The sequence below is a fragment of the Weissella muntiaci genome (assembly GCF_008107635.1).
GTDB classification, from domain to species: Bacteria; Bacillota; Bacilli; order Lactobacillales; family Lactobacillaceae; genus Weissella; species Weissella muntiaci.
The window spans coordinates 1-41,955 of the sequence record NZ_SDGZ01000017.1 but is presented as its reverse complement, the minus strand read 5'-3'; the positions used below and the strand labels follow the sequence as shown (position 1 = coordinate 41,955).

The following is a 41,955-nucleotide window of genomic DNA, read 5'->3' as shown; positions in this document are numbered from 1 at the left end:
TACTGGAAATAGTAATGTAGGATCAGATAACTCGGGAGACAGCAATACTGGAAACAGCAATACCGGCTCAGACAACTCGGGAGACAACAATACTGGAAACAGTAATACGGGTTCAGACAATTCTGGCGACAACAATACTGGAAACAGTAATACTGGAACCGATAATTCTGGTGATAATAATACTGGAAATAGTAATGTAGGATCAGATAACTCGGGAGACAGCAATACTGGAAATAGCAATACGGGCTCGGACAACTCTGGAGATAACAACACTGGAAACAGTAACACTGGAACCGATAATTCTGGAGATAATAATACTGGAAACAGTAACACTGGAACCGATAATTCTGGTGATAATAATACTGGAAATAGTAATGTAGGGTCAGATAACTCGGGAGACAGCAATACTGGAAACAGCAATACGGGCTCGGACAACTCTGGAGATAACAATACTGGAAACAGTAACACTGGAACCGATAATTCTGGTGATAATAATACTGGAAACAGTAACACGGGTTCAGATAATTCCGGGGATAACAATACTGGAAACAGTAATGTAGGCTCAGACAACTCTGGGGATAGCAATACTGGAAACAGCAATACGGGCTCAGACAATTCTGGGGATAATAATACTGGAAACAGTAATACCGGCTCAGACAACTCCGGCGACAGCAATACTGGAAACAGCAATACAGGCTCAAATAACTCTGGGAATAACAATACAGGCTCAGACAACTCGGGAGACAACAATACTGGAAACAGCAATACAGGCTCAGACAACTCGGGAGACAACAATACTGGAAACAGTAATACGGGTTCAGATAATTCTGGGGACAACAATACAGGGAACAGTAACACTGGAACCGATAATTCTGGTGATAATAATACGGGCTCAAACAACTCTGGGGATAACAATACCGGGAACAGCAATGTAGGCTCAGACAATTCTGGAGATAACAATACCGGGAACAGTAATACAGGCTCAGACAATTCTGGAGATAACAATACAGGGAACAGTAATGTAGGCTCAGACAACTCTGGCGACAATAATACTGGGAACAGTAATACAGGCTCAGACAACTCTGGAGATAATAATACAGGGAACAGTAATACTGGTTCAGACAACTCCGGCGACAATAATACAGGGAACAGTAATGTAGGCTCAGACAACTCGGGAGACAACAATACTGGAAACAGTAACGTGGGTTCAGACAACTTCGGGGATAATAACACTGGAAACAGTAATGTGGGATCGGACAATTCTGGAGACAATAACATCGGAAACAGTAATGTAGGAACCGATAACTCAGGTGACAACAATACCGGAAACAGTAACGTTGGAAATAACAACACTGGTGATAATAATATTGGTGACAATAACACCGGTAGTGGTAATGTTGGAAACAACTTGAAGGGTGATAACCTATCAAGCCCAGAGTTGGAAGTCCATGATTCAACAGTTACTGCTGGTACTTGGAATCCAAGCGATAATTTTGTGAGTTTGAAGGATGACCACGGTAATTATTTGACAGCAAATAAGATCACTTTTGTTGATCGGACTTCATTTGGTTACTTCAGTGATGATATTCCAGCAAATGTAATTCAATATATTCTTTCAGGCGATTTGAATGTTCCCGGAAAGTATACAATTACTTATATGTGGGGAAGTTTGAGCTTAACGAATGCACAAAAAGAAGACCTATTAAAGATGATGAATTTGAATTCTTCAGGTATACTAGGTGATGAGGTTTGGGCTACGGCTAATATAACCGTTCTAGCAAAACCAGTGGTTTCAGAAAGCGGGAATGGTTCTGGAACTAACTTGGGATTAGATGGTAATGGTGGAAATTCGGGATCTATTCATAGAAACATGGATGATTCGGCAAATACACTCCCTGAAACTGGTTATGCATCAGAGAGTTTGGTTTCAATTGCCGGGTTAATGTTACTCGGTCTAGGAACCTTGGCAGCAGCTGGCAAGAAAAAAGAAAATTAAGATGAAATACTAATCTTAAACGGCGCTGGGAAATCCAGCGTCATACATAATACAATAAAATATTGGAAGCAGGATAACTTAAATGGCAAACTACTTTGTAACTTACGATTATGCGGATCAATTATCTGGTATTGAACATGCACAGCTTAAGAGAATGAGTGCCTTACGCGAAAAGACAGTGACGCCGAATAAGATTGTTTCATTGGCGTATAATCGGTTTTTAACGCGTTCATTAAAGAAGAATGGTATTGATCCGGCAGAATTCATCAATATGTACGATTTTCTACAAGGCGTTTCGGTAACGACATTAGAGGATTATGCGTATCAGATTCCAGCAACTCAGCTTATTGCTGAGAATGAGGCGATTCTTGATCAAAATGAAGTAATGTGGACCATTGGCATTGGTAACGTTACAACAAAAAAGATTTATTTAATGAATAACCCAGTTTTTGATTTACAAATAAATTATGTCGAATTTTTTGATGGTAATGGCTATAAAATTAAAACCGATTACTATGATATTCGCGGATTCAAGAGTATGTCGGATATTTACGGACAGCGTGGTGGCGTTGCCAGAGAAATCAATTTTAATTTAGCCGGTCAACCAGTAGTAGAATCTGTCTATAAACGTGAACCGAATGGGGCAATTAACGCCACACAGTGGTTTGTTAGTGATGGGCACGGAACGATTAAGCATAGTTTTAGCCAAAAAGCAGAACTAGAAGGTTATTTCTTTGACCTATTGAACAAATCAAATCAGGAAGAAAATATATTCATTTCAGATCGAGCTTTTAAAACGGATCAAGGGCTGCTGAACATGCGGACGGCAAGGAAAATGTATGCTTATTGGCATAGTACCTTTGTGCCAAATGGTAAGGATCCGTTGACGACCAAGCCTTTTGACACATTACTTGATGAAATCAAAGCAGCCGATAAAATTGACGGACTGATTGCGGCTACCAGTGCGGAAGTGGAAGATTTGCAACGTGTGGTTGAAGGTAAGATACCAGTTTTTAAAATTAACTCAGCTTTGATCGATGAGCGTACGATGGAATTCAATAAGTTTAGTCGCCGGCATAAGTACGAAATTATAACGGTTGCAAGGCTTTCTGAAGAAAAGCGACTTGATTTAGGTGTTGAAATCTTTGCAAAGGTCGTTAAAAGAGTGCCACAGGCTAAGTGGCATATTTATGGCTATAACCAAAATGGCAATCGTCAAAAACTTGAACAACAGATTGCAGACTTAAATCTGCAAGCAAATATTATGATTCATCCATATCAAAATGATTTGAACGAGATCTACGAGAATGCTCAGTTGTTTTGGATGCTGAGTTTGTATGAAGGCTTCAATATGGCGCAACTAGAGGCGATGAGTCATGGTGTGCCGGTAGTTGCATTTGATATCAAATATGGTCCAGCAGAATTGATTGATCAAGCGAAAAATGGTTATTTAATTGAGAATAATAATCTTGATGATTTCGCAAAACGAACAGTTGAGTTATTAAAGAGTCAATTCACATTAGAAAAACTTGGTAAGGAAAGTCAACTGAAAGCAAGTTTCTATAATAAGAACCAAATGGCACAACAATGGCTTGAATTATTGAATTAGAGAAGGAAATACGATGTACTATTTTTTAACACACACGATTAATGATAAATTGGCGGGACTTGAGATAGCAATGATTAACCGGCTCAAGATCTTTAGGGAAATGGATGTTCCAGCCAAAATTGTAACTTTTCATTTTAATCGTCAACTACATGAAAATATGAAACATTGGTCAATTCCAGAGTCGGACATGCTAAGTATGTTTGATTTCTTTCAGAATGCGGTAAGTTTGCCTACAGATTTTGAAATGCAAAACGATGTTGAGCAAATCACAGCACGTTTGATTGAAGAACACGATGGCGAATTAGATGTACAAGCAAATGATCGAGCGGTAAGTTTCTTAGACAGACAACGGCAACTAAAGGCCAGAATCAATCGAAATGGCAATCTTGCAACCAGTATTGAGTGGTTTGACCGAAATGGCAACCTTGTTCGCCGTGATGGATTTGATACACGAGGATTCCTTTCAATTGCGACCTTTTTTGGACAAGATGGCGGGGTCGCTCACGAAGTTATGTATGATATTGCCGGTAATGAAGTTATTAATTCCTACTATCATGAGCAAGCCAATGGTGAGATTGGTAATACATTATTGATTTTGAAGCAGAATGACGTGGAGATGATGTTTTCTGATCTAGACCATTTGGCAGCTTACTTCTATGATCAGATTAGTATTGTAAATGGTGAGCAGTCGACTTTCATCGCTGACCGATCATATCTTGTTGATAAGCCGTTGTTCCTAATGAAAAATACGGTGAAGAAGTACGAGTTTTGGCATAACACATTCACAACTGATTATTCGCCAGAAGGACCATTAGTGCCAGTAATGGAAAATGAAATTAATTCTGGACAACTGAATGGTTACTTGGTTCCAACTCGGGCTGCTGCAGTCGACTTGGAAAAACGCTTACCAGCAAGCATCCCAGTTCACAATATTTCGGTGGCTTTAAATGATGAAATGCCAACCGTATTACCATTTGAACAGCGCGACCCTGACAAGATAATTTTAGTTGCTCGAATTGAAGAACAAAAGAATATCTCTGATGCATTAAAGGCATTCAAAATCATGCGCGATCAGCGTTCAACGTTGAAGTTGTATGTCTATGGCTATATCTTGGATATTAAGCTGAATGAGCGTTTGCAAGACCAGGTTAGAGATTTAGGGTTAGAAGGCAGTGTTATCTTTAAAGCTTATACTCTCTCAAAAGATGAAATTTATCAGAATGCACAATTATTATTGTTAACAAGTCGGAACGAAGGTTGGGGCATGGTAATTAATGAGGCATTCACATATGGTGTTCCAGTTGTATCATATGATACTAAGTATGGTCCAAGTGAAGTCGTCACGGATAACCAAGATGGTTATATTGTTGAACAGGGTGATTACCAAGCAATGGCAAGTAAGAGTTTAGAATTATTGGCAGATGATGAAAAACGTGTTGATTTTGCACGCTTTGGTGTTGATGCGATGAGAGCGTTTGATTTGAAAGCCAGCGCTGAGCGTTGGAAAGCTCTGCTAGAGAAAATCTAAGAGTTGAGTGGAAGTTAATATGCATTATTTTTTAACCAATAAGTTTGAATATAATCTATCTGGAATTGAGCATGCACAGTTCTATCGTTGGCAGATGTTCACGGAGTTGAAGGTTGAGTCGAAAATTGTGACCTTTGATTACACGCCTGAGTTAAATCGTTTTTTGTTTCGCCATGGAATTAATCGTGACGTATCATTAAACATGTTTGATTACTGGCAGAGTGCTTTGGCTGGGGCAGTTAGGGATTACCCGTTCGTAAATGAATTTAATGGTTTAAAGACTAAGTTTGAATATTATGGTCAGCGGACAACCCCTGATTATGTTTTAAGCCAAAATAAGCTTAGTCTAGTTCGATATTTTAATTCAGAAGATCAATTAGTCGTCGAGGACCATTGGGATATTCGTGGTTTTCTTTCGTTGCGACTAGAGTTCAATGGCTCAAATATCGAAAAAAGAAGCTGGTATAATCCGGCTGGAAAAGTCGTGTTGTACGAAATTGGTGGCTTATTGATTGTTACGCCTGACAACCCACAGTATGCAGTTGGAAAAAAGAACGTCTACTATAACTGGCATGAGATCAAAGTAGCGTGGTTGGATCATTTAACTAGCCGGGATCAGGCGGCGGTTTTGTATGTTGATCGCGCTGAATATGCAACAGCAATTGTGCTGGATATGCAAAATAAATCCGTACCAGCTTATGTGGTTCTACATAGTGCGCATACCAGAGATCGAAACGACCCATTAAATTCACCACTAAATGACGTGCGCAAATTGGAATTTGACCATAGGGAGCGTTGGCGAGGGTATATTGCATCAACCCCACAACAGGCAAAAGATTATCAGGATCGAACTGGAATTAAGACCTTTGCAATTCCGGTTGCTCAGGTAAAGCAAGAGAAACTACCTTTATCAGCAAACCCGGGCGGAGCACATAACTTAATTTACGCATCAAGAATCTCACGTGAGAAGCGCCTGCAAGATGCAATTTATGCGGTTGCTAAATTGGTTACTAAATATCCGGATGTTAAACTACGGATATATGGCTATGTTACTGATGGTCAATATAACGATGAATTATTGGCATTGATCAAGCAATTACAAGTCGAGGAAAATGTCTTTTTGCTACCATATCAAGAAGATAAAGACCGGCTTTTTGCTGATGCGGATGTCTTTGTACTCACTAGTGAATATGAGGGCTTTAATATGTCGATGTTGGAAGCAGCCGCGCATGGTATTCCAACAGTGGCCTATGACGTGAAGTATGGGCCATCTTACATACATGAACAGTTGGATAGTGGCGTGCTGGTTGAGTCTGGAAACGTTGATGCCTTAGCGGACGGAATCGCATTCCTGTTGGACAATTCAGCGGAATTTGACCGTCAACGGCGATTGGGCCAAGAACGATCAATTGAATTTTTCGGTGTGCAGGCGACCGCAAGGAAATGGCGGGGTTTTCTTGAAAGTGAAAGCCTGATTGAAAGATGAAAGTAAAGAGAGGTACTAAACAATATTATTGTTTAGTACCTTTTTTAGCGAATCAAAATGAAAATCCGCTTGCTCGTAACTATTGCAAAGTATCTTTATGTTGAGAATTTCTAATGTTGAGCGGACTAGTGCCATAGATTTTTTTGAAATATTGGTAGGTGGTTTGATTGTTAGAAAGGCCAACACTTTTAAAGATTGATTGGATGGAATCGTTGCTATCAACCAAAAGTTGATAGGCTTGTTTGAGACGCAGGCTGTACAAATAGCTGATTAATGTATGACCTGTTTCAAGTTTAAATTTTCGACTTAGATAATTAGGATTATAGCCAAAGCGTTCAGCTAAAGTGTTGACAGTGATTTTTTCCATAAAGTGAACGTTAATAAATTTAATTAACTCAATTAATTGAGCATTATTAACAGTTATCGTTTCCTTGTCGGTAATAATATTTTGCACATAAAGTTGTTGAATTAGTATCAGAAGAATTGCATAAAAGGCCAGAACATAGCCGGTTGCCTTTGCCTGATAAATTTGATACAGATGATCGAAGTGAGTGAAAAAGCTAAGATCGTTGGTATGCTTTAATTTTTGAAAATCAATCTCCCAGTTTTCAGCGTTGATGCCTAGGTTGTGGAAAAACTTAAGTGGGATTTGAATAACATAAGCTTGATTCTGAGTATGGGTGTCTGAATGAATCACATTCGAGGGAATGATGAAAATCTCATGCGGATTAACGGTGAAAGTTCGTGAATCAACTGTAAAGGTAACTGTGCCAGTTAATACATAGATAATTTCAATGCTTTGATGCCAATGAAGTGGTAATAAGCCTGAATGGTCTGTTTCAGACTTAAAAAAACGTATTAAAACATCATAATTCGAGCGTATAAATTCGTGATTATTTTTATCCATTGTTAGAGGTTCCTGTTTCTAAAAAACTTCAATTTCTTACCTATTCATTTTCGATTTGTTACAGTATCAATGAAAAACCTTTGAATGTAAGCGCATACAAATTATCATGATTTATGTTGATAAGCAAGTTGTTATGTGTAAATTTTTAAAGGAGAAGACGCATGGACGTTGAAAATAATCATCAGGTTCCCTGGGGTCAGCGGATTTCGTATGCCATGAGTGATTTTGGTTGTAATACGATTTTCCAGATTGTGGGAACTTATTTCTTAGTATTTGCTACAGATACGATGGGAATTGCGGCGGCGGCCGTTACTGGTTTGTTCGCAATTTCTGCAATTATTGATTCCTTTGATGGATTAATCTGGGGTCAGTTTATTGATCGGACGCAAACACGTTGGGGAAAGTCGCGACCATATTGGCTGTGGTTCTCGATTCCTTTTGGACTATTTTGTGTAATGGCATTTACAGATGTGCCACTGTCGCAAACTGGTAAAATCATTTGGATTTATATCGCATATATTGGGGCGAAAGTTCTATATTCAGGAATTAATATTCCTGTAACCTCGATTTTACCAACATTGACATCGAGCCCTTCTGAACGGATAACTTTATCGACGGTGCGGCAATTGTTTGGTAATTTTGGAGCTGCAATCTTTTTACCATTGACATTACCGGCTGTAATCTTGTTTGCCGGAATGTTTGATCAGCATACTAAGGATCCTTCAACATCACCAATTGGTTGGTTTATTTGGGCGGTTATCCTGGCAGTTATTACAGTGGCGGCATTATTGACGGCCTTTTCTGGAACCCGTGAAAGGGTTGTAACGCGTGATTCACAGCGTGCAATTCCAATGCGTGAGTCAATCAAGGCGCTCAAGGGAAATTACCCATGGGCGATTATCATTTTCATAAACTTCATTTATTGGGGTGGATTTGCTGTTCGAGCATCAGCATTACCTTATTATTTTAAATATAATCTGCACAATGAAGCCTTAGGTTCATTAGTTTTGGCAGGGACAATTATTACCGTCTTATCGACCGCGCTAATTCCAATGTGCTCAAAGTGGATTGGAAAGCGGAATACCATGCTCTTAGGAATGACTGGGACAGCAATCTCACAGTTAATTTTGTATCTGGCAGATCGTATGGGCGACTCGGTTCCAATTATTTTGGCGGGAATCGTTTTGTACTATATTTCTTACGGATTAACTGGTGCGCTAATTGCCGTAATGTTATCTGATTCCGTTGATTTTGGTGAGTGGAAGAATGGTGTACGTGCGGAAGGATTTGTAACTTCGTTCTCATCATTCTCGGCCAAGCTAGGCATGGGACTTGGATCAATGATTTTAGCCGCTGTTTTGGCAGCCGGACATTATGTTGCTGGTACAGCTGCACAGGGATCCGGTGCATTAAACGCAATTAGTATGGGATTCATTTGGATTCCATTTATTGGGTACGCTGCATCAGCAGTGGCGCTATTGTTTAATGATGTAGATAAGCTTGAGTCGAAGATGCTAAAGGACTTAAAGGCCAAGCATGCTGCAGAATTACAAGCTTAATTTGGAGGGATTATGAAATTTTCTAATGGATATTGGCTAGGTCGTGAGCAATATATTATTAACTCACCACTAGAAGCTTATGAAGCTGTTGTTGATCCAACTGATCAAACAAAAATGACGGTGTATGCAAGTTATCAGAGATTACAATCACGTAGCAATATGTTGGATATCGGGAATTCAACGATTACTCTGAGTTCACCAATGGAGGGCGTCATTGGTGTTAAGTTAATGCATTTTGACCAAGATGATCGAGTACCATTATATAAACTGACAACCGCACCAACACAAGTACAAACTCAGATCGACCAGCAACAGGCCAGTTATATTTCTGGGGATTTAACTCTTAATTTTACGTTGCATGATGCGTTCAACATGGACGTTCTATATCGTGACAAACGGATTACTGGTTCACAAATTAAAGCACAAGCGTCAATTGCTGACCTAAGTGGTCAAAAGTTAGGCGAAGTGATGCACGCAAATTCGGTCACAGGTGCACAATCAATGATGCCACAAGGTATGGTGCGACGTGCTGATCACTATATGCGTGAGCAGTTGAGCCTGTTGCCTGGAACTAATGTCTATGGCTTCGGTGAGCAATTTGGAACGTTTGTTAAGAATGGTCAGACGATCGATATTATTAATCGAGATGGTGGGACTGGTTCTGAGCAAACCTATAAGTCAATTCCATTCTATTTGGCAGGCAAAGCGGGTGTGGGAGACCAACCTGGTACGTATTATGGAGTCTTTGTGAACGAAAGCAAGCCGGTTAGTTTTGAAGTTGCAAGTGAAGTTGTTGATCGGGTTTCGTTCTCTAAAAGAGGTGAGGACTTGTCCTATTTCATTATCTCTGGTGATACGCCAAAATCAGTGATTGGCAAGTTTAATAAGCTAACAGGTGGGTCAACATTGCCACCGGAGTGGACTTTCGGTTTATGGTTATCAACGTCATTCACAACGGATTATTCAGAGAAGACCGTAATGTCATTCATTGATGGAATGGCTGAGCGTGACATTCCACTATCGGTTTTCCATTTTGATTGTTTTTGGATGAAAGGTTTTGAGTGGACTAATTTTGAATGGGACCAAGCTCAATTCCCCGATCCGGCAGGCATGTTAAAACGATTACACGACCGTGGCTTAAAAGTATGTGTTTGGATTAATCCCTATATCTCACAAAAATCACCACTCTTCAAGATTGGTAAAGAGCATGGGTACTTCATAAAGCAGGGCGACGGTAACGTTTGGCAGTGGGATTTATGGCAACCAGGAAATGCCTTTGTAGATTTTACAAATCCAGCGGCTGTTAAGTGGTATCAAGACTACTTGAAGCATCTGCTTGATATGGGTGTTGATTGTTTCAAGACTGATTTTGGTGAACGAATTCCAATGCATGATGCTGTTTTCTTTAATGGTAATAATCCTGAAGGAGAACACAATTATTATACGCACCGTTACAATGAGGCCGTTTATGATGTTTTAATTGCTGAAAAAGGTGCTGATGACGCAGTGGTCTTTTCAAGGTCAGCAACAGTTGGCGGACAAAAATTTCCAATCCATTGGGGTGGTGATAATTTGTCCCAGTTCCATTCAATGGCCGACAGTTTACGAGGCGGACTTAGCTTTTTGTCTTCAGGATTCACCTTCTGGAGTCATGATATCGGCGGATTTGAAGAAAATGCATCAGCGTCGATTTATAAGCGTTGGACGCAGTTTGGTCTATTATCATCTCATTCACGTTATCACGGAAACATTGAATATCGGGTTCCGTGGTTGTTTGATGAGGAAGCAGTGGCGGTTACACGTGAATTCGCTAAACTGAAGCAAAAACTGATGCCCTATATTTATGCAGAAGCAAAGCAAGCAGTTGCTGAAGGAATCTCATTGATGCGACCAATGTATCTTGAATTCCCAGATGATCCTAATTGTGCGCCACTTGATCGACAATATATGCTTGGTAGCGAGATTATGGTTGCTCCGGTTATGACTGAGAATGGTGATGTTGATTATTACTTGCCTGCCGGAACATGGGAGCATGTAATTGATCATCGAGTTGTTACAGTTGCGCAGGGTGGAAAGTGGTTTGCCGAGAATTATGACTTCCATAGCTTACCTTTGTTTAGGCGGATTTAGATTTTGAATTGATCCGGAATCAACTTGCATTATGGACTGCTACCTTATAGGTCATCAGGTGGAAAGAGTTATTAATGGTTTCGAACAAAGTATGGGAAAGACACTCTATGAATGTTTTGTTGGGATTGCTTTTAACGGGATTATGATTGCTTAGATAGAATAAGGAATTAGAAAATATTGATTGCAAAGAACGATTACCCCTAGTAGGTAGTCGTTTTTTTGCGTAGCCAGCTTAAAGCAATTGTGGACGTTAAAAAAGAAAGTTGTAAAAATCAGAGAGAGAAAAAGTTGACATGTAGAAGGTAAAGACATAAAATTACTTTATCGAGTGAGTAATCACTCACTAAATTGAAATTAACCGTTAAACTGGTAGAAAGAACCGCACGAAACACCGAACTTCAATTTAAAAAAATGAAATGGGGATATTGTAATGAGCAACGACATAATTAAGTTGACCGATATTGATAAAAGATTTGGAACCCAAACGGTTTTGGATAATGTTTCTTTCTCAGTTTCGCAAGGTGAAATTGTTGGGTTGATTGGACCATCGGGAGCCGGTAAGTCAACAATTATCAAGATCGCTTTAGGAATGGAAGTCTCAGATGAAGGAGTGGCCACCGTTTTTGGCGTTAAGATGCCTGATCGAGAGGTTCTTGGTCGAATGGGGTACATGGCGCAGTCAGATGCGTTGTACGAACAATTAACAGCTAAGGAGAACTTACAATTTTTTGCCGAAATGAAAGGTATTAAGAAGGATGTTCTATCTGAGGAAATCGAACGGGTAGCCAAGATTGTTGATTTAACAGCCGATTTAGATAAATACGTTGTTGGATATTCAGGCGGTATGAAACGGCGACTTTCATTGGCGATTGCATTTTTAGGAAATCCTAAATTGCTGATCCTAGATGAACCAACCGTTGGAATTGATCCGGCGCTTCGACGTCAGATTTGGACTGAACTACAGGCAATGCGTGATCAAGGGCATACTATTCTTGTCACAACGCATGTGATGGATGAAGCTGAGCTTGTCGATCGTGTGGCACTATTATTAGGTGGCCGGTTGATTGCAAATGATAGTCCAAAAGCACTTGAGAGCGCTTATCAGGTAACGAGTATTGAAGATGTCTTTTTGAAAGCTGAGGGGGAATTATAATGCGTGTATGGTCGATAGCAATTCGAGTTTTAAAAGAACTATTCCGTGACAAGCGGACATTAGCACTAATGTTTTTGGCACCATTATTGGTACTTTCTTTGATGAAAGTTATTTTCAATTCAAGTACTGACGTGTCAGTGAATGTTGGAACAGTGAATGTTGTGCAGTCTCTAAAAAACGCAATGAATAAGACAGGCAACTTGGAAATAGATAACTATTCTACCAACAAACAGGCTCAAAAGGCGTTGGATGACCAGAAACTGGATGCAGTTGTTTATTATGATGGTAGTGATTTCACAATTACATATGCGAATGTTGATGCTTCAAAGACAGCTTTGGTTAAAGCAGCTTTCTCAGCCGCACAGGTTAAGGTTAACGTAAATAATATGTCAAATGCTTTGGCAACATTGCAAGCACGCGCGGGTATTCAACCACAAGCACAAACACAGCCAAAGGTGCATAGTGTTTACAATTATGGCGATCAAGATACAACGTACTTTGACAAAATCTTGCCAATTTTGATGGGCTTCTTTGTATTCTTGTTTGTGTTCTTGATTTCTGGAATGGCCTTGTTACGTGAGCGAACAACTGGAACGCTGGATCGGCTACTGGCAACTCCAGTTAAGCGTTCTGATATCGTTTTCGGTTACATGTTGAGCTATGGCTTACTAGCAATCCTACAAACGCTTGTAATTGTCGGCTTTACAATCTGGGTATTGGGGGTAACGGTAACAGGTTCACTACTTTGGGTAGTGTTAATCAACATCCTCTTGGCGACTTTGGCGTTGTCATTTGGAATCTTTATGTCAACATTTGCAAAATCGGAATTCCAAATGATGCAATTTATTCCAATCATCGTTGTGCCACAAATTTTTTTCTCTGGCTTAATTTCAATGGATGGAATGGCAAATTGGCTCAAGGTTATTGCCGATATTATGCCAATGAAGTATGCTGGAGAGAGTTTAACGAATGTTATTATGACTGGCGCAGGTTGGTCAACGATCTGGGGCGATCTTCTAGCCCTGGTAATTTTTATTGTAATTCTTACAGTTGGTAACATAGTTGGTTTGAAACGCTATCGTAAAGTATAAGAGGGTTGTAATATGGCGGAAAGAATATTTGAAGATTTAAACGATTGGTTTGAACATGAGGACATGACGCCTGGCAAGCGAAAAGTTTTAAAAGCGGCCGTTGAATTATTTGCTACACAGGGGTTTGACGGTACAAGTACAGCGCAAATTTCAGAATTGTCTGAAATGAGCCAGGGGACGATCTTCAAATATTTTAAAACAAAAAGAGACTTATTAAAGGCGATTATTGAACCGTTGGTTAATAATCTAATTCCCAACTATGGACAAGATTTCATAACAAAGCAGGTACCTAAGGACGCACAGTTTGAGGATTTAATCCGCTTTGTTGTGAGAAATCGGCTGGAGTTTATGTATACTAATCACGATGTGATCTCAATCTTTGTGAACGAAATCATGATTAACGACGAATTGCTAGCAGAGGCTAAAGAAAAGCTGATTCCGGTCTTCTTACATTCAATTGATACATTGCAGGGTATGTTTAATGGAATCAAACTAGAACCGGAGAATTTTATTAGGTTACTTGCTGGACAATTGTTATTTGAATTTATGCGGGTTACTCGTTTTTCACCAGCTGAGAACTATGACCTTGATGAAGTTTCAGCTCATATTGCGAATCTGATGATTGCAGCGCTAAAATAATTTATTGATGATGGCAACTAAGAGGCATATGCCTTTTGGTTGCTTTTTCGTCAATTCGGATATGGTAAAATATCAATAACTTAGGAGAGTAATAATGAACGAAATATTAAAAGCACAATTTTTTGTAGATAACCTATCAGATGATCAAAAGGGTGTAATCACTAATATCAATCAATATATTGGTGAAGGCCTACGGGATAATGCACATTCTGTTGCGATTATTCAGGGGGCCGCGGGAACTGGTAAATCAGTTGTTTTGATGGAATTAGTTCGACAGTACATGACTGATAAGCGCTATAAAACAGCGCTGGTCGTTAATCACCCCGAGTTATATAAAGCATATCAAGACTTGGGTGAATCAATTCCTAATCTGAATGTAAATTCAATCCGGCGGCCAACGGCACTAATTAATGATGCTCAAAAGAATCATAAGAAATACGATGTGATTTTTGTCGATGAGGCTCATTTATTGTATTCAAAGTCTGAACCATATGCACATTATCGTGGTGAAAACCAATTGACTGATTTAATGGATCTGGCAAAGGTAGTTGTAGTGGTTTACGACTTTGCCCAAGTATTTCAGTCAAAGATGTATTGGGATGAGAAATTATTGTACAAGACAATTGGTCAGCATCCCCACAAACTTTTTGATATGAACTTCCAATATCGAATGGTTGCCAGTGACGAACAAGTAGCCTGGATGGATGATTTGACTGAGCAAAAGGAGCTGAAGTCCTTCCCGAATAACAGCGATTTTGAATTTAAGATGTTCGATACTGCGGGTGAATTGTTTGAAAACATTAAGTTACGGAACAAAGAGGTTGGAATGAGTCGTGTGGTTGCCACATCAGGTTTTCCACGCATTGATGGCCGTCATAATGTTGAGATGGATACATTCAGCTTACCTTGGGATGAGTGGGATCCACAACGAACCCATTGGGCAAAACGTGAGGGATCGATCACACAAGTTGGGACAATTTACACTTTGCAAGGGTTTGATTTGAACTATGTTGGAATGATTATCGGACCTTCGTTCGGATATGATGAAAAGACTGACAGTATGACGATTATCCCAGAAAAATATTCGCATAAAGAGATTTTTAAGAAGCGTAAGGATATTCAATTTTCACAGGCTGAATATCAGGAATTTATCGCAAACGTGCTAAATGTATTGATGAAGCGTGGTAAATACGGATTGTATCTAACCGCTTATGATGACGCATTGCGACAACGATTAATGGAACTGAACAAACAAGATTAAAGCAAAAAACAGCTTGCCGATGAGGTGAGCTGTTTTTATTTAGATAATAAATAAATTCTTTATGCGGCATGAGTAAGAATTAAGTATGTTGCAGTTGCTTTAGATGGAGCTCAAATGGTGTTAGGGTTCAGTACGAACTCTTCAATATCGATTAGCCATGGTCAACAAGGGATATAAAACAAAAGACTAGAAGTTCTGTTGACAGAATTTCTAGTCTTTTTAAATAAAAAGCTTGCCTTGGTGTGAACTCCAAGGCATATACTCACGATATTGATAAAAACAGACACAATAATTTTCAAAGGATATTGAAAATTCATCTTTGTAGAATTAGTGAGGAGAATAATGAAAACTAGAACAAAATTTGGCAGTGTGTTATTTATTATTTTATTTTCGTATTTCTTGATTTTAATGGATAATTCAATTATTTTTACAAGCACCGTTAAAATAGCAAATGATTTGGGTATGAATCAGAGCACACTGGCTTGGATCTCGAATGCTTATACAATCACCTTTGGTGGTTTTCTGTTATTAGCTGGTCGTTTAGGCGACTTTCTTGGAAGAAGACGTATTTTTGTAATCGGATTGCTCATTTTCGGTGGCGCCAGTTTAGCTGTTGGAATGGCGAATTCAGCAGTAATGATCATTTTGGCACGAGCAATTCAAGGCATTGGTTCTGCAATTATTGCGCCAACTTCATTGGCATTATTAATGGATTATTATACTGGTGATATGCGTAGCCGGGCGATTGCTTACTATGGTGCTACAGCTGGAATTGGATCGAGCTTTGGGCTGTTATTAGGTGGTTGGCTAACGAGTACCATATCATGGCGGGCAGGCTTTCTGATTAACGTACCATTTGCTGGATTCCTGTTAATTTTGACGGTTCTTAAAGTCCAAACAAATGTAACTGTTAAGAAAAGTGTGGACTACGTCGGTGCCGTTATGTCAGTTATTTTATCGGTAATCTTCGTTTATGGTATTAGCATTAGTAACCTGTGGATGATTATTTTGGCTACTGGCTTGATAGTACCGGTTATATATTACGAACGTCGAATCAAGGATCCGCTAATTCCAATGAATTTGTTCATTAATCGTGTTCGCGTGAGTGCATATATTGTACGTTTTATTTTTATGATGGCAATGCTAACGTACTGGTTTATTTTGCCGCAAATCATGCAACAGATGTATCATTTCAGTCCGTTGCAATCGGGAATGGGCTTTCTACCATTAACAGTTGTGAATTTTATTGCGGCCTTGTACTTACCAAGATTATCTGCAAAGATCAGCAATCATAAAATTATGTTATTAGGGCAAAGTATTCTATTGCTGGGAGTTTTGATTTCAGCGATTTCAGACCCTCAGCTAGGCTATTGGACCACGATGGGCCTGCCAATGATTTTAATTGGTATTGGACAAGGTTGGTTATTAGCACCACTGACGGCAGCAGGCATTTATCAAGTTGATGCAAAAGATGCTGGCGCAGCATCTGGAATGACCAATGTAATGCATCAGTTGGGTGGGCCAGTGGGATTGTCTGTGGTGGTTTTATTTACTGCTAGGATTGTGAATTTAACCGCATATTATCATGTTGTGATGATGTTTATCAGCGGTTTCCTATTGATCGGCCTAGCGATATTAATTGCTGTCCATGAGAAGCGATGAGTTTAGCAAAGTATTGGTATGAACGATTAAATTTGGGGGTATAAATATGAAAATTATGATGATTGGAACGACCGGAACTGTTGGTGGTGAAGTTCGGCGAACTTTACTAGAACGGACTGACTATGAGTTAGTGCATTATTCGCGACATGCAAATCAATTAAATGATTTGCAAAGACGTGAAACGGCAATTACCGGCGACATTACAGATCAAGCTAGTTTAACAGCAGCTTTGCGAGGTGTTGACTTAGTTTTTGCTAGCTTGGCTGGTGATTTACCCAAGATGATCACAACTTTGGTTAAAAGCATGCGATTAGCCGGAGTTGGCCGAATAATCTTTATTAGTTCAATGGGAATTTATAATGAGATTCCGGCCGAGATCGGTCTAAATGGTAATCTTGTATATAACTCGGGATTGTCGAAATATCGAATTAGCGCGGATATTGTTGAGAATTCGGGACTTACATACACAGTTATTCGACCGGGTTGGTTTGACAGGGGGAGCGGTGAATATGAAATCACTAGAAAGGGTATGCCTTTTGCTGGGCATAACGTATCAGTAGCGGCGATTGCAGATTTGGTTGAAAAAGTGATCAATCAAGAAATTGATGGAACCAATCAATCGCTAGGGATTAATCGACCGGAATAATCGACCAAACGAATATGGAGGAAGTATAATGAGCACAATTACATTAAATGAAAATACAAACATACCACTACTTGGATTTGGAGTTTTTCAGGTTACTGATCAAGGCGATGCGAAACAGGCGGTAATTGATGCAGTGAGGCAAGGATACCGTTTAATTGATACGGCAGCCAGCTATGGGAATGAACGTGCTGTTGGCGAGGCGTTGCAGGAGGTTGATGTACCAAGAAATGAGTTGTTTATCACGACAAAGTTATGGGTTGAAGACACCGGATATGATGCGACAAAGGTAGCACTTAAACGTTCGCTTGAAAGGTTACAGTTAGATTATTTGGATTTGTATTTAATCCATCAACCATATGGTGATATTTTTGGGTCATGGCGGGCCATGAATGAGGCCAAGGAAGCTGGATTGATCAAGTCGATCGGTGTGTCAAACTTCTCGATTGCTCAGTTAACAAACTTGGCTGAATTTACGGGAATTAAACCAGAAATCAACCAAATTGAGGTGAATCCGTTTAACCAAAATCAAGTCGCAGTCGAATATTTTGCGAATTATGGAGTGAAAGTTGAGGCGTGGGCACCTTTTGCTGAAGGCAAGCATGGTTTATTTACAAATGACATTTTAACGGGAATTGCGGCTGATCATCACAAATCAGTTGCTCAAATTGTGTTACGATGGTTAGTGCAAAATGGAATAATTCCACTGGCTAAGTCCGTTAAAAGAGATCGAATGGCACAAAACTTAGCGGTACTTGATTTTGAGCTTTCAAAGGATGAGTTGGATTTAATTAAAACTTTGGATACTGGAGAAAGTCAGTTCTTCTCACACGAGGATCCAGTGATGATTAAATGGATGGCTCAACGTCATATTGAATTGTAGAGAGGAAAGGAAGTCATATGAATGTTAAGGAAGCTAGTATTTTGACGGGAGTCTCGACAGATACAATCCGTTATTATGAAAAGGAAGGCTTGATCCCCGTGATCGAACGGAATAATGTTGGGAATCGCGAGATTGATGAAAAAATCGTTCGACGAATTAATTTTGCTAAACAAATGCGAGCCGCGGGGATGGCTGTAAAAGCACTCAAGGAATATGTCGATTTGGTTGATGATGCAGAGGATAATTCCGAGCAACAGAAGCAACTTTTAAATGATCAATTAACTGAAATGGAAGAACGGCGAGATGATATTCAGTTTGCAATTAACCATTTGAAATATAAACTTGAACACTATGATGATCATATGCGGGCGACAGAAGATGAATTACATGAACTTGAGAAAAAGTAACAGAGACATATAAGCTTGAAGATTATCTGTTTTTGTCACGAGTTGGGTATTTAGACGATTGAATGGGGAGTAGTATGAATAGAAAATGGATTCGACGACTATTGGCATTGGGGCTGGGCTTACTTGTAATCGTAGGGATTGGGATGGTATGGTTACAAACCTCAATTTATCAACCAAGTAAATCCGCGCAGCTGGCACTGTCAACAGCCCAGAGTAAATCGGATTACTACCTATTGGAGGATAAGCAAGTTAAAAAGAAGCAGTCAATAATTCTTTATCCAGGAGCATTGGTTGATTCTGGTAGTTATGGAATTTGGGCGGAGCAGTTGGCAAAGCAGGGTTATCGAGTATATTTGCTAAAGGCCCCCTTTTCCTTAGCGATTTTAGATGCGAATCAGGCGGATAAAGTTATTAGCCAAAATAAAGGCGAACGATTTTATTTAGCTGGACATTCCTTGGGTGGAGTAATTGCTAGTCGTTATGCTAGCAAACATCCAAAGGAGATTGCTGGAATGATCTATCTGGCAAGTTATCCAGATAAAAAGGGTAGTTTAGCTCAGAAAAATATACCAGTTTTGTCTATAACTGCTTCGAATGACGGCGTATTAAATTGGAAAAACTACCGTGAAGCTAAAAAATATTTGCCTAAGAATACTACGAGTTATTCGATTGCAGGCGGGAACCATGGTGGCTTTGGAAGCTATGGTAAACAAAAGGGTGACAAGTCAGCTAATATTAGTAACTTGAACCAGCAGAAACAGATTAGTACAGAAATTGATCGGTGGATCGTTAGTCAAAATAACAATTAATTAAAAGGATATCCATTTTAATAATGGGCATCCTTTTTTCGTGTGAATGACCTTTAAAATAAAGGACTGAAAGTATCTTATTGACAGGATGAACTTTGTGGATTAGAGTTATAATCATCAATTAAGAGACTCTTGGTCTCTTATTCAGAAAGAGGGAAGTATTATGGCAAAGCAAGCCAAAAATAAGCTACCAAAAGAATTGATGGCCTCAGCATGGGTTTTAGCATTTGGGGCAGTCGCGCCGATGTTAGATTCGACAATGGTGAATATTGCAATTAATAAACTCCAAAGTGATTTGCATACATCGTTGAATACGATTCAATGGGCGATTACAGGTTATGTATTAGCACTAGCAATCGCGGTGCCGATATGTGGATATTTTGTAAATCATTTTAATGGTAAGAAAGTTCTACAGTGGGCAACGGTCAGTTTTGGAATCTTTAGTTTATTGTCTGGACAGGCATGGGATGTACAAACATTTATCTTGTTCCGGATATTTCAAGGGTTCTCTGCTGGCTTTGTGATTTTGTTAATGTCAACACTATTGATGCGATTAGCGCCACGTGATCAAATTGGCCAATTAATGGCGGTTGTCTCAACGCCAATCATTATTGGGCCAATTATCGGACCAGTTATTGGTGGCGCAATCGTGCAATATGCGAGCTGGCAATGGATTTTCTACATTAACGTTTTCTTCTGTATTATCTCTTTGCTTCTGAATATTAAATTTTTACAGGATTTTGAACCGATGAATCCCAAAAGCAGGTTGGATTGGTTTGGGACTTTATTATTGGCGGGTGGATCAACTGGCTTGATTTATGGATTAATGCGGGGGTCAGAGAATGCACAACATTTCTTTAATCGCGAAATGCTGATATTTGTGACTCTTGGTGTGCTCAGTTTTGTAATTTATGCGATTTATGATCGATTGCGGAAAGGCGACACAGTGCTCCCAATGCGTTTCTTCAAGACGAAGAGCTATTTGGCTGCAAATGCGGGAATCTTTTTAGCAGGGATTGCTTCAAATGGTCCAATGTTGTTGTTACCATTATATTTTCAGAATATTCGTGATTTTTCGGTTATGAATGCTGGATTGATATTACTACCACAAGGTCTAGGCATGTTCTTGGTACGTCCGATGCTTGGCAAGTTGATTGATCAGCTAGGGGCGCGCCCTGTGGTCTTGGTTAGTTTAGTAGTTTCGCTAGCTGGAACACTACCGTTTGTCTTTATCCAAGCCGATACTAATTTATGGTTGTTGGGAGTAATTTTATTTATTCGTGGGTTAGGAATTGGTGGATTACAGATGCCAATGATGACTGAAATCTTTGTTGGACTTCCAAAATCAGACATTGCTAGTGCTTCAGTCGGAAACCGAATTATTCAAAATGTGGGCGCTAGTTTTGGATCAGCTGTGATTTCAGCCGTGGTGACAGGTGTCGTACTTTCAAACCATATTACAACTAAGGTTACAGCACACGCGAAGGTATTGTCTGATCAGTTGATGACACAGGCGGCTGCAACTCATACAATGCCTACTACAACGGCCTTAGCAAATCTAAAAATGCAAGTTATGAGCTACGGAGAACACTTGACTAAAGTTGCTACGTTAAATGGTTATCAGATGGGATTTTTGGTTAGTTCGGTTGTATTGGTCGTGATTGCGATTCCGGCAATGTTCATGTCAAATAAACATTCTGCATAAGTGACGATTTAGCACAGATCGGTGAACTGTTATAATGAATATATAATTATAAATGGGAGTATCGTGATGGCTAATACAAGGCGACGTGGTGAAGAGCTAGAGGCGGCGATCTTCGAAGCAACGATGGAAATTCTTAATACCGATGGTTTAGAAAAACTTTCCTTTCAACGAGTTGCAGAAGTTGCTGGAACCAGCAAGTCGGTGATCTATCGACGGTGGTCGCAGCAATTTGATTTGATCTTGGATGCTTGGCGATATGGTGTACATCAAAAGTTCGGCAAGTTCAGAGACATCGTTTTATCAGGAGACTCACTGCGGGAAGATCTATTACAGATGTTGACTCGCTTTAATTTAATTGGTGAGCAGATGGGAGCGCCAGTTTTACGAGCGATGTTGATTGAATTTAGTGAGGGTGATCGCTTGCGCAACGATATTAATGAATTGGCTCTGACAATTGATGTCGCAACCGTCGATCATGCGCTTGCACGAGCTAAAGAGCGCGGTGAACAAGTTCGTGAGCAAATCTCAGATATGGCAAAAACAATTATGTTTAGTTATGTTCGTTATAATATGACTTTAATGAAAAATAAGATGACTGATGCGGAAATGAGTGTTTTTGTAGATGAAGTATTATTGCCAATTTTTCTAAAGAATATTTAGCCACGTTGAATTAAACGTCTCAATCAGAGAATATCCTTGTTGAGACGTTTTTATTGCGGTAATTGAAAATACGTTTGATGCAAGCTAAATAATATTAGCTGTAATTTACAGATTATATATACAGGATTTGCTATTCTTTGACATGTTGTGTAAGCTTTCCTTAATAAAGATGTGTAATAATCTTCTGTATTAAAAATAGTCAAGGGGGAAGTAAAATGGCTGAAAAATTAATTCAATTACGCGTAGAAGGTGAAATCAAGGACAAGGCAGATCTCACTTTTGCACAGCAAGGACTTACAACCCAAGGGGCAATTAAGATGATGCTAACTCAAGTTGCTAATACGGGTAAAAGTCCATTTGATAACTTGTTCTTGAACACAAAGTAAAGTTATTTGAAAGAATCAACGGCTTTAGGCCGCTGGTTCTTTTTTTGTCAAAAAGTATTAGGAAGCGACGTTTTGAGCTGATATATGTAATTATTAGTTTCAGGAAAAATCTTGGTAACTTCATAATTGGCTTGTATAATTTATATCAAAAGGAGGATAGCATAATGAAAAAACAATCAACCAATGGTCACAATTGTCAGGATGGGCGGCGCAGTCGAATGCATAAGTTTGTCCATATTGCAGGTACAACAGTTGCACTAGGTTTAACAGCAGTCGCGATTACAAAGGAACTTAAAAAGCCTGAATCAGAACGTGAATGGCATGGCTTTATTGGAATTGTCCCTTATGACTTCCGAATTCCAACGATTGAAATGGTTAAGGAACGCGTTTGGGATCCAGCGGGGCCTGTATTGACACCGCATATCTTAGGTGTTGGATGGACGCCAAATGTAGGTAGAGTAATTAAGGATGTTAAGGATTTAGCAGAAAATGAGTCGTAATAAACGCTAAGTTCTAAAGGACAAAGCGCTCAGTTAAGCTTGCCCGTGGATTTAATCATTTAGCTTAGCGAAAGTATTTTAAATACCTAGCAAAGTTGCTATATTAGTTATGGTATTAAATTTAATTCTTTTTAACTAGAAGGCGGCTATGTTTAGATATTATTTTACTTACGAAGACCAACTCCCTGCAGGAATGGGGTTTTCATTATTTGGAACGCGACATTTGGTGACGTTGTTACTAGTGGGAATTCTGGTCGTGACGATAATCATAGTTTATCGTGGCGGAACAGAAAGTAAGCGGCAGAACATACGTTATTCGATTGCTGGAGTCCTAGTGGGGCTAGAACTCTTTCGGCAAATTTATTTATCGGCAGCTGGAGTTTGGACTCCTAAAATCTTGCCATTAGACTTGTGTGGTTGGGGATTGATCTTGGTTGCGATTGATGCTGTCCATCCTTCTAAGTTTACGCGCGAATCCTTTTATGCGTTGACTTGGTGGGCTGCATTAGCTGCAGAAGTTTTTCCAAACTGGACGGCCTATCCGATTTTAAATGAGTGGGTACTACAAAGTATTATCATTCATGCCCTGTTGATTGCGTACTGCTTGATGATCTTCTTTGCGGGAGAATATCGACCTAACGTTCATAATTTATGGCGAGTAGTTCTGTTCTTGATTGTGCTTGTTCCAGCGACAATGATGATTAATGGATTATTAAAGACTAATTTTCTTTTTTTAAGTGTTGGATCACCGGGATCCCCCCTTGCTCCAATTCAGACAATGACTGGTACTTGGTATATTCCAACGTTAATTGGATTGGTTTCGATTCTTTGGGTGATTTTATATGTACCATGGTCGATTCATAAAAGAAAGGATGAGTAGGTATCAGTTGAAAAAGGTCAACTTGTAAAGTTGGCCTTTTTTTATTAAATCTAAATAATTTTATTCAGATTTATCAAATACAATATATATGACTGATATAATGATCATTTAAATATTCTTAGATTATTCATTATGCTTTAAAACTAAGTTTCATTTATCTAAATTCTATTACAATGAAAAACATTGGTTAAAGCCAAATTATATTTTTTTATTGGAAGGAATTTTTCATGTTACAAAGGATACATAAACGGAAATTTATTTGGCTGGGGGGACTAATATTAATTTTGATTGTCTTGGCTGGAACGTATTTTTATCAAGCTAATCGAACCGCAAATCCCAAAAAGTTATTAACAACGGCGCAAATCAAGGAAAATTTGGGAACTAAAGTTGTGACTACTCGGCAGACAGCGCAAGCAAAGCAGACTGCTGAATATGCGGCGGCAACGAAGGACACTTCTTATACAGTTGGAAGCCCCTTCGTGAAAGTTAATCCGTACGGAACGTCACCGCTTAGTGCATTAGCAATTTTTACGACCTCGCAAAAGGCTAAAGTAACCTACACCGTTGTAGGCAAGTCGGACGGAACGTCAATTACAAATACTGTAAATGGGGGCTATCAAACAGTCCATCAAGTTCCAATTGTTGGTTTGTATGCTGCCTACAATAATACAGTAAATATGACAATTCAGTATGAGGATGGTACGAGTGAAACGAAAACGTTGACCCTGACGACATCAGCGCTCCCTAAATATATCAGTGGTACTAAAATTACAGTCAAAACGGCTGATAAATCTAAGATGGAAATCGGCGATAATAAACTAACAATCATTAACCGCACAACTAAGGAACCTTTTGCAGTTGATGCTGATGGTGAAGTTCGCTGGTATTCAACCGATTACTCGCAACATACAATTGAAAAATGGAGTAACGGGCATTACATGATCCTCACCAAGCAAAAGAGCAATTCATTGGTATACAATGATTTAGAGGAAGTTGATTTACTTGGACGAGTCTATAAAGAATTTACGTTCTCTTCTAAGACAAGCGGCAACGATGGTGGGACTGAGACAACCGTGATCCATCATGATCTACTTGAGTTGCCAAACGGTAATATTTTGGCAACTGTGTCTGATGGCTCAACTTATAAAGAGGATACAATTGTTGAGATTTCTTATAAAACAGGGAAAATCGTAAACGTAATTGATATGAAGAAGTTACTGCCAAGCTTAATGTATCTAAATTATCAGGCAGGCTCAGATAAAAAGGTCGATTGGCTTCATATGAATTCACTTGAATACGACGAGAAAGATGGTACATTATTGATTTCGAATCGTAATCAAGATTTGATTATGAAGTTGAATCCCAAGACGAAAAAATTTGTTTGGTTGTATAGTGGAAAAGCAAAATCAAGCTGGCCTAAAGAATTACAGAAATATGTTCTGACACCAACAAAGGGGACAACAATTACCGGCGGTCAGCATGGCTTAACTTTATTGAACGACCAAAATAGCGATTCAAGTAAAGAAAATATTTTATTGTACGATAACAATGTTAGCGTCACGAATGGCGATCAGAAAACATCGAAGAAATATTCGCAGGCGGTCCAATATCACATTGACACTAAAACAATGAAGATTAGTCAGAGTTGGGCTTATGGTAAATCATTAGGTAGGGCGAACTTCACTAACGTAATTGGCTATGCTGAACGCCAGTCAAATGGTAATACTTTAATTGACTTTGGATATAAGAACGGTGGTGCCGAAAGCAACATTATTGAAGTAGACGAGGATGGGACGCAAGTATTTAATATTACGATTAAGAATGTTGCAGCGAAAGCATATGTTTATCGTGCTTATCGCCAGGCATTTTATGATAGCAATTACATCTTTGATGCAAGTAAATAAGGAACTTAAACACTGTTTCTACGGCGTTTAAAAGGCCTTAGTGGTTCTTATATCGTCTTTTGAAGTTGGCGAATTCACAATATGGTCAAAATTTCATCGAACTTTGGTCTTTTTATCCTAAGGCTGACTTAATATGATTAAACAATACTTGTTAAGTTGAAAGAATGGTGGGGAAAAGGATTTTAGTGATGAGTGATAAGCTAATTCAATTACGTGTTGAATCAGAGGTTAAGGTTAAAGCCGACGAAACTTTTATGAAACAAGGTTTAACAACTCAAATGGCGATTAAAGTATTTCTGACGCAGGTCGCAAATACTGGGCAAACGCCATTTGATAATTTGTTTAGGGGATAATCAAAGTGGTTAAACTAAAGAAGCCGGCTAGAATCATTCATAATCCTGAAAATGAGGATATTTTACTTGATTGGTACCAGAGCGCTGGGCATACAGTCTCAATTAAAACTGCAACAATTGCGGCGAAAAATGGAGCTGTAAAAGCTCAACGGCAACTCATAATTGATTAATTCAGATTGCTGAATGCATTACAGCGTTTGATAATCCTGAATTCAAATAATTAACGCGTTTCTCAGTAATTGAGAGGCGTGTTTTTTATTGGCAAATATTTTGAAGCGGAAGACTATTAAAAAAATAAGTGTTGTGCTAAAATATATCGTGTAAGATGAAATCATGAACGATTTGATTATTGAAAAGAGCCTGAGCCAGCTGCATGGGAAGGATTACTCAGATGGCAAAGTTCGCTTTGGCAATCAATCGCTGATTTGTAGAATGGAGGGTTTTATGGACATTCTTATAACAGAGGTGAATGTTAGTTATTAATCTGATAGTGGGTGCAAAGTGGATCAGATTATTCAAATTATTTGGCGAAATTGGAAAACGACAGGAGAATTAATTATGTTGAAGATTAATATCAGTGATGCTGCAGAAGAGAAACTACTAAAGCTTGATGGAGCGAACAAGGATGTTATTTTGGTAGCCGATGATGGTTCAAGTGACTTTTCGCCAGTCGGCGGAGCTTGCTCGCTTGGTGACAAATTCAAAATTGTTTTTGCTGAAAAGGGTAAAGATGGCAAGCACACATTGGAATTGAAGAACAATGCTGGATTAAATGTTCTGACATCCGAATATGAGTTAATTTTCCTTGGGGAGGGGCTTTACCTGACCTTCGAGAACAATAACTTGCGTTTGGGTGATAATAGCGGGGTGATCGATAGTGTTGTCACAACAGAAACAATCTAATCACCCTGTGAATAGGGCTTTACTCGGTTCCCATGTATCAGTCGGTGGGAAGGCTAAGTTGTATTCAGCAGTTGAAGAAGCGTTGCAATATGATGCTAGTGCAATGCTTGTTTACACTGGGGCGCCACATAATTCAGTTCGAGTGCCAATTGATCAGTTTCACGTTCAAGAGGCGCATGAGTTAATGGACGAAAAAGGGATCAGGGAGATTTCGGTCCATGCGCCATTTTTAATTAATTTAGCATCCGCAGACGATCATAAATGGGAATACAGTGTTGAACTTTTTACCAGTGAAGTGATCAGAACTAGTGCAATTGGAGCGCAAACCTTTGTGTTCCATCCTGGGTCACATGTAGGAGCTGGCTCGGAGGCAGGGATTGATAACGTAATTCGCGGGCTAAACAGTGTTTTGAAGAATTTATATACTGAATTGCCAGTGGATAAGATCCCAAGAATTCTAATCGAGACAATGGCCGGCAAAGGAACAGAGGTCGGCAAAGATTTTGTGGAACTTGCGACCATTTTGGATGGAGTCGAGGAGCAATACCGTTCAAATGTTGGTATATGCCTGGACACGTGTCATGTGTTTGATGGTGGATATGATCTTAAAGAGCATTATGAGGATGTCCTTAGCGAGTTTGACGATAGAATCGGCTTAGATAAGATCGGCGCAATTCATTTGAACGACTCAAAATTCGGTCTTGCATCACATAAGGATCGACATGCGAACATTGGGTTAGGAAAAATTGGTTTCGAGACTTTGAGTAAGGTTTCAAATGATGCACGCTTTGTAAATGTGCCTAAGTTGCTTGAAACACCAGGACATGGTGATAATAAGTACGCTGACCCACCTTATGGTGAAGAAATTGCAGTTTTACGAGGCGGATTATCGTTTGATGAATATGTTCGTTCAGAACGATTATACGATTAAAAAGGGCGTGCTTTCTATCTAGAAAGCACGACCTTTAGTGTATAGGGGTTGAATAATGGAAATCTGACGATAATTAAGCACCCGATGATTAATTATTATTTTGTTACGTCTTTGAATGTACCGGAAGGACAGCAGAAATTCCAATTATTCAGTATGCATGTTATGAAGCTAGTCTTTGAACAAAAAAATCACCAAAAGCCAAAAATGGCTCTGGTGATTTTCGTAGTGTCCGGGGGGACACAAGTTCATTCTATCTGAAATTTGCCGAGTTGTGTCTGCAAATCATATTGAATATGCCTGAGCCATTACAGATTAAAAGCATATTGCATGACCAGTTATTAGCGGATGTATCTTTGCGCCTATTAACTCGTATTAAGAACGATGTAACATTAAATATTGATAAAATTTTACTAAGGATGCAGATACTTACCTCGATTTAAAAGCCATCAGTTCAGAATGGCTGGTTGAATTTTATAAATCATTAGGTTGTCAAATAGGTTAGTTGATTTTAATGAGCTGATATGTTTTAATTAATAAAAATTCCGATAGCGATTTATTTCGTCATGATACTAGCAAGCACTTCTTCTAGGCTGGAAAATAGAAGGGGTGCTTTTTATGCGCAATCGAAACATTTTACTTATTTTACTTGTGGCTGCTAATTTGAGATTATCGCTGACGGCGATCACACCATTGTTTGGTCAGATACAGCGAACTTTAGGAATTGGGGAGACTTATCTATCGTTAACGATTATGGTTCCCTTAATACTTTTTGCAATCACGCCAATTTTTGTAAAATATCTCTTGCAGAAATATAACTTTAATAATGTAATGACGGGGGCACTGGTTTTATTAATCTTAGCAACCATTATTCGGCCTAGTGGTAAGGCAAGCTTGCTATTTGGTTCAGCATTGATCGGCTTAGCGATTGCAATTTTGAATGTTGTTCTACCATTGATGGTTCGAGCTAAATTCAAAGATGATATTCAGCGGATAACAGGATATTACTCATTAACAACATCAGTGGTCACGGCAGTTGGATTGTTGGTTGCTCCGATGCTTGCTAATTGGTTGGGTTGGCAAATAACTTTGCAAACATTTGTTATCCCAGCGATGTTAGCATTATGGCTTTGGTTAATTATCAAACCCAATAATGCTAATGAACACTATATTGAAATTACTCCAACTCGAACAATGACTAATCCTAAAATCAGGGTCGATAGGAAGTTGGGATTCTTGATTGTATTTACGGCGCTACAATCCTTCATATTCTATGGATTAAACACATGGCTACCAACAATCTTTGAAAGTACAGGTGTATCCGAAGCAATATCAGGTCTTTTGATGTCAATTTTACAGTTAAGTGGAATTTTGGCGACAATTATATTCCTGATCATTCGAAAAGCTAAGCACAATTTATATTTGGCAGGAATTCTTTTCGCCTTTGGGAGTTACGCGTTATTTCAGCATGGACTAGTTCTAAATATGATAGCCGCTGTGACGCTTGGGATATCAACTTCGATTGTGTTCACTTTATCACTCCTGTTTATTGCGAACAGTAGTGCAGATCTGGCAGAAGTGGCGGCTAACTCAAGCATCACAATGACATTTGGCTACTTGTTTGCATCATTAGCACCTCTTTCGTTGAATTATGTACATCAATTATTTGGGCAATGGAATGTCACGTTATTGATGATTGTTGTTATGGAAATTGGCGTGATTTATTTTGGAATGAAATTAGCCAACGATTGATTGAGTCAGGGGATTATTCGATGTTTTTGATGACCGAAATAGTAATACAAAAAGTTGAATTTTACAGAATAAAATACTAATTATTAAATCATTATGCCCAATTAAGACTTATTTAAGGAACTAGACAGATTTGGTTAAGAAGCTGAAGTGTATAGTCACTTATGTAAAGTAAATGTTTTCGAAGAAACATGGGGGATTAAAGAATGGTTATTAGGAATAAAATTTTTGTTACGGCGTTATTTAGTACAATTGCCTTGGCACCAGCGGTATCTGCCGCTGAGGTTCAAAGCATGGGCGCACAAGGCTCTGCCCAACAAGCGAGTGCGGTTCAAGCACCTGCAAATGTCGTCAACACTGCGAATACAAATTCGATGGCGTTAACCGAGAACGGTGCTGGATCTGCGGCACAGACAACTTCTGTTGATGCAGTTAAGACGGCCGTAGAGCAGAACATTAAAGATCATGTTGACGTTCCAACGAGCTATTTGGCAAATGCAAGCCAGGCAAGTCCATTCTTGGCTGGGGTTAATCAAGTGATTCCATTTGAGGCATTCGGTGGTGATGGAATGCTGACTCGATTGCTACTAAATTCTTCTGACGGCGCACCATGGTCAGATAATGGTACAGCAATGAATCCAGCATTGTTGCCCTTAGCTAATTTATCCCACGATTATACTTATGAAGTTGACTTAAATGGTGACACAGCAAAATTGAGTGGCGCTGATCTATTAAGTTATCTTAAGACCCAAGGCACGAAAACATATCAAGCGACTGTAAAGGTATATAGCAAGGCTGATAACAGTCTTGTTGCAAGCAAGAATGTGACAATTGACTTACATGGAGCAACTGCCAATACTTCTGCAACGACAGACGATGTTAAGGCAGCTGTTGATCAAAACATCAAGAGCAGCATTGATGTACCGATGGGCTACTTGGAGAACGCTAATGGCGTAGGCCCATTCTTAGCAGGTGTTAATCAGGTAATTCCATTCGAGGCATTTGGTGGCGACGGAATGCTAACACGTTTGCTATTGAATTCTTCTGACGGAGCACCATGGTCAAATAATGGTACAGCTAAAAATCCAGCATTGGCACCGGCGGCTAATCTGAACAAAGGTACTTATACTTACGAGGTCGATCTAAATGGCGATACAACAAAGTTGAGTGGAAATGATTTGTTGAATTACTTAAAGGCTCAGGGTACTAAATCATACCAAGCGACAGTAAAGGTATACAACGCGTCCGATAACAGTTTGGTTACCAGCAAAAATGTAACAATCAATCTGAATGGAACTGCAACCAAGGATGATGTTAAATCAGCTGTCAATCAAAACATCAAGAGCAGCATTGATGTACCGGCAGACTACTTGGAGAACGCCAATGGCGTAGGTCCATTCTTGGCAGGTGTCAACCAAGTGATTCCATTCGAGGCGTTTGGCGGTGACGGAATGTTAACGCGGTTGTTGTTGAACTCATCTGACGGGGCACCATGGTCAAATAATGGTACAGCTAAGAATCCAGCGTTGGCGCCAGCGGCCAATCTGGCCAACGGTACTTATACTTATGAGGTTGATCTAAATGGTGATACAACAAAGTTGAGTGGAAACGATTTGTTGAATTATTTGAAGGCTCAGGGCACGAAGGCCTACCAAGCAACGGTCAAGGTTTATAACGCGTCCGATAACAGCCTTGTTACTAGTAAAGATGTAACAATTAACTTGCATGGGTCAGCGACGAAGACGTCAGTTGATACTGTTAAGTCAGCGGTTAATCAGAATATCAAGGACACTATTGATGTTCCGGCCTCTTATTTGAAGAACGCCGATAAGGCTGATCCATTCTTGGCAGGCGTGAATCAAGTAATTCCATTCGAGGCATTTGGTGGTGATGGAATGTTGACACGATTGTTGTTGAACTCATCTGATGGAGCACCATGGTCAGATAATGGCACGGCAATGAATCCGGCACTATTGCCAGTTGAAAATTTGACCAACGGTGATTACACTTATGAGGTTGATTTGAACGGTGAAACAACCAAGTTAAGTGGTTCAGAATTGCTAACGTATTTGAAGGATCATGGGACAAACACCTACCACGCAACCGTTAAGGTATACAACAAAGCCGACGGGAGTTTGGTTGCCAGCAAGGATGTAACTATTAACTTGCACGGTGATAACTCAGTGAGTGGAAATGATTCAAACATGACGATCAATCCAAGTAACCCTTCTTCAAATAACTCGGGTAACATTGCTGGAATGGCAAATAAGGACGTTGCAAAGAATATGGCCGTCAAGGCTGGATCAACAAACACAAACAACGGTCAAGGAACAACTGAGAAGCCAATGTTGGCAACGCGAGCTGAGAACGATGGTAGCATGACAAAGAGTCAAAGCAAGCAAGGAACGTTGCCAGAAACGGGTGAGAAGTCGACGCTTTGGATTACATTTGCCGGCATAATCACAACGTTGATTAGTACAGTCGGTCTGGCATTCAAATTTACTCAACGCTAGAATTGGTATACGGTTCATCATAATAGAGATTTTAAGGGAGTTTAGCTGACTCCCTTTTTATGGTGTTATAGTATTTAATAAAATTGATTTCTTTGGAGCGGGGAAAATGGATAAAATATTGCTGGTTGATGATGAGAACACCATTACGGATATAAACGAGCGTTATCTAACTAGGGAAGGTTATGATGTGTACATTGCACATGACGGTCGTGAGGCTTTGTTGTTGTATACTTCTAACATTAGTTTTGACTTGATTATCACCGATATTATGATGCCGAATGTGGATGGCTATGAATTGATTGATGAGGTATTAGAAATTGAGCCAAATCAACCTTTTCTTTTCATAACTGCTAAATCCAACGACCAGGATAAATTTTATTCATTGGGGATGGGAGCTGACGATTATATTGTCAAGCCTTTTAATCCACGTGAACTGGTCCTACGAGTCAACAATATTTTGAACCGGATTAGAAATGCCAAAGGTGAACGAGAGACTGACCAAAAAATCGGCGACCTGAAGATTTCATTTGATCAACGATTGGTATCAATCAATGATCATGAGTTAATTCTGACATTAAAAGAATTTGATATCTTGAGTTTGTTGGTCAGTCATAACAACAAGATTTTATCAAAAGTGGAAATATATTCGAAAGTTTGGAATGAGACGTTTATGGAGGATGATAATTCACTAAACGTGCATATTCACGAACTGCGGAAAAAAATCAAACAATGGGCGACAGATAGCACCCCAATGATTGAAACTGTTTGGGGGATGGGATACAAGCTGGGGACAAATCTATCATGAAATTCAGAAGCATATTAATAATTGGTTATTTAATGGCAGCCTTGATTATTTTGTCCACGATTTATCTTGCGGTTAGATATATGCTGTTGAATGCTAAGGAAGTCAATTTACTGATTAGTACAACGATTGTTGCGCTTCTAGCAGGTTTCGGTCTGAATCTTTTTATGTTTAGAAGCACTTTCACGGCGCTTGATAAATTACAGATGATGAGTAAGGCAGTAGCAAAGAATGATTTTACTCCAATTAACGGGATCAACAGTCCCAAGGAACTGAGCGATTTAGCAACTGATTTTAATCAGATGACTGAGAGCTTGCAGAGCACATTCACAAGGCTTGAGGAAAGTGAGCAGGAAAAGAATGAGATGATCGCACAACTGGCTCATGACATTAAGACGCCAATTACATCAATTTCTTTAACAGTTACAGCACTTAATGATGGCATCATCCCTAAGGGGCAACAAGGTGATTATCTCGAAATAATTGGTGGGCAAGTCGGGCATTTAAATGCGCTCGTTGAAGAATTAAGTACAGTGGCTGAAATTGATGGGCCAGTAAATACGGACAAAAGGAAGCTTCAATCAAGAAATGAAGTGTTCTTTCTTGATCAGTTTTTGTTAGATGTTTTGAGCGAGTTTCAGACCCAGCTCGAGATGGGGAAACATAAATTGGATCTGAAAGGCGTTAATACCGGCTTACAAATGCAAACGGATAAAATGAAGCTGACACGGATTATGACAAATTTGATTGGAAATAGTCTTAAGTATTCAAAACATGGTACACCAATCGGAATTGAAATTATCCAAGAAGCTGATGAATACAATGTGCGGATTAGAAACACAGGTGAAATTATTACTGAGGAGGATGCTAATAAAATCTTTGACCGATTCTATCGGATAGATCATTCTCGAAATTCGAAAACTGGTGGTCATGGGCTGGGATTGTACATTGCCAAAAGGTTAGCCAGCGAGATTGGTGGAGTGCTGACTCTTGAACATTCTTCTGAGATCGAGACCAGTTTTATGTTGCATCTGCCCAAAAGGCTATTTGTATAGGTAGTCAGCTGTGATTGGAACCAGTTAAAATCCACTTAGCAAAATAATAAGTTTTTATAAGTTCACAAATTACATTATTTTCAGAAAGCGTAACTCTGTATAATGGAATTTGTGATTTTTTAGTTGAAGAAGAGGGGGCATAAATGCATTTAACAAAGATTCAAATACGCGACTACTTATTTGGGTACATCGCCATTATTGTGATGGTGGCTGTGTCAGCGCATTTTAAAACAGAACGCATAATTTTACCTGAGTTTGCGGTAATGAGCGTGGGGATGCTGGCGTTGCGTGAAATGAACTGGATTAAACAGCCCTATAAAATTGTCGCAACACCGGTAATGACAGCATTGATCGGATATCTGGTTAATTTACTGCCGTTAGCATATATCTTTAAAATTGGACTTGTTTTATTCCTAATGCTGGTTTTACTTAAATTGACACGATCGCGTCTGGCACCCGCATTTGCAACCGGCTTATTGCCAATTATTACGGATGCTCACCATTGGACTTTTATCCTGATAATTATTTTGCTAACTGGCATTTTATTGGTTGGTGTTTTAATTCATGGCAGTCATAAGAGAATCTCTTTTGAACTGAAACCAATCAGCAGTGTAGCAGTTTGGCAGTATATCTGGATTACGGCAATTTGGGTGCTGCTTGTACATGGGCTTGGTCAAGATATTATGGTCGGAATTCCCCCTGTATCTGTATTATTATTAGAGGCGGTTCAGCAGGTGAAATACCCATTATATATGTGGGGAAAACATGTTCTTGCACTAACATTGGCGGCGGCGCTAGGTGTATTAGGCGTAATTTTGACGAATAATTGGGTGCTTGATATGGCGATTACTTTACCGACGATTTTTGTTTTGTTGCAGATTATGAAATTGGAGTTACCAGCTGTATATGCGTTCCCACCACTGATGCTGATATTACCGAAGGCGATGTTGCCAAACCTTGTTCTGTATACAGCATTGGCTAGTGGGGTCATGCTGGGCTGTGTATTCATTACTAAACAGTATAAGGTTATGAGAAGTTGACGTCCGTTTATAAACAGCGAGCCGGAATTTTAGCTGAAAAGATTCTAGGTTAAAAGCAGTGATTGAAATAGATTAATATGAGCAAATGGATGATTATCTCACCATCAGAGAGTTCGAACGATAAGATGGGCGAATTACTTATGACATCGGGCGCTTTTGACTGAGCGGGTGCGGATGGGACGGGAAAATTCGCCAATAGCATGAAAAGTGATATGGATGTTCTCGTTGTTATCAACAATGAGTTATTCATAGGCGAATTTATAAATTAACTGGAGCTTTTTAATGAGTTTCAGTTTTTTTGTGTTGTTGGAGTTAATAGTCTATATGAATGTAGCATTGCAAAGTATATAGAGGTTGTAATTTCTACAACGATTCAAGAAAGTCTGTGTGTAAGAAAGAACCTTTATATGATAGGATATTGTGGATCTTTTTTGAATTTCTTTACATTGAATTAAAAATAACTTAAAATTAATTGATTATAATAATATATATTTAATCATATATACATGAACGAGTGAATGGTTTAGGAGATGTTGGAGAGATGGGAATATGCGTAAGAAGACTAAAATAATTGCTGGGTCTGTTGCTGGATTTGTTGTTATATTAATTTTGATTGCGGGAGCGATTATTTTGCCCTTGCTTCCGAAGTATAATTACGCCAATGCAGTACAAAAAATAACGGATTTAAATGCAAATAACAAAAACACAATGACGATTAAGGTTAAACAGTTATCTGCTGACGGTGGTGACACCGATCTTAACCAATATCAAGGATTGACTATTGGTAACAAGGGGACTGTTGACCAAAAGAACCAGACAATTAACGAGGAGGGTAGCTATACTCTTGCGGGTAAGAATCAAAGTTATAAAATGATCCTCGATAAGGAGGGGGCGTTCATTGCTAGTGATACATTTAAGACATTGCTAACAAGTACCACAACTGGCCAAGATCAAATTACCACTGGGATTATTGGAATGTATGCAAATAGTTTAGCAACACCGTACTTGCTTTTGACACCAAGTGATCTTAGTAACTCAACGAAGAATTGGCAAAGTGTGATAAATGACCTAGTGAAGTCAAAGACAGGTACGACCATGGACTATTACACTGGATTGAGCAAGCTTTCGACAAGTGACTTTAAAACAAATGGTGATGAAAGTACACTTACTTTATCAGGAACAGGCCAAAATGCAACCAACCTTGTGACCAATTTTATGAGTAATGCAAGTAGTGAAAGCAAAAGCGCTGTGAAAAGTACTTTAAACGAGTTTGTTACGATTAAGAGTTTGAAAATAGTATCAACAATTAATGCAAAGAAGTTGACCGAACATGATGAAGTTAGCGGTACTGTAGTTGATAAGCAAAATCATGCGACAATCAAATTTGATGTTGTCGCTGATAGTAAGAAGTCACAGGACAAGAATTCGACACTACAACCAACCATGTCTCAAGGGACGACCTTGAATCAGTTAACGACTAATTTTGAAAGTAATTTAAGCAACTTAGGGGGTGAAATTAACAGTCAACTAGGTGCGCAATAGTCGCTTAAATATGAATGGACTTGGTATATCTATGCAGAGGCTAGCAGAGTTTGCTAGCCTTTTTCTGCCTTATTTGATATCAGTCAATTTGGAATGGATTAGAACTTTTTTAGACCGTATGATAGGACTGTTAATTATAAAGTGAGGGGTTGATCTGATTAATTATGAAGTCTGAAAAAGGAGCAGACGATAAATTTGTCTGCTCCTTTTCTAAAATTTACGGATGAAGTTTACCTATTGACCACATATTTTGTGTTTAGATTTTGATCGGCAAGCAAGATGTTCTCTGACACGATCTTCCCCATCGCGTCACGAGCTTCAACAGTCGCATTTCCAATATGTGGAGTTAAGATAACATTAGTAAGTTCAGTCAAACCAACTGCAAGAGCGGGCTCATTTTCGTATACGTCTAAGGCGGCGCCACCAATTACGTTATCCCTAAGTGCTTTAACTAGGGCATTTTCGTCTATAATTGGTCCACGGCCGACGTTAATAAGTTGTGCTGTGGATTTCATTTTCTTAAATACAATCTCGTCGAACAAATGGCGATTTGATTCTGTTAGCGGTGCGTTGACGCTGATTATATCACTAGTTGTGATTAACTCATCGAAGCTGACGTACTTTGCGTTCAAACTACGTTCCTCTGGGTCAGATAACTGATGTGGTTGCCAGTATTGGATATCAAGCGATAGTGCCTGAGCTTTTCTAGCAACTTCCTTGCCGATATTTCCAAATCCCAGAATACCCAATTTCTTACCGGCAATCTCATGTCCTAGGAAATAGGTGGGGGCCCAACCTTTGAATTCCCCTTGGCGAACAGTTGTGTCACCCTCGACGATGCGATGATTTAGTGCAAGGATTAATCCGATCGTTGTCTCAGCAACCGAATTTGTGGAGACAATTGGTGTATTAGAAACAAGAATTGACTTTTGCTTAGCATACTCAACGTCGATATTATTGAAGCCAGCCCCAAAATTTGCGATGAATTTTAAATTTGGAGCTGCATCGATAATCTCTCGATCAACGACGGTCGATAGTGCTGTGATTAAGTAATCGACTGTTTTTACAGATTCTAACAATTCTTTATGGCTAATAAGTTTGTCATCATCGTAGGTGGCTAGCTCGATATCTGTATCATTAAAACGTTGGTAGACGCTTTCTGGTAACTTCGCTGTGATTAATAGTTTCGACATGCTTATTTCCTCCTAATGTACGTGTATATAAAGTATGTTACTGCTTAAAGCAAATACAGACAATAACGCGCTGGTCAACTTGAGCGACAATTACGATGGGAGATACAATCCTAAGCGATAATAGATAATGGAATGAGCAAGGAAGCTTAATCCTGAATATTATTCATTGATAATTCAAGTACAAGATAAGTTGATGGAGCATGTAGAAGCGAATCGCCGGTCTGAAGCAGTGGTGGAATAATGTTTCTTGAAGTTAGACCACTATATTGTCTAATAGATTATGGGTATTAAAAGTTTAATGAATTGAGGGTTACCTGATCATTATCATAAAAATTACCATGGATAGAAGTGGTTACATTTGATGATATATCAATCAAGAAGATACGAATAATTTATTGAGCATTGATCTATGAATACGAAATATTGGATTTTTAGCACAAAAAAACAGCAATCCTTAGGAGTAAACCTAATGAGATTGCTGTTGAAAACTCCTGTCAGAGAGTTTTTGGACTACACACAAATTGTATTATAGCAGATATTTAACTGAATTAGAATACTAAAAATTAATAATGTTAAAGACTCAATTGTGGAAAGCATGTTTTGGAATTCCGATAGAAAATTGAAATTCTGTCGAATGTTTTCAAACAGTTTTGTAGTTAACGTAGAAATGATATCAATTCGTACGGGCGGACTGAATTGCTGGTGCTGGTGATTAATTTAAAAGAATGAGATGTAGAATAAAACGTAACAGGAATTGATGTCCCTGTTACGTTTTTTATTTGTAATGACATTTCCGATAACTCGAAATATCATTTGCCAACTCTTGGAGTTGGTTGCTAGGCAGAAATGATGCCAGAAAAGAGGATCGATATGAGCAAAAAGGACGTAAAGCTATTTATTCGTCAGCCACTTACCCAGTCTGGTGAGGAAAGTAAGGCGATTGTTGGGGCTGTAGAAAAGATTGTGGAGGATATTCGTCAGCAGAATGATATCAATATTGATTATCTGACAGGAATAACACCGCTATCTGAAAAGACTTTCCGTGAAAATTTTGAAAATAATCAAGGCGTAGAGTTTAACCCAGTTAATTTCCGGAATTACCGGTTAGGGCAACTTGACCAGGCGGATGCGTTCCTTTATATTCGAACGGCTATGAGTGAAAGTGGCGCATTCGAGATTTCATACAACGTTAACGCTAGACCAAAGGCGCCAATGTTCTTCGCAATATGGAAGGGTGCACCGATTAAAACCACCCTGTTACGGCAGCTTGATGATGTACTGGATGTTACATATGTCGAGTTTGATGATCCTGAGGAAGTTCGCGGACCACTTACAGATTTCCTTGTTAGGATCGACAAACAGATTCAGTAATTGGTATGTCTAAGAAATCTAGCAGTCTTGTTGAAAAAATGTGTTTCATTAATTAATTATATTTCGATTTCTTCGTCTGACCGCAGGAATGTGGCCAGACGTTTTTTGTGCTTGATGCGGTTTAACGTAATTCTTTTGATATTATAGTGATCTTCAAAAAGGTTTCTTAGAAAATCGGCAGAGAGAAGAAGCTTCTCATCTTTGTGAGAAGCTTATAGCAATTCAATCTGTGAAGTTTTGATGGATCTTCTTTAGTTTTCGATGTCTGGAGTTTGGCCTAATGTCCACTTCAAGGTAGTTGTGTATACGCCAGCTTCTTTAGTTGAAGAACCGGGGATTGATAGTGCAATTGATTCTGCTCCGTTACTATCATCGCCGATGAAACTGGTGACCCAAGTTCCTTGTCCTTGATTTTCAAACGCAGTCACAACGCGGGAGGCCTGGCCAACTTCTGGTGTAATCTGAGCTTCCTGCGTTGGGGTGCCGGCATCTGAGTTTGTTAATGTTGACACCGTTGGACCATTGAAATATAGTCTTGCGCCATTTAGCTTATGGCCAGTAGACGTATTGGTAAAATCATTCATCTGTGTAACCTTTAGATTCCACCCCTTGTTAGAACCAGTGTTATCGGTTACTTGAACATAATTAGGCACTTCCTTTACTTGCCCAGTACTGTCGATTCCTTTGGTCAGCTTTGCAAAATAAAAGGAGTCTTGAGTTGTAATTTTCCGAGTTCCAAAATCAAGATTTGAAGCATAGTCAATTGATAAAGGACCATTTGTTCCAGGTTGGGCGGGATTATCCGGCTCAAAAGGGTTGTCCGGGTTGGTTGGGTCGACTGGATTGGTTGGATCAGTGTTTTCCTCAAATTTAATTGAGGCATTCGAATCATAGACAGAAGAGAATTCGGCGGCTGATACAACTGTTAATCCAAAAGGAGTAATGAATGCAAGTAAGATTGAGCTGATAAGTAGTTTGTTCTTTTTCATGAATGGATCTCCTTTTGATTGGTTTGGTCTATCCATTAATTATATTTGATTAAGTTTGATTCAAGGGGATAAATGCTCAGAAAAGCTGTTCAAAGTTGATCATTTGTAAAGCAAAATTTGATATTGGTCCATAAATTGAAAGATTTAGCTGATAATTACTGGTTAATGTAGTAAATAAATCTAGTTCAGTTAGAACTTACAATAAACTTGTCTCATATATCAAAAGAATGGTGGCTGCTCTTTAAATGAGCTGATCATTATCAATAAAAAAGATCACTTCTTCAAAAAATTCGATCTCAATAGGATATTTTATTTTATCATTAAGCGACATTTCATAAAAAAATCGAATTGTATTTCAATTACATTATTTTATTCAGAGTGCATTGGTTTAATAAAACTTTATAATTAAATATTTGTGAAACAAGATGATTCCATGATTTTAATAATGTGGTTGTTAATTAGACAAGATTAAATGTAATGAATGTGTTTGGTAAACCTTTGTTGATACTGAACTGGTGGACAGTAAGTATTTGGAGACCGATTAGATTGATGAATGATAGTTCTCGAAAACCCTAATATTCTAGAATAAGTTAATCTAACAAGTTAAATATAGAGCAAGTTGTTTTTGTAAGATAGACATTTGATGATTGTATGTTAAAATTATTTTTAATTAACGTGGTCGATAGGTGAATTTGAGCAATTAACTTCATATATGTGAGAACTTTAATTAGGCGTAGTTGAAGGCTATTTAAATGGGGAGACGTGTGTGTCGCAATGTCAAAAAAGAATAAGTTAAAACAATTGAATAAAGCTGATGAAAAGAAATCCTTCAAAGCATATAAAAGCAATAAAGCATGGATATATGCATCCATAACTAGTTTTGTAGGTATGTTCGGTGGTTCTGCCACGTTATCCTCGGCCAGTGCCGATGCCAGTGATGCCGGTGCACAGAAGGCAGTTGAGACGAGCAACGCGGACGTGTTGGTAAACAAGAGTTCGACAACTATTCCATCAGTACAAACTTTACAAAATTCGGATTCAGCTACGAATGCAGAGGTGACCGATTTTAAGGTGACGGGGAAATATTTGGACGGGGAAAATGGTAACGCCCAATTACTGCCTTCGACTGTAGACTACTATCTCACTGGAGGAACTTTTAAATTCCCTACAGCACCGGATATTCCGGGGAAAATAATTGATATTGATAAGACGACAATTAACATAGGAGGTTCGGAGATCAGTCTGTCTACTTTTGCGGGGGCATATGAGGGTGACACAGGGCATAAACCTAATTCTGTAAATGACATGATTGATTGGATCAATAGTGGCGCGATCGGTAGCCTTGACGTTGATGATCAAACGAGTGATCAAGAAATTGATTTTTACTATAGGACCGACCATAGTTCGTTTGTTGGTCAAAATAAGACGATGGATTTGGGCAGTGTTGATGGAGCAACTTTTGTTCCGTCATCAATGGTAAGCACTCTAATTAATTCGACTGGAAGTAACGTTGCTCCTGATACTGCAAATATTACTGCCGATACATCGAAGGTTAATTGGAATGTGGCAGGTAGTTATACAATTACGCTGACATATTATGACCCAACCGCTGCAAAGAATCTGACGGTAGATGTTGTACTTACTTTAAATGATGCACAGAGCGAGTCTATGTCAGACAGTGAATTAGTGAGCGATTCTGAGTCAGTATCAGATAGTGAA

The 41,955-nt window shown here is 39.0% G+C and carries 36 protein-coding genes; 33 read left to right on the top strand and 3 right to left on the bottom strand.

The features are described 5' to 3' along the window. The 4 genes from ESZ50_RS08255 to ESZ50_RS08240 form a co-directional block, all read left to right on the top strand. Nucleotides 1-1,996: beta strand repeat-containing protein (locus tag ESZ50_RS08255; protein WP_148623097.1), on the top strand; the 1,996-nt coding region annotated here is incomplete at its 5' end. An 82-nt stretch (nt 1,997-2,078) separates the two neighbouring features. Then, complete coding sequence (locus ESZ50_RS08250; RefSeq protein ID WP_148623096.1) at nt 2,079-3,605, top strand: glycosyltransferase; 1,527 nt, start codon at nt 2,079-2,081, stop codon at nt 3,603-3,605. A 13-nt stretch (nt 3,606-3,618) separates the two neighbouring features. Then, a complete protein-coding gene (locus tag ESZ50_RS08245; protein WP_148623095.1) occupies nt 3,619-5,133 on the top strand; it encodes a glycosyltransferase in 1,515 nt (504 codons plus the stop codon). A 19-nt stretch (nt 5,134-5,152) separates the two neighbouring features. Beyond that, entirely contained in the window at nt 5,153-6,619 is a 1,467-nt protein-coding gene (locus tag ESZ50_RS08240) for a glycosyltransferase (RefSeq protein ID WP_148623094.1), read from the top strand. A 79-nt stretch (nt 6,620-6,698) separates the two neighbouring features. Here the strand turns inward: ESZ50_RS08240 and ESZ50_RS08235 are convergent, their stop codons facing one another. Next, nucleotides 6,699-7,526: a helix-turn-helix transcriptional regulator gene (locus ESZ50_RS08235; protein ID WP_148623093.1), complete on the bottom strand. Its 828-nt coding sequence runs from the start codon at nt 7,524-7,526 to the stop codon at nt 6,699-6,701. Between the two features lie 161 nt (nt 7,527-7,687). On the opposite strand from ESZ50_RS08235, the gene ESZ50_RS08230 reads away from it, so the two are divergent. The 27 genes from ESZ50_RS08230 to ESZ50_RS08105 all read left to right on the top strand — a co-directional run bounded on the left by ESZ50_RS08230 (nt 7,688) and on the right by ESZ50_RS08105 (nt 36,683). Further along, on the top strand, nt 7,688-9,085 hold the full coding sequence (locus ESZ50_RS08230) for a glycoside-pentoside-hexuronide (GPH):cation symporter (RefSeq protein ID WP_148623092.1): 1,398 nt from the start codon (nt 7,688-7,690) through the stop codon (nt 9,083-9,085). Between the two features lie 12 nt (nt 9,086-9,097). After that, entirely contained in the window at nt 9,098-11,215 is a 2,118-nt protein-coding gene (gene yicI / locus ESZ50_RS08225; RefSeq protein ID WP_148623091.1) for an alpha-xylosidase, read from the top strand. 430 nt (nt 11,216-11,645) lie between these two features. Then, nucleotides 11,646-12,368, top strand: a complete 723-nt coding sequence (locus ESZ50_RS08220; RefSeq protein WP_148623090.1) for an ABC transporter ATP-binding protein — start codon at nt 11,646-11,648, stop codon at nt 12,366-12,368. After that, nucleotides 12,368-13,459, top strand: a complete 1,092-nt coding sequence (locus ESZ50_RS08215; protein ID WP_148623089.1) for an ABC transporter permease — start codon at nt 12,368-12,370, stop codon at nt 13,457-13,459. Before ESZ50_RS08220 ends, ESZ50_RS08215 begins: the two co-directional genes overlap by 1 nt. A gap of 12 nt (nt 13,460-13,471) precedes the next feature. After that, nucleotides 13,472-14,098 carry a TetR/AcrR family transcriptional regulator gene (locus ESZ50_RS08210; protein ID WP_148623088.1) on the top strand — a complete coding sequence of 209 codons (627 nt, stop codon included), beginning with the start codon at nt 13,472-13,474 and terminating at the stop codon, nt 14,096-14,098. A gap of 94 nt (nt 14,099-14,192) precedes the next feature. Further along, entirely contained in the window at nt 14,193-15,359 is a 1,167-nt protein-coding gene (locus ESZ50_RS08205) for a DUF2075 domain-containing protein (protein ID WP_148623087.1), read from the top strand. Between the two features lie 342 nt (nt 15,360-15,701). Then, a complete protein-coding gene (locus ESZ50_RS08200) occupies nt 15,702-17,021 on the top strand; it encodes an MFS transporter (protein ID WP_148623086.1) in 1,320 nt (439 codons plus the stop codon). A gap of 46 nt (nt 17,022-17,067) precedes the next feature. Next, complete coding sequence (locus ESZ50_RS08195) at nt 17,068-17,667, top strand: NAD(P)H-binding protein (protein ID WP_148623085.1); 600 nt, start codon at nt 17,068-17,070, stop codon at nt 17,665-17,667. Between the two features lie 28 nt (nt 17,668-17,695). Next, nucleotides 17,696-18,547 carry an aldo/keto reductase gene (locus tag ESZ50_RS08190; RefSeq protein ID WP_148623084.1) on the top strand — a complete coding sequence of 284 codons (852 nt, stop codon included), beginning with the start codon at nt 17,696-17,698 and terminating at the stop codon, nt 18,545-18,547. Nucleotides 18,548-18,564: 17 nt separating this feature from the next. Further along, nucleotides 18,565-18,954 (top strand): MerR family transcriptional regulator, encoded by a 390-nt coding sequence (locus ESZ50_RS08185; protein ID WP_148623083.1) that lies wholly within the window; start codon nt 18,565-18,567, stop codon nt 18,952-18,954. A 74-nt stretch (nt 18,955-19,028) separates the two neighbouring features. Beyond that, the gene (locus ESZ50_RS08180) at nt 19,029-19,763 is read left to right on the top strand and encodes an alpha/beta fold hydrolase (RefSeq protein WP_246111532.1); all 735 of its coding nucleotides are present in this window, start codon (nt 19,029-19,031) and stop codon (nt 19,761-19,763) included. Between the two features lie 163 nt (nt 19,764-19,926). After that, nucleotides 19,927-21,468, top strand: a complete 1,542-nt coding sequence (locus ESZ50_RS08175; RefSeq protein ID WP_148623081.1) for a DHA2 family efflux MFS transporter permease subunit — start codon at nt 19,927-19,929, stop codon at nt 21,466-21,468. A gap of 66 nt (nt 21,469-21,534) precedes the next feature. After that, nucleotides 21,535-22,128, top strand: a complete 594-nt coding sequence (locus ESZ50_RS08170; RefSeq protein ID WP_148623080.1) for a TetR/AcrR family transcriptional regulator — start codon at nt 21,535-21,537, stop codon at nt 22,126-22,128. 215 nt (nt 22,129-22,343) lie between these two features. Then, nucleotides 22,344-22,514, top strand: a complete 171-nt coding sequence (locus ESZ50_RS08165; RefSeq protein ID WP_148623079.1) for a type II toxin-antitoxin system RelB/DinJ family antitoxin — start codon at nt 22,344-22,346, stop codon at nt 22,512-22,514. Nucleotides 22,515-22,678: 164 nt separating this feature from the next. After that, the gene (locus tag ESZ50_RS08160; RefSeq protein WP_222860803.1) at nt 22,679-23,014 is read left to right on the top strand and encodes a hypothetical protein; all 336 of its coding nucleotides are present in this window, start codon (nt 22,679-22,681) and stop codon (nt 23,012-23,014) included. Between the two features lie 148 nt (nt 23,015-23,162). Further along, entirely contained in the window at nt 23,163-23,894 is a 732-nt protein-coding gene (locus tag ESZ50_RS08155; protein WP_148623078.1) for a YwaF family protein, read from the top strand. Between the two features lie 227 nt (nt 23,895-24,121). Next, nucleotides 24,122-25,798, top strand: coding sequence for an aryl-sulfate sulfotransferase (locus ESZ50_RS08150; RefSeq protein WP_148623077.1), 1,677 nt, complete (start codon nt 24,122-24,124; stop codon nt 25,796-25,798). Nucleotides 25,799-25,986: 188 nt separating this feature from the next. Beyond that, the gene (locus tag ESZ50_RS08145; protein ID WP_148623076.1) at nt 25,987-26,151 is read left to right on the top strand and encodes a type II toxin-antitoxin system RelB/DinJ family antitoxin; all 165 of its coding nucleotides are present in this window, start codon (nt 25,987-25,989) and stop codon (nt 26,149-26,151) included. 5 nt (nt 26,152-26,156) lie between these two features. Further along, a complete protein-coding gene (locus ESZ50_RS11725; protein WP_187387592.1) occupies nt 26,157-26,321 on the top strand; it encodes a hypothetical protein in 165 nt (54 codons plus the stop codon). 388 nt (nt 26,322-26,709) lie between these two features. Next, nucleotides 26,710-27,054 (top strand): iron-sulfur cluster biosynthesis family protein, encoded by a 345-nt coding sequence (locus ESZ50_RS08140; protein WP_148623075.1) that lies wholly within the window; start codon nt 26,710-26,712, stop codon nt 27,052-27,054. Then, entirely contained in the window at nt 27,029-27,985 is a 957-nt protein-coding gene (locus ESZ50_RS08135; protein ID WP_222860802.1) for a deoxyribonuclease IV, read from the top strand. Before ESZ50_RS08140 ends, ESZ50_RS08135 begins: the two co-directional genes overlap by 26 nt. 615 nt (nt 27,986-28,600) lie before the next feature. Continuing rightward, complete coding sequence (locus ESZ50_RS08130) at nt 28,601-29,734, top strand: MFS transporter (protein ID WP_148623073.1); 1,134 nt, start codon at nt 28,601-28,603, stop codon at nt 29,732-29,734. Between the two features lie 203 nt (nt 29,735-29,937). Then, on the top strand, nt 29,938-32,244 hold the full coding sequence (locus ESZ50_RS08125; RefSeq protein ID WP_148623072.1) for an SSURE domain-containing protein: 2,307 nt from the start codon (nt 29,938-29,940) through the stop codon (nt 32,242-32,244). A gap of 106 nt (nt 32,245-32,350) precedes the next feature. Next, complete coding sequence (locus ESZ50_RS08120; RefSeq protein WP_148623071.1) at nt 32,351-33,049, top strand: response regulator transcription factor; 699 nt, start codon at nt 32,351-32,353, stop codon at nt 33,047-33,049. After that, nucleotides 33,046-34,101: a sensor histidine kinase gene (locus ESZ50_RS08115; RefSeq protein ID WP_148623070.1), complete on the top strand. Its 1,056-nt coding sequence runs from the start codon at nt 33,046-33,048 to the stop codon at nt 34,099-34,101. Before ESZ50_RS08120 ends, ESZ50_RS08115 begins: the two co-directional genes overlap by 4 nt. A gap of 143 nt (nt 34,102-34,244) precedes the next feature. Beyond that, nucleotides 34,245-35,141: an HPP family protein gene (locus tag ESZ50_RS08110; RefSeq protein ID WP_148623069.1), complete on the top strand. Its 897-nt coding sequence runs from the start codon at nt 34,245-34,247 to the stop codon at nt 35,139-35,141. 549 nt (nt 35,142-35,690) lie between these two features. Continuing rightward, nucleotides 35,691-36,683, top strand: a complete 993-nt coding sequence (locus tag ESZ50_RS08105; RefSeq protein ID WP_148623068.1) for a hypothetical protein — start codon at nt 35,691-35,693, stop codon at nt 36,681-36,683. A gap of 230 nt (nt 36,684-36,913) precedes the next feature. Here ESZ50_RS08105 and ESZ50_RS08100 read toward each other — a convergent pair whose 3' ends face one another. Then, nucleotides 36,914-37,876, bottom strand: coding sequence for an NAD(P)-dependent oxidoreductase (locus ESZ50_RS08100; RefSeq protein ID WP_148623067.1), 963 nt, complete (start codon nt 37,874-37,876; stop codon nt 36,914-36,916). An 870-nt stretch (nt 37,877-38,746) separates the two neighbouring features. Here ESZ50_RS08100 and ESZ50_RS08095 point away from each other — a divergent pair. Beyond that, nucleotides 38,747-39,247 (top strand): hypothetical protein, encoded by a 501-nt coding sequence (locus ESZ50_RS08095; RefSeq protein ID WP_148623066.1) that lies wholly within the window; start codon nt 38,747-38,749, stop codon nt 39,245-39,247. A gap of 251 nt (nt 39,248-39,498) precedes the next feature. Here ESZ50_RS08095 and ESZ50_RS08090 read toward each other — a convergent pair whose 3' ends face one another. After that, nucleotides 39,499-40,236: a WxL domain-containing protein gene (locus ESZ50_RS08090; RefSeq protein ID WP_148623065.1), complete on the bottom strand. Its 738-nt coding sequence runs from the start codon at nt 40,234-40,236 to the stop codon at nt 39,499-39,501. Nucleotides 40,237-41,010: 774 nt separating this feature from the next. Between ESZ50_RS08090 and ESZ50_RS08085 the strand changes: the two genes are divergently transcribed. Continuing rightward, nucleotides 41,011-41,955, top strand: a 945-nt coding sequence (locus ESZ50_RS08085; RefSeq protein WP_222860801.1) for a KxYKxGKxW signal peptide domain-containing protein, incomplete at its 3' end; no start/stop codon positions are given.

Bases quoted from the DNA above. Each gene is read 5' to 3' on its own strand.
- ESZ50_RS08250 (WP_148623096.1), top strand. From the start codon at position 2,079: ATGGCAAACTACTTTGTAACTTACGATTATGCGGATCAATTATCTGGT.
- ESZ50_RS08245 (WP_148623095.1), top strand. From the start codon at position 3,619: ATGTACTATTTTTTAACACACACGATTAATGATAAATTGGCGGGACTT.
- ESZ50_RS08240 (WP_148623094.1), top strand. From the start codon at position 5,153: ATGCATTATTTTTTAACCAATAAGTTTGAATATAATCTATCTGGAATT.
- ESZ50_RS08235 (WP_148623093.1), bottom strand. From the start codon at position 7,526: ATGGATAAAAATAATCACGAATTTATACGCTCGAATTATGATGTTTTA.
- ESZ50_RS08230 (WP_148623092.1), top strand. From the start codon at position 7,688: ATGGACGTTGAAAATAATCATCAGGTTCCCTGGGGTCAGCGGATTTCG.
- yicI (WP_148623091.1), top strand. From the start codon at position 9,098: ATGAAATTTTCTAATGGATATTGGCTAGGTCGTGAGCAATATATTATT.
- ESZ50_RS08220 (WP_148623090.1), top strand. From the start codon at position 11,646: ATGAGCAACGACATAATTAAGTTGACCGATATTGATAAAAGATTTGGA.
- ESZ50_RS08215 (WP_148623089.1), top strand. From the start codon at position 12,368: ATGCGTGTATGGTCGATAGCAATTCGAGTTTTAAAAGAACTATTCCGT.
- ESZ50_RS08210 (WP_148623088.1), top strand. From the start codon at position 13,472: ATGGCGGAAAGAATATTTGAAGATTTAAACGATTGGTTTGAACATGAG.
- ESZ50_RS08205 (WP_148623087.1), top strand. From the start codon at position 14,193: ATGAACGAAATATTAAAAGCACAATTTTTTGTAGATAACCTATCAGAT.
- ESZ50_RS08200 (WP_148623086.1), top strand. From the start codon at position 15,702: ATGAAAACTAGAACAAAATTTGGCAGTGTGTTATTTATTATTTTATTT.
- ESZ50_RS08195 (WP_148623085.1), top strand. From the start codon at position 17,068: ATGAAAATTATGATGATTGGAACGACCGGAACTGTTGGTGGTGAAGTT.
- ESZ50_RS08190 (WP_148623084.1), top strand. From the start codon at position 17,696: ATGAGCACAATTACATTAAATGAAAATACAAACATACCACTACTTGGA.
- ESZ50_RS08185 (WP_148623083.1), top strand. From the start codon at position 18,565: ATGAATGTTAAGGAAGCTAGTATTTTGACGGGAGTCTCGACAGATACA.
- ESZ50_RS08180 (WP_246111532.1), top strand. From the start codon at position 19,029: ATGAATAGAAAATGGATTCGACGACTATTGGCATTGGGGCTGGGCTTA.
- ESZ50_RS08175 (WP_148623081.1), top strand. From the start codon at position 19,927: ATGGCAAAGCAAGCCAAAAATAAGCTACCAAAAGAATTGATGGCCTCA.
- ESZ50_RS08170 (WP_148623080.1), top strand. From the start codon at position 21,535: ATGGCTAATACAAGGCGACGTGGTGAAGAGCTAGAGGCGGCGATCTTC.
- ESZ50_RS08165 (WP_148623079.1), top strand. From the start codon at position 22,344: ATGGCTGAAAAATTAATTCAATTACGCGTAGAAGGTGAAATCAAGGAC.
- ESZ50_RS08160 (WP_222860803.1), top strand. From the start codon at position 22,679: ATGAAAAAACAATCAACCAATGGTCACAATTGTCAGGATGGGCGGCGC.
- ESZ50_RS08155 (WP_148623078.1), top strand. From the start codon at position 23,163: ATGTTTAGATATTATTTTACTTACGAAGACCAACTCCCTGCAGGAATG.
- ESZ50_RS08150 (WP_148623077.1), top strand. From the start codon at position 24,122: ATGTTACAAAGGATACATAAACGGAAATTTATTTGGCTGGGGGGACTA.
- ESZ50_RS08145 (WP_148623076.1), top strand. From the start codon at position 25,987: ATGAGTGATAAGCTAATTCAATTACGTGTTGAATCAGAGGTTAAGGTT.
- ESZ50_RS08140 (WP_148623075.1), top strand. From the start codon at position 26,710: ATGTTGAAGATTAATATCAGTGATGCTGCAGAAGAGAAACTACTAAAG.
- ESZ50_RS08130 (WP_148623073.1), top strand. From the start codon at position 28,601: ATGCGCAATCGAAACATTTTACTTATTTTACTTGTGGCTGCTAATTTG.
- ESZ50_RS08125 (WP_148623072.1), top strand. From the start codon at position 29,938: ATGGTTATTAGGAATAAAATTTTTGTTACGGCGTTATTTAGTACAATT.
- ESZ50_RS08120 (WP_148623071.1), top strand. From the start codon at position 32,351: ATGGATAAAATATTGCTGGTTGATGATGAGAACACCATTACGGATATA.
- ESZ50_RS08115 (WP_148623070.1), top strand. From the start codon at position 33,046: ATGAAATTCAGAAGCATATTAATAATTGGTTATTTAATGGCAGCCTTG.
- ESZ50_RS08110 (WP_148623069.1), top strand. From the start codon at position 34,245: ATGCATTTAACAAAGATTCAAATACGCGACTACTTATTTGGGTACATC.
- ESZ50_RS08105 (WP_148623068.1), top strand. From the start codon at position 35,691: ATGCGTAAGAAGACTAAAATAATTGCTGGGTCTGTTGCTGGATTTGTT.
- ESZ50_RS08100 (WP_148623067.1), bottom strand. From the start codon at position 37,876: ATGTCGAAACTATTAATCACAGCGAAGTTACCAGAAAGCGTCTACCAA.
- ESZ50_RS08095 (WP_148623066.1), top strand. From the start codon at position 38,747: ATGAGCAAAAAGGACGTAAAGCTATTTATTCGTCAGCCACTTACCCAG.
- ESZ50_RS08090 (WP_148623065.1), bottom strand. From the start codon at position 40,236: ATGAAAAAGAACAAACTACTTATCAGCTCAATCTTACTTGCATTCATT.